This is a genomic window from Vibrio sp. T9, from assembly GCF_003123985.1.
GTDB lineage: Bacteria > Pseudomonadota > Gammaproteobacteria > Enterobacterales > Vibrionaceae > Vibrio > Vibrio diabolicus.
In genome coordinates this window covers 230,687-286,587 of the sequence record NZ_NIGY01000002.1, presented here as the reverse complement: position 1 = coordinate 286,587, position 55,901 = coordinate 230,687, and the positions used below count along the sequence as shown (strand labels likewise).

At 46.0% G+C, this 55,901-nt stretch carries 67 protein-coding genes and 1 riboswitch (2 of these 68 running past the window's edge); of the genes, 20 read left to right on the top strand and 47 right to left on the bottom strand.

The window, feature by feature from the left end; genetic code table 11:
- The 3 genes from CBX98_RS05660 to CBX98_RS05645 form a co-directional block, all read left to right on the top strand.
- Positions 1-708, top strand: partial view of a TAXI family TRAP transporter solute-binding subunit gene (locus CBX98_RS05660; RefSeq protein ID WP_005392302.1) — the 3' portion only. It extends 261 nt beyond the left edge of the window; the window shows 708 of its 969 coding nt (coding positions 262-969); its start codon lies beyond the left edge, outside the window; it ends in the stop codon at positions 706-708.
- Positions 709-1,003: 295 nt separating this feature from the next.
- On the top strand, positions 1,004-3,583 hold the full coding sequence (locus tag CBX98_RS05650) for a TRAP transporter permease (RefSeq protein ID WP_109168749.1): 2,580 nt from the start codon (positions 1,004-1,006) through the stop codon (positions 3,581-3,583).
- A 44-nt stretch (positions 3,584-3,627) separates the two neighbouring features.
- Positions 3,628-4,065: a universal stress protein gene (locus tag CBX98_RS05645; RefSeq protein WP_005392306.1), complete on the top strand. Its 438-nt coding sequence runs from the start codon at positions 3,628-3,630 to the stop codon at positions 4,063-4,065.
- Between the two features lie 63 nt (positions 4,066-4,128).
- On the opposite strand, the gene CBX98_RS05640 is transcribed toward CBX98_RS05645, so the two are convergent.
- Entirely contained in the window at positions 4,129-5,205 is a 1,077-nt protein-coding gene (locus tag CBX98_RS05640) for an alkene reductase (protein WP_005392308.1), read from the bottom strand.
- 92 nt (positions 5,206-5,297) lie between these two features.
- Between CBX98_RS05640 and CBX98_RS05635 the strand changes: the two genes are divergently transcribed.
- A complete protein-coding gene (locus CBX98_RS05635; protein WP_109168748.1) occupies positions 5,298-6,245 on the top strand; it encodes a LysR family transcriptional regulator in 948 nt (315 codons plus the stop codon).
- A gap of 18 nt (positions 6,246-6,263) precedes the next feature.
- Here the strand turns inward: CBX98_RS05635 and thiQ are convergent, their stop codons facing one another.
- The 5 genes from thiQ to mpl all read right to left on the bottom strand — a co-directional run bounded on the left by thiQ (position 6,264) and on the right by mpl (position 11,832).
- The gene (thiQ, locus tag CBX98_RS05630) at positions 6,264-6,968 is read right to left on the bottom strand and encodes a thiamine ABC transporter ATP-binding protein (protein WP_109168747.1); all 705 of its coding nucleotides are present in this window, start codon (positions 6,966-6,968) and stop codon (positions 6,264-6,266) included.
- On the bottom strand, positions 6,968-8,554 hold the full coding sequence (gene thiP, locus CBX98_RS05625) for a thiamine/thiamine pyrophosphate ABC transporter permease ThiP (protein ID WP_109168746.1): 1,587 nt from the start codon (positions 8,552-8,554) through the stop codon (positions 6,968-6,970). Before thiP ends, thiQ begins: the two co-directional genes overlap by 1 nt.
- A gap of 41 nt (positions 8,555-8,595) precedes the next feature.
- On the bottom strand, positions 8,596-9,588 hold the full coding sequence (gene thiB / locus CBX98_RS05620; protein WP_006742963.1) for a thiamine ABC transporter substrate binding subunit: 993 nt from the start codon (positions 9,586-9,588) through the stop codon (positions 8,596-8,598).
- Positions 9,589-9,659: 71 nt separating this feature from the next.
- Positions 9,660-9,796, bottom strand: a riboswitch (TPP riboswitch).
- A 37-nt stretch (positions 9,797-9,833) separates the two neighbouring features.
- Complete coding sequence (locus CBX98_RS05615; protein ID WP_006742964.1) at positions 9,834-10,469, bottom strand: flavin prenyltransferase UbiX; 636 nt, start codon at positions 10,467-10,469, stop codon at positions 9,834-9,836.
- Positions 10,470-10,473: 4 nt separating this feature from the next.
- A complete protein-coding gene (gene mpl / locus CBX98_RS05610) occupies positions 10,474-11,832 on the bottom strand; it encodes a UDP-N-acetylmuramate:L-alanyl-gamma-D-glutamyl-meso-diaminopimelate ligase (RefSeq protein WP_109168745.1) in 1,359 nt (452 codons plus the stop codon).
- A gap of 312 nt (positions 11,833-12,144) precedes the next feature.
- Between mpl and fbp the strand changes: the two genes are divergently transcribed.
- Positions 12,145-13,161, top strand: a complete 1,017-nt coding sequence (gene fbp, locus CBX98_RS05600) for a class 1 fructose-bisphosphatase (RefSeq protein WP_005392321.1) — start codon at positions 12,145-12,147, stop codon at positions 13,159-13,161.
- A gap of 127 nt (positions 13,162-13,288) precedes the next feature.
- A complete protein-coding gene (gene ppa, locus CBX98_RS05595) occupies positions 13,289-13,819 on the top strand; it encodes an inorganic diphosphatase (RefSeq protein ID WP_012841160.1) in 531 nt (176 codons plus the stop codon).
- Positions 13,820-13,896: 77 nt separating this feature from the next.
- On the opposite strand, the gene CBX98_RS05590 is transcribed toward ppa, so the two are convergent.
- The 4 genes from CBX98_RS05590 to CBX98_RS05575 are packed head-to-tail and all read right to left on the bottom strand — an operon-like array spanning position 13,897 to position 20,175.
- Positions 13,897-14,259: a DUF2799 domain-containing protein gene (locus tag CBX98_RS05590; RefSeq protein WP_109168744.1), complete on the bottom strand. Its 363-nt coding sequence runs from the start codon at positions 14,257-14,259 to the stop codon at positions 13,897-13,899.
- A 49-nt stretch (positions 14,260-14,308) separates the two neighbouring features.
- Positions 14,309-14,656, bottom strand: coding sequence for a gamma-glutamylcyclotransferase (locus tag CBX98_RS05585; protein ID WP_012841162.1), 348 nt, complete (start codon positions 14,654-14,656; stop codon positions 14,309-14,311).
- Positions 14,657-14,701: 45 nt separating this feature from the next.
- Positions 14,702-18,466 (bottom strand): translocation/assembly module TamB domain-containing protein, encoded by a 3,765-nt coding sequence (locus tag CBX98_RS05580; RefSeq protein WP_109168743.1) that lies wholly within the window; start codon positions 18,464-18,466, stop codon positions 14,702-14,704.
- Positions 18,463-20,175, bottom strand: coding sequence for an autotransporter assembly complex family protein (locus CBX98_RS05575; RefSeq protein WP_109168742.1), 1,713 nt, complete (start codon positions 20,173-20,175; stop codon positions 18,463-18,465). Before CBX98_RS05575 ends, CBX98_RS05580 begins: the two co-directional genes overlap by 4 nt.
- A 167-nt stretch (positions 20,176-20,342) precedes the next feature.
- On the opposite strand from CBX98_RS05575, the gene msrA reads away from it, so the two are divergent.
- The gene (gene msrA, locus CBX98_RS05570; RefSeq protein ID WP_109168741.1) at positions 20,343-20,981 is read left to right on the top strand and encodes a peptide-methionine (S)-S-oxide reductase MsrA; all 639 of its coding nucleotides are present in this window, start codon (positions 20,343-20,345) and stop codon (positions 20,979-20,981) included.
- 86 nt (positions 20,982-21,067) lie between these two features.
- Here msrA and CBX98_RS05565 read toward each other — a convergent pair whose 3' ends face one another.
- Positions 21,068-21,268 carry a DUF1107 domain-containing protein gene (locus CBX98_RS05565; protein WP_012841164.1) on the bottom strand — a complete coding sequence of 67 codons (201 nt, stop codon included), beginning with the start codon at positions 21,266-21,268 and terminating at the stop codon, positions 21,068-21,070.
- A 214-nt stretch (positions 21,269-21,482) separates the two neighbouring features.
- Between CBX98_RS05565 and CBX98_RS05560 the strand changes: the two genes are divergently transcribed.
- The 7 genes from CBX98_RS05560 (at position 21,483) to CBX98_RS05530 (ending at position 27,134) form a co-directional block, all read left to right on the top strand.
- Positions 21,483-22,034: a YtfJ family protein gene (locus CBX98_RS05560; protein ID WP_005392336.1), complete on the top strand. Its 552-nt coding sequence runs from the start codon at positions 21,483-21,485 to the stop codon at positions 22,032-22,034.
- Between the two features lie 236 nt (positions 22,035-22,270).
- Positions 22,271-22,570: a DUF2607 family protein gene (locus CBX98_RS05555; RefSeq protein ID WP_005392338.1), complete on the top strand. Its 300-nt coding sequence runs from the start codon at positions 22,271-22,273 to the stop codon at positions 22,568-22,570.
- 134 nt (positions 22,571-22,704) lie between these two features.
- Positions 22,705-23,370 carry a DUF2796 domain-containing protein gene (locus tag CBX98_RS05550; RefSeq protein ID WP_109168740.1) on the top strand — a complete coding sequence of 222 codons (666 nt, stop codon included), beginning with the start codon at positions 22,705-22,707 and terminating at the stop codon, positions 23,368-23,370.
- Between the two features lie 52 nt (positions 23,371-23,422).
- Entirely contained in the window at positions 23,423-24,151 is a 729-nt protein-coding gene (locus CBX98_RS05545; protein ID WP_109168739.1) for an ABC transporter ATP-binding protein, read from the top strand.
- Positions 24,148-25,407, top strand: coding sequence for an ABC transporter permease (locus CBX98_RS05540; protein ID WP_109168738.1), 1,260 nt, complete (start codon positions 24,148-24,150; stop codon positions 25,405-25,407). The genes CBX98_RS05545 and CBX98_RS05540 overlap by 4 nt, the downstream gene beginning before the upstream one ends.
- A gap of 4 nt (positions 25,408-25,411) precedes the next feature.
- Positions 25,412-25,906 (top strand): DUF3299 domain-containing protein, encoded by a 495-nt coding sequence (locus CBX98_RS05535; RefSeq protein ID WP_012841166.1) that lies wholly within the window; start codon positions 25,412-25,414, stop codon positions 25,904-25,906.
- 322 nt (positions 25,907-26,228) lie between these two features.
- Positions 26,229-27,134, top strand: coding sequence for a TIGR03899 family protein (locus CBX98_RS05530; protein ID WP_006742971.1), 906 nt, complete (start codon positions 26,229-26,231; stop codon positions 27,132-27,134).
- A gap of 89 nt (positions 27,135-27,223) precedes the next feature.
- On the opposite strand, the gene cysC is transcribed toward CBX98_RS05530, so the two are convergent.
- The 5 genes from cysC to cobA form a co-directional block, all read right to left on the bottom strand.
- Entirely contained in the window at positions 27,224-27,841 is a 618-nt protein-coding gene (cysC, locus tag CBX98_RS05525) for an adenylyl-sulfate kinase (protein WP_005392350.1), read from the bottom strand.
- 24 nt (positions 27,842-27,865) lie between these two features.
- On the bottom strand, positions 27,866-29,590 hold the full coding sequence (locus CBX98_RS05520; protein WP_005392351.1) for an SLC13 family permease: 1,725 nt from the start codon (positions 29,588-29,590) through the stop codon (positions 27,866-27,868).
- A gap of 252 nt (positions 29,591-29,842) precedes the next feature.
- The gene (gene cysN / locus CBX98_RS05515) at positions 29,843-31,273 is read right to left on the bottom strand and encodes a sulfate adenylyltransferase subunit CysN (RefSeq protein WP_109168737.1); all 1,431 of its coding nucleotides are present in this window, start codon (positions 31,271-31,273) and stop codon (positions 29,843-29,845) included.
- Positions 31,274-31,291: 18 nt separating this feature from the next.
- The gene (cysD, locus tag CBX98_RS05510) at positions 31,292-32,200 is read right to left on the bottom strand and encodes a sulfate adenylyltransferase subunit CysD (protein ID WP_005379592.1); all 909 of its coding nucleotides are present in this window, start codon (positions 32,198-32,200) and stop codon (positions 31,292-31,294) included.
- A gap of 59 nt (positions 32,201-32,259) precedes the next feature.
- Positions 32,260-33,135 carry a uroporphyrinogen-III C-methyltransferase gene (gene cobA, locus CBX98_RS05505; protein WP_048626585.1) on the bottom strand — a complete coding sequence of 292 codons (876 nt, stop codon included), beginning with the start codon at positions 33,133-33,135 and terminating at the stop codon, positions 32,260-32,262.
- Between the two features lie 275 nt (positions 33,136-33,410).
- Here cobA and cpdB point away from each other — a divergent pair, with 275 nt between their 5' ends.
- Positions 33,411-35,372 carry a 2',3'-cyclic-nucleotide 2'-phosphodiesterase gene (gene cpdB, locus CBX98_RS05500; RefSeq protein WP_172605928.1) on the top strand — a complete coding sequence of 654 codons (1,962 nt, stop codon included), beginning with the start codon at positions 33,411-33,413 and terminating at the stop codon, positions 35,370-35,372.
- A gap of 97 nt (positions 35,373-35,469) precedes the next feature.
- Entirely contained in the window at positions 35,470-36,048 is a 579-nt protein-coding gene (locus tag CBX98_RS05495) for a Crp/Fnr family transcriptional regulator (RefSeq protein ID WP_109168736.1), read from the top strand.
- Positions 36,049-36,102: 54 nt separating this feature from the next.
- On the opposite strand, the gene dbpA is transcribed toward CBX98_RS05495, so the two are convergent.
- Complete coding sequence (gene dbpA, locus CBX98_RS05490; RefSeq protein ID WP_104969019.1) at positions 36,103-37,482, bottom strand: ATP-dependent RNA helicase DbpA; 1,380 nt, start codon at positions 37,480-37,482, stop codon at positions 36,103-36,105.
- Positions 37,483-37,624: 142 nt separating this feature from the next.
- Between dbpA and CBX98_RS05485 the strand changes: the two genes are divergently transcribed.
- Positions 37,625-38,086, top strand: a complete 462-nt coding sequence (locus tag CBX98_RS05485) for a GNAT family N-acetyltransferase (RefSeq protein WP_046874180.1) — start codon at positions 37,625-37,627, stop codon at positions 38,084-38,086.
- A gap of 85 nt (positions 38,087-38,171) precedes the next feature.
- Here the strand turns inward: CBX98_RS05485 and CBX98_RS05480 are convergent, their stop codons facing one another.
- Positions 38,172-38,768: a LysM-like peptidoglycan-binding domain-containing protein gene (locus CBX98_RS05480; RefSeq protein ID WP_047009022.1), complete on the bottom strand. Its 597-nt coding sequence runs from the start codon at positions 38,766-38,768 to the stop codon at positions 38,172-38,174.
- Positions 38,769-39,000: 232 nt separating this feature from the next.
- Between CBX98_RS05480 and CBX98_RS05475 the strand changes: the two genes are divergently transcribed.
- Together CBX98_RS05475 and CBX98_RS05470 are read left to right on the top strand one after the other, a co-directional pair.
- A complete protein-coding gene (locus CBX98_RS05475; protein ID WP_005392370.1) occupies positions 39,001-39,621 on the top strand; it encodes an FKBP-type peptidyl-prolyl cis-trans isomerase in 621 nt (206 codons plus the stop codon).
- 153 nt (positions 39,622-39,774) lie between these two features.
- Complete coding sequence (locus tag CBX98_RS05470; protein WP_109168735.1) at positions 39,775-40,254, top strand: DUF2780 domain-containing protein; 480 nt, start codon at positions 39,775-39,777, stop codon at positions 40,252-40,254.
- Between the two features lie 135 nt (positions 40,255-40,389).
- Here CBX98_RS05470 and rplQ read toward each other — a convergent pair whose 3' ends face one another.
- From rplQ to rpmE, 29 genes are all read right to left on the bottom strand, one after another.
- Positions 40,390-40,770 carry a 50S ribosomal protein L17 gene (gene rplQ, locus CBX98_RS05465; protein WP_005383141.1) on the bottom strand — a complete coding sequence of 127 codons (381 nt, stop codon included), beginning with the start codon at positions 40,768-40,770 and terminating at the stop codon, positions 40,390-40,392.
- Between the two features lie 26 nt (positions 40,771-40,796).
- Positions 40,797-41,789, bottom strand: a complete 993-nt coding sequence (gene rpoA, locus CBX98_RS05460; RefSeq protein ID WP_005383143.1) for a DNA-directed RNA polymerase subunit alpha — start codon at positions 41,787-41,789, stop codon at positions 40,797-40,799.
- Between the two features lie 24 nt (positions 41,790-41,813).
- Positions 41,814-42,434 carry a 30S ribosomal protein S4 gene (gene rpsD, locus CBX98_RS05455; protein ID WP_005383146.1) on the bottom strand — a complete coding sequence of 207 codons (621 nt, stop codon included), beginning with the start codon at positions 42,432-42,434 and terminating at the stop codon, positions 41,814-41,816.
- Positions 42,435-42,461: 27 nt separating this feature from the next.
- Positions 42,462-42,851: a 30S ribosomal protein S11 gene (rpsK, locus tag CBX98_RS05450; protein WP_001118870.1), complete on the bottom strand. Its 390-nt coding sequence runs from the start codon at positions 42,849-42,851 to the stop codon at positions 42,462-42,464.
- Positions 42,852-42,869: 18 nt separating this feature from the next.
- Positions 42,870-43,226 (bottom strand): 30S ribosomal protein S13, encoded by a 357-nt coding sequence (gene rpsM / locus CBX98_RS05445; protein ID WP_005383154.1) that lies wholly within the window; start codon positions 43,224-43,226, stop codon positions 42,870-42,872.
- Between the two features lie 149 nt (positions 43,227-43,375).
- Positions 43,376-43,489 (bottom strand): 50S ribosomal protein L36, encoded by a 114-nt coding sequence (gene rpmJ, locus CBX98_RS05440; protein ID WP_000868186.1) that lies wholly within the window; start codon positions 43,487-43,489, stop codon positions 43,376-43,378.
- 38 nt (positions 43,490-43,527) lie between these two features.
- Complete coding sequence (secY, locus tag CBX98_RS05435) at positions 43,528-44,862, bottom strand: preprotein translocase subunit SecY (RefSeq protein ID WP_005379562.1); 1,335 nt, start codon at positions 44,860-44,862, stop codon at positions 43,528-43,530.
- A 20-nt stretch (positions 44,863-44,882) separates the two neighbouring features.
- The gene (gene rplO / locus CBX98_RS05430) at positions 44,883-45,317 is read right to left on the bottom strand and encodes a 50S ribosomal protein L15 (RefSeq protein ID WP_005383155.1); all 435 of its coding nucleotides are present in this window, start codon (positions 45,315-45,317) and stop codon (positions 44,883-44,885) included.
- Positions 45,318-45,322: 5 nt separating this feature from the next.
- Positions 45,323-45,499: a 50S ribosomal protein L30 gene (gene rpmD / locus CBX98_RS05425; RefSeq protein WP_005379565.1), complete on the bottom strand. Its 177-nt coding sequence runs from the start codon at positions 45,497-45,499 to the stop codon at positions 45,323-45,325.
- 7 nt (positions 45,500-45,506) lie between these two features.
- Complete coding sequence (rpsE, locus tag CBX98_RS05420) at positions 45,507-46,010, bottom strand: 30S ribosomal protein S5 (RefSeq protein ID WP_004745894.1); 504 nt, start codon at positions 46,008-46,010, stop codon at positions 45,507-45,509.
- A 14-nt stretch (positions 46,011-46,024) separates the two neighbouring features.
- Complete coding sequence (gene rplR / locus CBX98_RS05415; protein WP_005379568.1) at positions 46,025-46,378, bottom strand: 50S ribosomal protein L18; 354 nt, start codon at positions 46,376-46,378, stop codon at positions 46,025-46,027.
- A gap of 9 nt (positions 46,379-46,387) precedes the next feature.
- A complete protein-coding gene (gene rplF / locus CBX98_RS05410; RefSeq protein ID WP_005392377.1) occupies positions 46,388-46,921 on the bottom strand; it encodes a 50S ribosomal protein L6 in 534 nt (177 codons plus the stop codon).
- Between the two features lie 13 nt (positions 46,922-46,934).
- Positions 46,935-47,327, bottom strand: coding sequence for a 30S ribosomal protein S8 (gene rpsH, locus CBX98_RS05405; protein ID WP_005379572.1), 393 nt, complete (start codon positions 47,325-47,327; stop codon positions 46,935-46,937).
- Positions 47,328-47,356: 29 nt separating this feature from the next.
- Positions 47,357-47,662 (bottom strand): 30S ribosomal protein S14, encoded by a 306-nt coding sequence (gene rpsN, locus CBX98_RS05400; protein ID WP_012841173.1) that lies wholly within the window; start codon positions 47,660-47,662, stop codon positions 47,357-47,359.
- A gap of 17 nt (positions 47,663-47,679) precedes the next feature.
- The gene (gene rplE, locus CBX98_RS05395; RefSeq protein WP_005379573.1) at positions 47,680-48,219 is read right to left on the bottom strand and encodes a 50S ribosomal protein L5; all 540 of its coding nucleotides are present in this window, start codon (positions 48,217-48,219) and stop codon (positions 47,680-47,682) included.
- Positions 48,220-48,242: 23 nt separating this feature from the next.
- Entirely contained in the window at positions 48,243-48,560 is a 318-nt protein-coding gene (gene rplX / locus CBX98_RS05390) for a 50S ribosomal protein L24 (protein ID WP_005379574.1), read from the bottom strand.
- A 13-nt stretch (positions 48,561-48,573) separates the two neighbouring features.
- Positions 48,574-48,945 carry a 50S ribosomal protein L14 gene (gene rplN, locus CBX98_RS05385; protein WP_004410450.1) on the bottom strand — a complete coding sequence of 124 codons (372 nt, stop codon included), beginning with the start codon at positions 48,943-48,945 and terminating at the stop codon, positions 48,574-48,576.
- A 162-nt stretch (positions 48,946-49,107) separates the two neighbouring features.
- Positions 49,108-49,362, bottom strand: coding sequence for a 30S ribosomal protein S17 (rpsQ, locus tag CBX98_RS05380; protein WP_005379575.1), 255 nt, complete (start codon positions 49,360-49,362; stop codon positions 49,108-49,110).
- A complete protein-coding gene (gene rpmC / locus CBX98_RS05375; RefSeq protein WP_005379576.1) occupies positions 49,362-49,553 on the bottom strand; it encodes a 50S ribosomal protein L29 in 192 nt (63 codons plus the stop codon). The genes rpsQ and rpmC overlap by 1 nt, the downstream gene beginning before the upstream one ends.
- The gene (gene rplP, locus CBX98_RS05370; RefSeq protein WP_005379577.1) at positions 49,553-49,963 is read right to left on the bottom strand and encodes a 50S ribosomal protein L16; all 411 of its coding nucleotides are present in this window, start codon (positions 49,961-49,963) and stop codon (positions 49,553-49,555) included. The genes rpmC and rplP overlap by 1 nt, the downstream gene beginning before the upstream one ends.
- Before the next feature lie 11 nt (positions 49,964-49,974).
- Positions 49,975-50,673: a 30S ribosomal protein S3 gene (rpsC, locus tag CBX98_RS05365; RefSeq protein WP_005383161.1), complete on the bottom strand. Its 699-nt coding sequence runs from the start codon at positions 50,671-50,673 to the stop codon at positions 49,975-49,977.
- A gap of 18 nt (positions 50,674-50,691) precedes the next feature.
- Positions 50,692-51,024 carry a 50S ribosomal protein L22 gene (rplV, locus tag CBX98_RS05360; RefSeq protein WP_005383164.1) on the bottom strand — a complete coding sequence of 111 codons (333 nt, stop codon included), beginning with the start codon at positions 51,022-51,024 and terminating at the stop codon, positions 50,692-50,694.
- 10 nt (positions 51,025-51,034) lie between these two features.
- Positions 51,035-51,313, bottom strand: coding sequence for a 30S ribosomal protein S19 (gene rpsS, locus CBX98_RS05355; protein ID WP_004394525.1), 279 nt, complete (start codon positions 51,311-51,313; stop codon positions 51,035-51,037).
- 21 nt (positions 51,314-51,334) lie between these two features.
- Positions 51,335-52,159, bottom strand: coding sequence for a 50S ribosomal protein L2 (gene rplB / locus CBX98_RS05350; RefSeq protein ID WP_005383168.1), 825 nt, complete (start codon positions 52,157-52,159; stop codon positions 51,335-51,337).
- A gap of 15 nt (positions 52,160-52,174) precedes the next feature.
- Entirely contained in the window at positions 52,175-52,477 is a 303-nt protein-coding gene (rplW, locus tag CBX98_RS05345; protein WP_004398471.1) for a 50S ribosomal protein L23, read from the bottom strand.
- Positions 52,474-53,076: a 50S ribosomal protein L4 gene (rplD, locus tag CBX98_RS05340; RefSeq protein ID WP_005379556.1), complete on the bottom strand. Its 603-nt coding sequence runs from the start codon at positions 53,074-53,076 to the stop codon at positions 52,474-52,476. The genes rplW and rplD overlap by 4 nt, the downstream gene beginning before the upstream one ends.
- A gap of 17 nt (positions 53,077-53,093) precedes the next feature.
- Positions 53,094-53,723, bottom strand: coding sequence for a 50S ribosomal protein L3 (gene rplC, locus CBX98_RS05335; RefSeq protein WP_005379555.1), 630 nt, complete (start codon positions 53,721-53,723; stop codon positions 53,094-53,096).
- A 14-nt stretch (positions 53,724-53,737) separates the two neighbouring features.
- Positions 53,738-54,049: a 30S ribosomal protein S10 gene (rpsJ, locus tag CBX98_RS05330; RefSeq protein WP_004410492.1), complete on the bottom strand. Its 312-nt coding sequence runs from the start codon at positions 54,047-54,049 to the stop codon at positions 53,738-53,740.
- A 455-nt stretch (positions 54,050-54,504) separates the two neighbouring features.
- Positions 54,505-54,726: a 50S ribosomal protein L31 gene (gene rpmE, locus CBX98_RS05325; RefSeq protein ID WP_005379546.1), complete on the bottom strand. Its 222-nt coding sequence runs from the start codon at positions 54,724-54,726 to the stop codon at positions 54,505-54,507.
- Between the two features lie 295 nt (positions 54,727-55,021).
- On the opposite strand from rpmE, the gene priA reads away from it, so the two are divergent.
- Positions 55,022-55,901: the start of a primosomal protein N' gene (gene priA / locus CBX98_RS05315; RefSeq protein ID WP_109168734.1), read on the top strand. 1,322 nt of this gene lie beyond the right edge of the window; 880 of the gene's 2,202 nt are visible here — the first part of the coding sequence; it begins with the start codon at positions 55,022-55,024; its stop codon lies beyond the right edge, outside the window.

Below are 55,901 nucleotides of genomic sequence, written 5' to 3'. Positions count from 1 at the left end.
TCGGATTGGCAGTACCACGGCTACAACGGTACGAGTAAGTTTGCGGAACAAGGCCCGTACAAAAAGCTACGTGCAATGTTCTCTCTTCATACAGAACCTTTCAACATCATTGCTCGTGCAGATTCAGGTATCGAAAACGTTGAAGACCTAAAAGGTAAGCGCGTAAACATCGGTAACCCTGGCTCTGGTGACCGTGCAACCATGGGCGTTGTTATGGAAGCGATGGGCTGGACAAACGACAGCTTCAAATTGGCTTCTGAGCTAAAGGGCTCTGAGCGTTCTCAAGCACTTTGTGACAACAAAATTGACGCATTCATTTACATGGTGGGTCACCCGAACGGTTCAATCAAAGAAGCAACAACATCATGTGATGCTAAGCTAGTTTCTGCAACTGGCCCGAAAATCGATAAGATTGTTGCTGATAACCCATACTACGCCTTTAGCTCAGTGCCGGCTGGCATGTATCGTGGCACAGACAAAGACGTAAACAGCTTTGGTGTTGCAGCAACGATGGTTACAACAGCAGACGTTTCAGACGATGTCGCTTACAACGTTGCAAAAGCCGTGTTTGAAAACTTCGATACGTTCAAACGTCTACACCCTGCGTTTGCAAACCTGAAAAAAGAAGACATGGTGAAAGCGGGTCTATCTATCCCTCTTCACCCAGGTGCAGAAAAATACTACAAAGAAGTGGGTCTACTTAAGTAACTTCCTCAGACTCCAAACTCACAGGCAGGAAAAGATGGTTTTCTGCCTGTTTGAGCATGCAGGTTGTAGCACGTGCTAACTGCATGCTTCATTCGCCAGTTTTCTTCCGAAAATTGCGAGTTCATACCCAAGAAAAACTTAAACGCCGCCTAGCAGAGTCTCCAAAATTCAACACTTTGAGTTCAGGCAGCAAAATACTCGAAAGCAAACTTCGCTCCATTCGCTACACTGATAAAGGCGAAGTGTGGTTCTCGATAAAAATCCGACAGGACCATCAATAATAAGGAAAAAGTACATGGCGACGAATCAAGCTCCGTCACAAGATGTGCAAGAAATGGTGGCTCAGGCAGACACAGGTGCACGTAGCCCCTCGGGAATGCAAGGACGAATCCTTTGGTTTGTTCCTCTGTGTTGGTCACTATTTCAATTATGGTACGCATCTCCGCTACCATTTATTTTTAATTTCGGCGTACTGAACGACACGGAAGCGCGATCAATCCACCTCACTTTCGCGATCTTCTTGGCTTTCACTGCTTATCCAGCGATGAAAAATTCCCCTCGCGATCATATCCCTCTTGTCGATTGGATATTGGCGCTAGCAGGTAGTTTTTCTGCGGCATATATTTACCTTTTTTATACCGAGCTAGCTGGACGTTCCGGTGCACCAACAACGGCAGATATCGTCGTTGCTGTCATCGGTATGGTTCTCCTTTTAGAGGCAACACGCCGAGCGCTCGGTCCACCACTGATGGTGGTTGCTGCTGTCTTCCTTACTTACACCTTTGCAGGCCCTTACATGCCCGATGTCATCGCGCATAAAGGAGCGAGCTTAAACAAGGCCATGTCTCACTTATGGCTAACAACGGAAGGTGTATTCGGTGTCGCATTAGGCGTTTCAACCTCTTTTGTGTTCTTGTTTGTATTGTTTGGCGCCATGCTGGAACGTGCTGGCGCAGGTGCTTACTTCATTAAAGTCGCCTTTTCTTTACTGGGTCATATGAAAGGTGGTCCTGCAAAAGCGGCCGTTGTTGCATCTGGTTTATCCGGGCTTGTTTCTGGCTCTTCAATCGCAAACGTGGTAACCACTGGTACCTTTACCATCCCATTGATGAAACGTGTCGGTTTTCCGGGCACCAAAGCGGGAGCCGTTGAAGTTGCCGCCTCAACTAATGGTCAGTTAACACCACCAATCATGGGCGCAGCGGCATTCTTGATGGTGGAATATGTCGGTATCTCATACGTTGAGGTGATTAAGGCTGCCCTACTTCCGGCACTTATCTCTTACATCGCTTTGATTTACATCGTTCACCTTGAGGCGTGTAAAGCGGGTATGACAGGTCTTCCTCGTCGCCACAACCCAACGTTAGTGCAAAGTTTGCTTTCCTTTACTGGCACAATCTTAGGACTGTGTGTGATCAGCGCATTGGTTTACTACGGAGTGGGTTGGACGAAAGATGTCTTTGGTGATGCCGCGACGCCAATTGTTACGGTTGTCCTGTTAATTGCGTACGTTGGCTTGGTAAAGATCTCAGCAAATCATGTGCAAGATGGCGCAATTGAGATTGATGCAGAGTTAACAGAAGTACCAGATCCTGGCCCAACGGTTAAATCTGGTTTGCACTATCTACTGCCTATCGTTGTATTGGTTTGGTGTCTGACTGTAGAGCGCTTCTCGCCAGGTCTTTCAGCATTCTGGGCAACGGTGTTCATGATTTTCATTTTGCTGACTCAGCGTCCATTGATTGCTCTGTTATCAAAGCAAGGTGACATGATGCAGCAAACCAAAGATGGCTTCGTCGATCTGGCTGAGAGCTTGGTTGCTGGCGCTCGCAATATGATTGGTATCGGCGTTGCAACGGCAGCGGCAGGTACCGTAGTTGGGGTCGTCACCCTAACGGGTATCGGCCTGGTCATGACGGACTTCGTTGAGTTTATCTCTGGCGGTAGCATCATTCTTATGCTGCTGTTTACCGCAATAATCAGCTTGGTTCTTGGGATGGGTCTACCGACAACGGCGAACTACATCGTAGTATCTACGTTGATGGCACCGGTTATTGTCACGCTAGGTGCAGCACATGGCTTGATCATCCCACTCATTGCGGTGCACTTGTTCGTTTTCTACTTTGGTATTTTGGCCGACGACACCCCACCCGTAGGTCTTGCGGCATTTGCGGCGGCTGCGATTGCTAAATCAGACCCGATTCGTACAGGTATCCAAGGCTTTACTTACGATATTCGAACCGCCATTTTGCCATTCATGTTTGTGTTCAATACCCAGTTACTGTTGATGGGGATAGACTCTTGGTGGCATTTAGCACTCACTGTCATCTCATCGATCATTGCGATGCTGATCTTCTCCGCCGCAACACAAGGATGGTGGTTCACGCGTAACAAGTGGTGGGAAACCGTTCTATTATTAGTACTGACATTTTCGTTTTTCCGTCCTGGTTTTTGGTGGGACATGCTGTATCCAGCGAAAGTTCTTTCTCCTGGCGTTGAGGTAGCTCAAATCACGGAAACGCTAAATGTAGGAGAATCATTGGAGCTACGTGTTGCCGGCGAAAACCTTGAGGGCGACTACATCGAGAAAACGGTTCGTCTTCCATTCGAAGACAGTGCGACAACAGCGGAAGCACGTATTTCGTCTATGGGTCTGATGCTGACCGAAAGCGACAACAAAATGATTGTCGATATGGTCGAGTTTGGTAGCCCGGCAGAGTCTGCAGGTATCGACTTTGATTGGGAGATCAAGTGGGTTATCCAAGATGCAGAACGTCCGATGAAAGAATGGGTATTTGTGCCATGCTTAATGATTTTGCTGGTGCTTGCCATGAACCAAAAACGTCGTGCTCGTAAGGAACAATTGAGCGCATAACCGATTTGGCCCCGAGGACAAGGGGCCTTAGTGAGAGACATTGAATGTACAAACAAATTCTTGTTCCGGTTGATCTAAATGACCAAGGCTTTTCAGACCGAGCGGTTGAACTAGCGGTTTGGCAGGCAAAGCAAGCGAATGCGCAAATCCACCTTCTCACAGTATTACCTGGTATTCACATGTCGATGGTTGCTACATACTTCCCAAAAGATGCAGCAGCCAAAATGAAGCAAGACGTGAAGCAGCAATTAAAAGCTTTTGCCAATAAGCATATTGCTGAAGATGTTGTGTACCAAGTGCATGTTGCTGAAGGCAAAGCCTACGCGACGATTCTTGATTATGCAGAGCGCTTGGGCGCTGATCTCATCATTATGCCAAGTCACAAGCGTTCTAAAATCAATAAAGTAATGCTTGGCTCTGTCGCAAGTAAGGTCGTGGAATATTCTCCAATCAATGTGATGGTCGTGAAACCGCAAGGTTAAACAACTAAAGAAACGAAAAAGGACGCTAACATTAGCGTCCTTTTTATATTGAACAAGTAAGGATTATGCCATTACTGGGTAATCGGTATAACCTTCTGCTCCACCTAAATAAAAGTGCTCAGGTTTTGCCTCATTAAGAGGTGCATTTTTCTTAAATCGTTCAACTAAATCAGGGTTGGCGATAAATGGAACGCCAAATGCGACCACATCAACTTGATTTTCTGCAATTGCCGTTGTCGCTTCTTGTGCACTGTAGCCCACGTTGGCCATTAGGTAACCTTGATAGTTTTCGCGTGCTGGCTTGAGAACATCTGCTTTTTGTACGCCCTTTAGATCCGCACGCATCACGTGCCAATAAGCAAGATCGAAAGCATTAAGTTGCTTAGCTAAGTAACGAACCAAGCCAACCGGATCGCTGTCTTTCATATCATTAAATCCATTTAATGGTGATGTGCGCAGCCCTACTCTTCCAGGTCCCCATACCTCGACCACTTCTTTAACTATCTCAAGTAAGAAACGAGCACGATTTTCGACCGAGCCACCGTACTCATCAGTACGTAAATTCGATCCATCACGAAGAAAGTTATCGATAAGATAACCATTGGCGCCATGTATCTCCACACCATCAAAGCCTGCTTTCTTAGCATTTTCCGCACCTTGCTTAAACGCCGCCACAATGGAAGCTATCTCATCCACTTCGAGTGCTCGTGGTACCGTATATGCTTGCTTACCTGAAGGGGTATGGACTAACTCATCACGAATGGCTAGTGCGCTTGCTGCAACAGGCGTTTTCCCATCATTCAGTTCAGGATGACAAGCGCGTCCCGCATGCCAAATTTGCAATACGATCTTACCGCCTCTTTCATGAACCGCATCCGTTACCTTTTTCCAAGCTGCAATTTGTTCTTCGTTATAAATGCCCGGCTCAGCCATGAAAGCAGACGTTCCTTCCATCACCATGGTGCATTCTGCAATGATAAGTCCAGCACTCGCGCGTTGAGCATAGTACTCAACCATAAGGTCATTCGGGATATGATCTGCGCTGGCACGAGCGCGCGTTAAAGGGGCCATAATGGCACGGTTATCTAATGCTAATTGACCGAGTTCGATAGGAGAAAATAAGTCTACAGAGTTGGACATGTTGTTTACCTCAAATGACAATAACTTGATGGCTAAGGATGAAGAGCCAGACTATAATCAGATCGATATTGAAACAATATGGATAATTGAAAGTGATTGTTCGAAATTTAGAAACAATTGACTTTAGGACGCTCTCTATCTTTGTCACAAGCTGTCGACTACTGAGCTTAACCAAGTGCGCGCTGGAGTTAAACCTACCAAAATCTACTGTTAGTAAAGCCATAACCAAACTCGAACAACACTTTGAAGCCAAGCTCCTAGAGCGCACGACCCGAAAGTTGGTGATTACCGAAGCTGGTCAAATGGTTTTAGAGCGTGCTGCAAGCTTAGTTGAAGAATTTCACTCGATTGGTCAAGACGTTCAGGAAATGGAACAGCAGATCCAAGGTCGGCTTCGCATTGCTGCGCCACCAGCCTTGGACGCGTATATGGCTGAGCACATCTTTTTACCATTTTTAAAACAATGCCCAAAAGTACAAATTGCGTTAGAAGCATCGAACGATTTTGTTGATCTGTTTTCACACGGTTTTGATATGGCAATTCGAGTCGGCCAGATCGTCGATGATCGACTGATTGCTAAAAAATTGGGCTACACCACCCGAGTATTGGCCGCCAGTCCTGAGTATTTAGCTGAGTGTGGCGTACCTAAAACGCCAGAAGATCTGACAACACACAACTGTTTGAGATATCAGTATGTTTCAGAGATAGGCCCTTGGACGTTGATTTCGCAGGACAGCACCGTCAACGTCTCGGTAAGCAGTAACTTCTCTAGCACCACCGTAGAAGCGGTATTAAAAGGCGCACTCAAAGGACTAGGCATCGCTAACTTACCTATGCAAAACATGACGCAAGAGCTAGAAAATGGCTCCTTAGTCAGAGTCTTACCTCAATGGCACACGGTACCAATGCCCATTTATTTAGTCTATCGTCCTGGCGCAAACCGAACGCGACGAGTACAAGCGATGATTGACCATATCATGAGCCTAAGATCTCAATTTGAATTTGGTCCTCGATATGGTTTGTGTTGCGGAGAAGCATAACCCAGCCACCATTGAGCATTAGCGTGCGGCTCGGATAAATGCCGCAAGCTTCTCACTAGCATGCTGCTCACTCAATGCAGACATACTATCCGCCGCTTCCACTTTGCCATCAGCCACAAACACAAAGTGGCTGGCAATGGCTTTGGCATCGCTTAAATGGTGCGTGACCATCAATACGGTTATTCCCCGCTCTGCCACCAGTTTTTTTACCAAACTCAGCATCTCTTCACGTAAAACCGGATCAAGCGCCGAGAAAGGCTCATCCAACAGCCACATAGGATGAGGCTGAACAAAACAACGCGCCAAGGCAACACGTTGACGCTGCCCACCAGAAAGGTGCTCAGGCAAACGGTCGAGGTACTCTGCAACGCCAACTTGCTGCGCGGCTTGTTCAACCTGACGCTTTTGGTCTACCGTGAGCTTCAGCCCAGGGTGTAAACCTAAGCCAATGTTGTCACGCACCGACAAGTGAGAAAACAAGTTATGCTCTTGGAACAGCATGGAGAAAGGACGCTGATAAGGCTCTTTACGCACAATAGACTCACCATCAACCCGAATGTCACCTTGGTCAGGATGGATAAACCCAGCCACCAACGCTAGCAACGTCGATTTTCCAGCCCCACTTGGTCCCATCAGCGACACTATCTGACCTTGCTCAATCGTTAAATCAAAACGAAACAGCTCACGTTGGTAGGTGTACTGCACATCATCCAACACTAACATTACGCTCTCTCCTTCGTTTTCAATACTTTCTCAATCAAGGCAAAACAGCCCACACTCAACAACAACAAGGTCACCGATACCACCGCAGCCGCGTCCATCTGATAGCTGCCAAGCAGCTGGAATAAATACAGAGGTAAAGTGCGGAACTCTTGTCCACCAAACAACGCAATAGCACTTAAATCGCCAATCGCAAACATAAAGCTGATCGCAAACGCATGTGCGAATGGCTTGCGCAGCGCCTGCCACTCCACCACTTTAAAGCGTTGCCAGCCACGCATGCCTAAGCTGGCACACACATACTGGTATTGCTGATCGATGTGCAGCATTGGCTGTGCCAGCGTTTTGATCACGTAAGGCAAAGCCATCAAACCATTTACCAAAATCACAACAAAAAACGCCAAGCTAAAAACATCGGTAAATGATCGCAACAGCAAGAATAATCCGGTGCTAATCACCAAACCAGGAGTCACCAAAATAATGGTGCCGATTAGCTCAATCTGATCGGCTCGCGTATTTTTGTACTGCAACCGCCAACGGCGACTGGTCAACAATATAGACACGCCCGCAGCGACCGCAAGCGCACTGGCTAACCCTGCCACTTTGAGTGAGTTAGATAACGCAGACCAAAAACGTTCATCGGTTAACACCGTCCAAACTTGTTGGTTGATGCCACTCAGTAACACCATCAATAAAGGTGGTATCACCAGTAAAAAGGCACCTATGATCCAAAAGCTATCCCAAGCTTTTGACCACCCATGATCCTTCGTTAAATATTGCTGTACCGATGTGCTGCCAGCACTGATAGAAACAGGCTTTGTTAACTTCTGCACTCCAATGGCAAGCAGTCCACATAACAGCATCTGCCACAGCGCCAATAACGCCCCAGCTTGTAAATCAAAATCAAACTTAATCGCTTGGTAAATTGCCAATTCAATGGTGGTAGATTTTGGCCCGCCCCCCAACGCCATTACAGTGGCAAAACTGGTGAAGCACAACATAAATACCAAGCCACAAACGTGGGGAAGTTGCTGCCTTAAACGCGGCCATTCCACCCAACGAAACTTATTCCAATGGTTCATACCTAAATGCGCACACAGCTTATGTTGCTCGGCAGGAATAAATTCTAATGCTTGCAACAGCAAGCGCGCCGCATAAGGTAAATTAAAGAACACATGGGCGAGTAAAATGCCGTTCAAACCGTAAATAGAAAATGGCAGTTTGCTATCGAAACTCTGTAGCCACTGCGCTAACAAACCGCTGTTGCCATAAATCGCTAGTAGCCCGAAAACACCAACCAAAACAGGCAAAACTAGCGTCGATGCAAACAGCTTAAGCAGTAATGACTTACCCCAAAATTGGCGACGTGAAAGCGCGTGCGCAACTGGAATGGCAAAGCCAACACTGAGCAATGTGGAAAGAAAAGCTTGGTAGAAGCTGAACTTGGTGACATGTTGATAATACGGGTCGTCCCATACCACAGACACATCAAGTGAAGGGGCTTGAACAATCAAAGCTCCTAGGGCAGAAACAACAAAGGTCGCGATGATCATCGCGACCCCTAAACCTATTTTTGGAACAGAATTCAAAGGTAAAACCTATCTCATTCAGATGAGGGGTGGAACGTCAGCTAAAACGTCAGTGCGCTTTGCCATTCGCGAATCCAAGACTTACGCATTTTTGCCACTTCATCAGCACTAAAGCTCAACGACTTGTTTGGAACGCTCAAGGTTTCAAAACCTTTAGGTAACTCAACGTCAGTAACAGGGTACATCCAGTTACCCGTTGGCATCGCTGACTGGAACTCATCACTTAAAATGAAATTCATAAATTGATCAGCAAGTTCTGAATTTTTTGCCCCTTTCACTTTAGCGGCGACTTCAACTTGCATGTAGTGACCTTCAGCAAAATTCGCCGTCGCAAACTTTGAATCGTTTTCCGCAATTAAGTGGTACGCAGGTGACGTAGTGTAAGAAAGCACTAAGTCCGACTCGCCGTTAAGGAACATGGAATACGCTTCTGACCAACCTTTCGTGACCGTTACGGTTTTGCTCGCTAGCTTCTGCCACGCTTGCGTCACATCGTCGCCATAGATGGATTTCATCCACAGCATCAAGCCTTGGCCAGGCGTTGACGTACGCGGATCTTGATAAATCACTTTCAAATCGTCGCGCGTTTCCACCAGCTCTTTCATGCTTTTCGGCGGATTAGCCAGTTTCTCTGTGTTGTACACAAATGCGAAGTAGCCGTAATCGTACGGTACAAACGTCGTATCGCTCCAACCATTTGGTAACACTGTGTTGGCCGTATCCACATTGTGCTCGGTAAGCAGACCGGTTTTCTTTGCTTCTGCCATCAGGTTGTTATCCAGACCTAACACGATGTCGGCTTTGCTATTACCGCCTTCAAGACGAAGACGATTCAGGATCGATACACCATCGTCCAACGCTACGAAGTTAACGTCACAGCCACATTTTGCTTCAAAAGCTTGCTCGATTTTAGGACCCGGCCCCCAATCTGCGGCAAAAGAATCGTAGGTATAAATAGTTAATGGGTTTTCAGCAGCAAACGCTGAAGTAGAGGTAATTGCAGCTAAGGCAATCAGACTTGAAGTGGTTTTCACTGCTCGCTCTCCATGAGTATTTCAGAGAAATAAGTTGAGCGGCACAGGGTTGAGGCGGCTATTAAGGACTTCCAATATCCAGACTCAATTCCTACGCCAGCATTATCTGGTTCAGGTAATACGGGTCCCTAGTTAAGAACTTAGGTCTCAGCGCCCAAATGCATTGATTGACTCAATGCTAAATGGGTTTGCTCCCCGATGAGTTGGATGGATTGTAAAGGTATTTGAGTGGTTACACAATCAGCTCACGAACGCTGGTCATAACCCCAACGAGGCACTAGACCTTGCTCAATACCTAAGTGGTCGAGAATTCTCGCCACCATAAAATCCACTAAGTCTTCAATGCTCTTTGGCTGATGGTAGAAACCCGGAGCCGCTGGCATGATGGTGACGCCCATTTGCGATAGCTTGTGCATGTTCTCCAGATGCAGCGTTGAAAATGGTGTTTCGCGAACGACGAGCAACAACTGCCCACGCTCTTTCATTACTACATCAGCGGCCCGTTCGATCAAGTTGTCCGACATACCGTGTGCTATGGCCGCAACGCTTCCCGCAGAGCATGGGCAAACCACCATTTGCTTGGGTGCAGCAGAACCAGACGCAACCGGCGAGAACCAGTCATCTTTACCGCAAACGGTGATGTTATTTGGGTCACAGTTGAGGTGTTCCACCAACGCTTGCTTTGCGGCTTCTGGCCCACTTGGCAACTTAAGGTTGTGTTCGGTTGCCATCACGACACGAGCCGCCGAAGAGATCAGAACGTAGACATGATAATCCGCCGCGACCAAACATTCTAAAAGGCGCAGACCATAAGGCGCACCAGATGCTCCAGTTAACGCTAAAGTGATGGCTTTTTCTGCTTGCTGCTGTTTGTTTTGCATAAAATCAGACTTTTTGTTTAAGTTGCTCGAGAATCTTGCTGTGAATACCGCCAAAGCCACCATTACTCATTACTAGAATTTGGTCACCTGGTCGCGCACGTTCGACGATCTTGGCTACAAAGTTATCTATATCCGCATCGACAAACGCTGGCTGTTTACATTGGTCGGCAATGTCTTGCACAGACCACTCGATATTATCTGGCTGGAACAAGAAGACTTCATCTGCACTGCGTAGTGACTCTGCAAGTGTATTTTTGTGTACACCACGCTTCATGGTAGCAGAACGCGGCTCTAACACAGCAAGGATGCGTTTTTCACCTACCTTGTTACGCAAACCACCGACAGTGAGTTCAATTGCCGTTGGGTGATGCGCAAAATCATCGTAAACCGTGATGCCTTGCTCTTCACCTTTGAGCTCTAAACGACGCTTAGTGTTGATGAAACGGCCCAGAGCCTGACAAGCAAGTTCCGGCGTTACGCCAACGTGTCGTGCAGCAGCGATCGCCATTAACGCATTATCAACGTTATGATCACCCACCAAATCCCATTCGACGGTACCGACCTTCTCGCCTTGCAGAGCAACTTCAAACTTTGAGCCATCGACCACTAACTTGTGCGCTTGCCAGTCGCCATCAACACCTGAAAACTGCTTTTCTGTCCAGCAACCACGCTCTAATACATCCGCCAAAGCTTGGTCTTGCTTCGGAGCTAAGATTAAACCATTACCGGGAACCGTCCGTACTAAATGGTGAAACTGGCGCTTGATCGCCTCTAGATCATCGAAGATGTCTGCATGATCAAACTCAAGGTTGTTCATGATTAAGGTTCGAGGATGGTAATGCACAAACTTAGAACGCTTATCGAAAAAAGCACTGTCATATTCGTCCGCTTCAACGACAAAAAACATGCTTTCGCCCAAACGAGCAGAGACTCCAAAGTTACCAAGTACTCCACCAACTAGGAAACCAGGTTGATAACCGCAGTCTTCGAGTATCCAAGCCAGCATGCTCGACGTAGTCGTTTTACCGTGTGTACCAGATACCGCCAATACCCAGCGATCGTGCAGCAAAAACTCGTTGAGCCACTGCGGACCAGAGGTGTAGCGCATGTTGGTATTGAGCACATGTTCAACACATGGGTTACCACGGCTCATGGCATTACCAATCACCACAAGGTCTGGTTGAGGGTCGAGTTGAGACGGGTCGAAGCCTTCAATAATTTCAATACCTTGAGACTCAAGCAACGTGCTCATCGGTGGGTAAACGTTGGCATCAGAACCAGTGACTTTATGCCCTAATTGGCGAGCTAAAATCGCAGCGCCGCCCATAAATGTGCCACAGATACCCAAGATATGAATGTGCATAAACTAAACCTTGTAATGCGTTCTTTAATGCTTTCATTATCGCGATCACAACCAGAAAAGCGAGAGACTTTAGCCTTCTTCTTGCAGTCCCTTTCACAAATATGACAAGGTTGAACACAGACTGTACAACCTCTTGCTTACTGATGAATCCCTCAAACAAGTCTACAAATAAATTGAGATCTCAAACAGTTACTTCATTACCATTAAAAAGATCTGCGACTTAAACTTACATCCAGCGCAATCGTTTAACATCCATAAAGAGATGCTCACTTGCGCACTACCCCCAATGAAATGAAAATGTAAGGATTAACCATGTCAGGACTGCGCACCCTAGGCGAGTTCATTGTCGAAAAACAAGCGGATTTCCCCCACGCTAGCGGTGATCTATCATCCCTTTTAGCCTCCATTCGTTTAGCTGCAAAAATCGTTAACCGCGAAATCAACGCAGCGGGTCTCGGTGATATCACTGGTGCTGTAGGCACGGAAAATGTCCAAGGTGAAGACCAGCAAAAGCTCGATGTTTACGCGAACGATAAGTTCAAAGCCGCGCTTGAAGCTCGTGACCAAGTGTGTGGCGTTGCCAGTGAGGAAGAAGACGAAGCGGTTGCTTTCAACAAAGAGCTCAACCAAAACGCCAAATATGTGGTACTGATGGACCCACTTGATGGTTCTTCTAACATCGATGTGAACGTCTCTGTCGGTACTATCTTCTCTATTTATCGCCGTGTTTCACCTATTGGCACACCAGCGACAGAAGAAGATTTCCTTCAGCCTGGTCATAAGCAAGTTGCCGCTGGTTACGTGATTTACGGTTCATCAACCATGTTGGTTTACACCACGGGTAACGGCGTAAACGGCTTTACTTACGACCCATCTATCGGCAGCTTCTGCCTTTCTCATGAAAACATGATGATCCCAGAAGAAGGCAAGATTTATTCGATCAACGAAGGTAACTACATTCGCTTCCCTCAAGGGGTAAAGAAGTACATCAAGTACTGCCAAGAGAATGTGCCAGAAGACGGTCGTCCATACACTTCTCGCTACATTGGCTCATTGGTTGCTGATTTCCACCGCAACTTACTGAAAGGTGGTATCTACCTTTATCCTAGTACGCAAAGCCATCCTCAGGGCAAACTGCGTCTGCTTTATGAATGTAACCCAATGGCGTTCTTAATTGAGCAAGCGGGCGGTATTGCATCAGACGGCGTCAATCGCATCATGGATATCAAACCAACCGAATTGCACCAACGTGTGCCTTTCTTTGTTGGTTCTAAGAACATGGTTCGCAAAGTTGAAGAGTTCCTTGAACTGCACCGCGACGAAGAATAATTTCAGACCTTTGTCCAACGCGGCAGGTGTTTACCTGCCGCGTTTTTGTCGCTAAAGTGAAACGCGAATTTATCATCAGATGAAGCCGCTTCTGTGTGACTCATCGTTAATGAAAAGGAATATTCTAATGAGCTTAAACCATGTGCCAGCAGGCAAGTCGCTGCCTGAAGATATCTATGTCGTGATCGAAATTCCTGCAAATGCAGATCCAATCAAGTACGAAGTAGATAAAGACTCTGGTGCGGTATTTGTCGACCGTTTCATGTCTGCACCAATGTTCTACCCATGTAACTATGGCTACGTGAACAATACGCTGTCTCTTGATGGCGACCCAGTCGACGTACTGGTACCAACACCATACCCACTCATGCCAGGTTCAGTGATTCGCTGCCGTCCTGTTGGCGTTTTGAAGATGACGGATGAGTCAGGTGAAGACGCAAAAGTGTTTGCGGTTCCACACACCAAAATCTCGAAAGAGTACGATCACATCCAAGATGTGGACGATATCCCAGAACTACTGAAAGCGCAGATCACGCAATTCTTTGAGCGTTACAAAGAGCTTGAAGCAGGTAAATGGGTGAAAGTGGATGGTTGGGCAGATGTTGCTGCCGCTAAAGCTGAAATCCTAGAATCTTACGAGCGCGCTCAGAAAAAATAAGCATCACTGCTGCTGATACAAAATTAAAAAGAGCAGCTTTAGGGCTGCTCTTTTGCTTTTCATCTTGTGTAAGTCAACTAGATAGGTGCGCCTGCAGATGACATTCGGCCGGCGTCATAGTCATGCTGAAAGAAAGGGTCTAGGTCATCACAAATACCAAAATACGGACGCCCGATAACACCAAGCATATACGCGCTTTGTTCACAATACTCTTGCTTCCCTTGCTGATAACCCGTTTGATAGGCCATGATCAGTTCAGGCGTAGCATGATTAGTACCATCCAGTGCAGCGATGCGATCTTCAGATAAAACTCTTAATCCATCTAAGGCAGACTGCTTACCAAACGCTTGCCAGTCGGTAACATTACTCGAGGTCGGCAGGGTTGTTTGCGCGCATGCGGCAAGAATCAACGCCATTGCTCCAATTACGAATACCTTCATCATGACTCCTTAGTGACCAGCTCGTCGCTATTGATAATGTCAGTATAGCTCACACCTTTTGACACCAATCTCCGGAAGCGATTTCTTCGGTCAGTTGTTCAGTATCTTGATACAAGTAGATCCAAGCTTGGCCAAACGGCGTGACGATACTCTCTCGACGATACTCTACTGGCACATCTTCCAACTTATCTAGCTCGGATAAGGTTTCATCATCAATCAGATACACTTCACCTTGTATCGAGCGCTGCCCAACAGACAACGCAGGATAAGGACCTAAGTCATACAGTGCGAACTGAGCATCCGTTTCATGCTGACCAAGAAACTGGGCCGAGCTCAGAAAGTGATGATTACACTCTCCTTTACGCAAGGTCCCATATACAAAAACTAAATGCTGCATAACCACTCCTTAGTCATGAACTTTATGTACGCAGACGAACAAGCTCTAATCGAACTCAAATTGATAGAGTAGGTCAACCGCACTATCTACACCAGAAACCGCCTCTAAATACAGATCTTGCATCAATCGATAACGCACTGTGAACTCGCCTAGTGAGTTAAAGATGCCGACGCCGTATTTCACCTGTAATCCCGGCAGAATGTAACCACTGACGGTCACTTGAGAATCATCGCCCGAACCCGCCGTATCCAATTGTAAATCTTGAACCCCAAAGGCTTCGCCGATTTCACCAACCACGCGTCCACTCTTTGCCAAACTTAGGCCGATCAACGTGGTCGTCATAGCATTGCCTCCCGCTTCGCCATCAATGTCTTGACCGCGAAGTAGGTAAGAGAGCGCATTCGCTTGAGGCATCGCTGGCTCAGAGAATATCTCCACATTTGGATCCGATGCTGGTCCTGTTACACGCACACCAGCAATCACGTCATCTTGGGTATTATCTGGATTTCGAATCGCCTTAATAGAAACGTACGGCTGATCTGCCGGACCATTCATTAAGATCTTACCTTCTTCAATCACCAAATCCTGACCAAAAGAACGGTAAGAACCGTCGACGATATTAACCTCACCAACGATGAACGGACCTTTATCTTTCTGTGTCACATTGAGGTTACCTTTCAGACCACCTTTCAAGCCAAAGGCGGCCAGTTGGAAGTCATCACCAATCTTAATGTTGATATCCGTTTCAACATCAAATGGCATTGGCTCGATATCACTCACAGGCTGTAAGTTCTGGTCCAAAATCACGGTGTCGCTTGAAACACCAACCGCACTTGGTGGCAGCTCTTCAACCACAACTCGTCCCCAAGGCAGATTAATATTACCTTCGACCTTAGCAAGCTGCGGTGTGACATCAATAGTCATGTCCGGCTCAACTTTGATTTTTACCATTGGTGGAAGATCCACCTGAAGCTCTTTCGCAAATACGCGCGCTTTGGTATGCCAATTTTGTAGATCCTGCCAATCGGCCTCACCGGTCACTTCCAACTCACCATCTGGCGTCATGATACCCGCATCAAGATCCGCTTGGTGACCTTTAAAGTTGATCGCGACCTGACCGGAGTTAATGTCTATCGGCGTGACTTCACCTTGTAGCTTCATTTGATCAATCAAGAACTGGCCGTTGACTTTAGGGTGCATAACATCACCAGATATCGCCAAATCAGTATTCATGTTCGCTTTGAATAGGCTGTACTCACCTATCAACGGCGCTAAGAAATCCAGATGGAATGTCGATAGCGAGACCTTACCGTCAATCTTAGGCTGCTCAGACGTTACATCGACCAAAGAAACCTGACCAGATAAGTCACCGTTGTCTCTCACATCAAATAACCACTCAGCATCTAACTTGTCTTTTGCCAGCGCCGCTTTAAAGCTAAAGCTTTCCCAACCAAGAGTTATCGGCTGCTCTAATGCTTGCTCTACTTGACCTTTAGGCATATCAACGTTCACCGTGACTTCCGGTTTCATCTCTGGTGCCCATTTTGCTGTCGCTTGCGCGTTGACCGACCCTTGTAATTTCGTCTCTGGCGGCAGGAACTGCTTGATTTGTTCAAAGTCAAAGTCGTTCACGGCTAACTTGGCTTCGCCACTTTGACCAACACTAATATCTTCGGTCAAACAAACACTCGAATTGGCTTGCAGCCAACAATGTGCTTGAACATCAGCGAGTTGTTTATCGATGTTGACTTTAACCGCCGTCGATTTCTGCAACGCCCAAGGTCCCTGCGGCGTGCTCAAAGTAAGACGACGCAATGCACCATCCCAGATCATTTGCGGCTTCTGTATGAATGAGCCTTCAATTTCTAAGCTGGTTGATACAATGTCAGACACCACATCTAGCGTCAGTTGGTGCAGTTTTTCATCCCCAGAAACTTCAAGGTCTGCACTATCAACTTTAATGTCGTCGTAGGTAATGTTGTTCGCAATGAGGCTTAAGTTCGCTTTCGGTGCTGGCAGAGGCGTCACATCCCCCTTCAAGGTTATGTTTTCAACGTTCGCTTGCTGCTGCCAGTTCACTTGGTTTAGCGCTAGGTCTAATTTGATGTCAGGCTCTTTCAAGCTGCCACGCAGCGCAACATTGCCCTGCATCTTACCCGCAAGATCCGGAACACTTTTCGCAAAATCGGGGAAGTTAACCTCAACATCCATTAATATCTGCTTATCAATCTTACCCTTGGCACTCAATTGGTTAGGGCCATGAGAAAGCGCTAAACCTTGCGTGGTAAGCTGAATATCTTCACCTTTGCCATTCTTATCAGACGCTTCCAGTTGGCCTTCCACATTCAGCGGATAACCGCGCAAAATGCCATCGATATCTAACTTAGGTAAACTGACTTGCCAACCGCCTTGTTCAGTTAAAGAACCTGAAGTCGAGAGGCTGCCACTGATATCGCCTTCCGCTTCTTCCCATTGAAGCCCTGGTTGAATATGTTGCAAATTAAGGTCAGCTTGCCAGTTGATTGGCGCAGCCCAATTCGCCATCACCTGACCGGATAGCTCACCGCCCAATGTTTTGACTACCAGGCTTTCAAGATCGATTTGCTCTAATGTGCCTTTGCCGTTTAGTGCAACATCTACAGCAGGAATATCTTTACCCGAAGCTTGTGTTTCTAGTGCCACGGTGTATCCGTCCAGGGAACCTTTTGCAGATAAACTTGGTACCAATACTTGATAATCACTTTGACCGATTAACGGCCATTGCGCTTGCACATTTTTGATTGCAACATCAAAGGGTAACTGCGCTTTCAGGGGCTGAAGTTCACCTTTGATCTCCGCTTCGACTAGTTCAGATAAGGTCGCAGTGAGAGAAAGGTCTCCCACCGTGCCAGCAGCTGACAGCGACAGCTTTTGCCCTTTCGCATCCGCTTGCTTCACCAGCGCATCGAGCTGAGCTTTGAGAGGATAGTCAGCAGAAAGCGTTACTTGCGTGCTTAACTTACCTTCCACTTCAGGCATATCGAGCTCTAATGTTTTCACATCAACACGGTCGCCCCCCGCTTTCGCTACAGCACCAAGGTGGTGAACGATCACCGGCTTCTCACCTGCAAGCTTGAAGTTATGAATATCGAGGCGTCTTGCTTCCACAGTGAGTGGAATCCACACCTCAGGTAACACAATATCTTGCGGCGGAACGTCAGCGTCTTTCGGCTCGTCGGTGGCTGCTTCAGGTTCAGCTTCACTTGGAGCCAGTGCAACATTGATGTCTTTTAATGCCGTCGGCGCAATCACTAAACGGTCGCCTTGCATAGAAAGCCCGGTAGAGAAATCTTGCCAGTCAATTTGGTTGCCTAAAATGTTTAAGTTAATGTCATCAAAACTGACCTTATTAACAAAAATAGGGACTGGTGTACTGACTGTACGTAATGGCGGAGTCTCCTCTGGCTCTTCGCCTGCCGGAGGGAGCTCTGGCATCTGAAAGTTAACACCTTGCAGGGTTAGCTCATCGACACAGACTTTAGGATCAAAGAAACAACGGAAGTTAACCGCTAACGCTAAACGATCGACTTTTGCGTCGATGTTCAAAGATTCGTCGACAAAACTGACGTTCTGTAGCTCAAAACGAGGAAATAATGAACCTTGAACTTTCTCTATCTGTAGTTGCGGTAAAGCCTTTTCTGCTCCCCACAACGCGAGCTTAAGACCAGGGTGAGTAAATAGCACTGTCGCAACAAAAATGATGAGCAACAGCAATAGACCAATCAAACTTAGCGACAGCCATTTGGTCCACTTAAACATCATTTTGATCATAACTCAGGCCCCAATGAGAAGTGGATGCGGAACTCTCTTTCTGGTTTTTCATCCAGTCCCCACGCAAAATCAAAGCTAACCGGTCCAACCGGAGACGCCCAACGGATACCCACACCAGCACCCGATTTCCATTCAGGTGTTTCGTTAAATGCATCACCAATATCGTAGAAGGTGGCTGCCCACCAGTTTCCATACACGCGATATTGATACTCTAATGTGCTGCTGACGATGTATTTACCACCCGTCAAGGCGCCACTTTCATCCACAGGTGAAATAGACTCGTATCCATAACCACGAATGTTGTTATCACCACCAGCGAAGAAACGCAGAGAAGGCGAAAGCTTTTCAAATTCCTCAGTGATGTTCGCACCACCTTCTAAACGGAACAAACCACGATGATTATCACCGATCCCGCGGATCCAAGATGATCGCCCTAATAGGCGCAATACTCGCGTTTCTGACAGCAAAGCAGGATCACCATATTCGATCGTTACACTTTGCTTATCCCCCCACATTGGCATGTTGCCACCACGGACACGAGTTCGTGAAAAAGTGGCTCCGGGTAACACAAATTGCACCCCATCATCTTGCAGACCTTGAGAGAAGTTTTCGTACAAGTGACGAACATAAATGGTTTTATGCCAGCCGCCATCAGTTAGCCAATGTCGCTCAACTGCCAGGTTGGATTCCAAACTCTCCGTATCTCGATTATCAAGGTGCTTTAAACCAAATTGCAGTTGGTAGTATTCACGCAATACATCATCAAGCGGGATTTTGTAGCCTGCCGTGATCGTCTGTTCTGGCTTTGATAGTGATAACGCCGTATTAAAGCTGTGACCACGTGAACTAACCCATGGTTTTTTCCATTTTAACGTGCCACGCACACCAGTATCGGTCGAGTAACCAAGGCCGGTTTCTATTTGGTTTTTTGACGCTGGCGCGAGCGAGACCTTAATTGGCAATTCGCGTCCCTCATCCAATTTACTTAAATCAGGCTCCACAAAAACCGATGAAAACCAATCGGTATTAGACAGGTTTTGGTTGTACTCTCCCACTTGCGAAACTAAGTAAGGTTCACCAATTTCAAAAGGTCGCATTGATTCAACACGGTTTTCCCAAATCTGACTGCCAGTAATGTTAATCGGACCAAAGTGATAACGAATACCACTGTCATAATGCAAACGCACATTCGCTTCATTGAAGTCAGGAATCACTTCAAGTTTGCTGAGCTTGTAATCACCATTAAAATAACCACGCTGCAACGCCAAGTTACGAATACCCGATTTCAGGCTATCGTATTCACCTTGATTCAATACTTTGCCGACTTTAAGCGGTGAACGTTCAATAAGTTTGGCGAACTCTTCATCGTCTTTTGCTTCACCTGAGATCACCACATCCATGACTTTTACTTTCACAGGTAAACCCGGCTTGATGCTGACGATCAACTCATCATTCCCTTCCGGAATAGAGTATGAAATTTTTGCATGATAATACCCAAGCGCATTAAGAGCTTCAGTGATACTTTGATCTAATCTCGCTTGAAAGCGCAGAGAAGTGGAGTAGTCCTTCGCTGGAATGGACGACAGGTACGCACTGACATTCTCTTCTAAAGCGCCATCGATGCCTTTTAAAGTCAAAGAAACATCGGCATAGGCACCATGAGAAAAGGCAAACAGGCCAACAATGGTGAGGAGAGCTTTTTTTATCATGCTTTTTTGGCTGAATGAGGTTAAGTAAACGTAAATAATGATAACGCCAATTAAAGTCTAAGTCTGTAATATTAATAGGTTTAACGCGGTCTATGTCATCACAGCATCAGATACAGACGAAATGAAAAAGTTCGCAAATTTAAGACACGTATTGAAGGACAAATACCATGCTCAACAAACAAACATTGATCAGTATAGAAGATGCCTTGCCAGGTAGAGAGCAACCGATCCAGGTTGAAGATCATCATTTTGTAAATAAATCTAACTTAAAGGCACCATTGGAGCCGCATCAACAACAAATTCTGCTGGGAATGGGCTGCTTTTGGGGCGCTGAGCGCGTATTTTGGCAACTGGATGGGGTTATCTCCACTTCGGTTGGCTACGCCGGTGGATATACACCCAATCCTACTTATGAAGAGGTGTGTACGGGTAAAACAGGCCATACAGAGGTAGTACGAGTCGTCTTCGATGAACGCGTGATTTCCTTAGAAAAACTACTGGCCGTTTTTTGGGAGAAACATGACCCAACCCAGGGGATGCGTCAAGGTAACGATTTGGGCACACAATACCGTTCGGCTATTTACACTTATTCCGCGAAGCAGCAAGAGAGCGCAGAAAAATCGAAGCTCTTGTATCAACAAGCACTGCAAGAGGAACTACGCGCGAACATCACCACTGAGATACAGCCAGCGGGCCCGTATTATTTTGCCGAAACTTACCACCAGCAATATCTGGCTAAAAACCCTGACGGTTACTGCGGTATCGGTGGCACAGGTGTTTGCTTTCCACCCAGCTTACAAAGTTAGTTCCTAGGACTAACTGAAACCAAAAAGAGCGACCGAATAGGTCGCTCTTTTTTGAAATCGAAAACTAAATTCAAGCCAACGGGCTCTTAAACAGACAGCGAAGCAATCACTTGGTTGACTTCTTTAAAGATGGTGAGTCTTTTCTGATCGTTGACGTCAGGGAGCAAAACTTTGCCATTGTCGAACTGAAAGCATCCAACCCCAGCAATAAAGAATTGACCTTTGAACAACGTTTTAACGAAACGTGCCACTTGTAATGGTCGGTATACAGCAAACTCACGTAGCATAACTCACCTCAATTCCTTTGAGAAAACACGGATTGCTTATTTATCCTCTGCAATCTTGATGCGCAATCTGCGACGAGGTTCATTTTAGCAAATTCTAAATATAACGCAATATTACACCACCCCATACGTTAAATAAATGTTATCAACAGTTCTACAAATTTCCTAGATCTGGATATATACTGGAAAACTTCCAACTCGTACGGAATATAACAATATGAAAACTAAGACTCTCCTACCTCTACTATTGGCTATAACGCCAAGCTTTGCGTTTGCACACAACCTATCTGTCGGTGAGACCGTTCCTTCTGCCAAGGTCGCGGCTTATGGCGAGATTGTTTTGCAAGGTGAGGGCGTGGCATACCAACCATGGGCAACCCAGCATATGCAGGGTAAGGTTCGTGTTATTCAAGCAATCGCAGGTCGTAGCAGTTCAAAAGAAATGAACGCTCCTTTGATGTCAGCAATAACCGCCGCGCAATTCCCGCAAGAAAGCTACCAAACAACTACGATCATTAACCAAGATGATGCAATCTGGGGGACAGGTTCGTTCGTGAAATCTTCAGCCCAAGACAGCAAAAAAGAGTTTCCTTGGTCATCTATGGTTCTGGATGAAAATGGCGTAGTCGCCAACACTTGGGATCTTAAAGAAGAAAGCTCTGCCATTATTGTTCAAGACAAAACAGGCAAAGTGCTGTTTGTAAAAGAAGGCGCACTTGAGCAAGATGAAATTGCAAAGGTGATCGAGCTAATTAAACAGAACATCTAGTCTCGTTGCTTGGCTCCTTAATATCCGTAATACGCAATATAAGGAGCCATGCGACCAAACTTAAAGCTTGAGATTTCTGTTGCCCCTAGTTTAACGCTCAGTGATTCCACCAAGGAGACTGTCTCAGATTCGGCGACATCGCATGTGTTGACGTAAATTTTCCCACTAGCCAACAAAAGAGTGAACTTTTACTCATTATGGGTGTTATATTATAACAGTCGGTAAGAGGAGCTCAGATGTACCACCACCAGCAAAAGATACGGAAGCATTGGCATCGCACTGTTTTATTTTTCAGTGTCGCGTTGCTGATCGCTTGGAACTTTGCGGTAATCCTTCATCAAGTTGATCTGACTCCCGAACACCACACACACCATCATTGCCAGCTATTTTCTGGGGTTCAGCACGGCATAGCCAAAGCTCAACCGACCCTATCGACGCCAACATTTACGCGCATCCAATACCATGATGTCTTTCAGCGCCTTGTTAATAGTGAAGACATTCGTGGTGCAGCTCGTGCCCCGCCTTATTTTGCTTAATTTCCAAACTATTCCACACTCAACATAATTTGTGCGTATTCCTGCACCTCACGTGTCAACGAATCGCACCTTAGTAAATACAAATCTGATCCGGTATTGCTCGGGTTAGTGCCAGCAAAATTAGGAAACACAAAATGTCATCGAAACATGTTTTAGCGCTTGTCATTGGTCTCTCTTTATCGACAGCAGCAAATGCGGACGAATACCGCCAGCACGGTGCTCATGTGCATGGTCACGTCGAATTTAATATCGCCCAAGATGGAAAGGATCTGTTAGTGGAGATTACTGCTCCCGGAGCCGATGTGGTCGGTTTCGAGCATGCTCCAGAAAATGAACAGCAAGAGCAAGCACTTAAACAAGCCATTGCCACCCTAGAAGACAGCAACACACTGTTTGCTATTAACGCGCAAGCCAATTGTGATATTGAAGAAGCTTACGTAAACCATAACCTCAGCACCCCTCATGAAGACCATGATCATAGCGAACACGACCATGATGACCATGCAAATCACGATCATGAAGGGCACGAACACCATGATCACCACAATGTACATCATGATGAACATGAGCACCATGACGGTCACGATGCTCACCATGAGGAGCATGAAAATGGCGGACATGGTGAGTTTTCGGTGCAATATCGCTTCAGCTGTGACCAAGTTAACCAACTCAGTCACATTCAAACCGACTGGTTTAATCAATTTCCAACGACTGAGTCAATCAACGTCAATATATTCACTGACACCATGCAATCAGCCATCAAACTGAGCAAAGATAACTCCCAAATCGTAATCAAATAACACGAGTGGCGTGTAAGTACACACTTACACGCCAATGCTTTGGTGATTTAGTATGACTGAAATCATGTCAAACGTTGTTGAGCTAAATAATGCCCAGTTTGTCTGGCCCGGTTCAACACACGCAACCATTCATATTCCACAGTTACATATTGCCCAAGGTGAGCACGTATTTATCAAAGGTCCCAGTGGCTGCGGTAAATCTACGATGCTTGCCCTACTAACTGGCATCAACACGTTAACATCAGGCTCTCTATCCGTACTGAATACTGACCTTGTTAGTTTAAGTGCAAGTCAAAGAGACAAATTTCGCGCCGATCACATTGGCTATATCTTTCAGCAGTTCAATTTATTGCCTTATTTAAACGTGCTTGAAAACGTACTACTGCCTTGCCAATTCAGTCAAACACGACGTGGCCGCGCTCTTTCAAGAACGTCATCTCAAACGTTAGAAAAGCAAGCTCAAACTCTGCTTGAAAGACTCCACCTACCCAGCGAGCTTCATGCTCGTCCGGTATCGGAACTGAGCATTGGCCAACAACAACGTGTTGCGGCTGCACGAGCACTCATTGGGTATCCGGGGTTAGTGATTGCTGACGAGCCAACCTCCGCTTTAGACCATGATAACCGTAAAGCGTTTATTGAACTCCTGATGGAGCAAACGAATCAAGCCAATGCTACGCTGATCTTCGTCAGTCACGATCCAACGCTTGAGCCCTTATTTGACCGCACACTTAACCTGCCAGATATTAACCAAGCATCTAACCTAGGAGCCGCATCATGATCGCTGTTGCAAAGCTCGCGTGGAAGAGCTTAATCAATCGTAAGGCGACGGCAATATTAACCATCATGACAGTCGCGATTTCTGTCGTACTCCTTTTAGGAGTAGAACGCATTCGTACTCAGGCAAAAGATAGCTTCGCCAATACAATTTCAGGCACCGACCTCATCATTGGTGGCCGTTCTGGACAAGTGAACTTGCTGCTCTACTCTGTGTTTCGCATTGGCAATGCCACCAACAACATTGACTGGAAGAGCTACCAAGAGTTTGCCAATCATCGAGCAGTAGATTGGGCGATTCCAATCTCACTTGGCGACTCGCACAAAGGGTTCCGAGTCATGGGAACCAACCACAGCTATTTTGAACACTATAAATTCGGAAGTAAGCAATCACTAACATTTTCAGAAGGCCGAGAATTCAATGGTTTATTTGAAACCGTGCTCGGTTCTGATGTCGCAAAACAGCTGGGTTATCACGTCGGTAGTGAAATCATCATTGCCCACGGCATTAGTGATGTAGGCTTTAGCCGACATGACAACCTGCCATTCAAAGTTGTCGGTATTCTTGCGCCCACTGGCACGCCAGTCGACAAAACCGTCCATGTATCGCTAGAAGCCATCGAAGCCATCCACGTCGGATGGGAAAGCGGTGCACGTTTAGGCCCAACACCCAAAGCACAAGACCTCAAAAACAGAGACTTTCAGCCCAAGCAAATTACCGCGATGCTGGTCGGTTTGAAATCTCGTATTCAGACTTTCGCCCTACAAAGGCAAATCAACACTTATCCCAAAGAACCGCTTAGCGCGATTATGCCCGGGGTTGCGTTGCATGAATTGTGGGGAATGATGTCTGTTGCCGAGCAAGCCTTAATGGCAGTGTCTGGCTTTGTGGTGATTGCAGGATTACTCGGCATGCTAAGCAGCTTATTAACCAGCTTGCAGGAGCGCCGCCGTGAAATGGCGATTTTGCGCGCTATGGGAGCAAGACCTCGTCATGTTTTCTCATTGTTGATCAGCGAAGCCAGTCTACTTACTGCCGCCGGAATTGTGACCGGAGTGGCAGGGCTGTATGCCATTCTCACCATCGTGCAACCTATCATTCAACAGCATTATGGAATACATCTGACTTTAAGCCTCTTATCGCCCTATGAATGGATGCTATTAGGTTTCGTACAATGCGCTGGAATTGTAATTGGTTTCATCCCGGCTTTTCGCGCCTACCGACAGTCACTAAGTGACGGAATGACAATAAGGATTTAATAAAATGTGGAGAAAAATACTCGCAAGTTGCTTGCTGATCGTCTCATTTATAGCACCAGTACTCGCAAGCGAGGAGCCATTAACGCTCGACTGGATTGATCTAGTACCTGAGAAAGAACGCAAACTGTTCGACAGCGTGGGCATGCCAGCTTCTGATCACAGTGGCGGCGCAGCGCAACAGTCTAAAATTGGTAACGTTCGACCAGAGCTAAATGGAAGCCAAGTTAAAATCCCGGGCTTTGTCATCCCACTTGAAGGTGACGCGAATACCGTCACCGAGTTTTTGTTGGTGCCATACTTTGGAGCTTGTATCCACGTTCCACCACCGCCACCAAACCAAATCATTTACGTGAAGTTTCCCAAAGGCGCACCCGTTCAAGAACTGTGGGATGTCATATATGTGGTTGGGGAGTTGAAAACCGAGACGATAAGCCACGAGCTGGCTGAAACGGCTTACGTTATTGAGGGATCGAAAATAGAAGCCTACGACGATATGTAGTTTAAGTCGTTGACATGCATCGGTACACCTAAGGCGTCACATCGGCGCCTTTTTTAGTTCTGTGTTACACGATATAACGAGACAAATACGCTAATACGCCAACATAAATAACCAAAAGAAACGCTATCGACAGGTGCTTTTTTAATTTACCTGCTTCTGAGAACTTCATTGTCCCTCCAAAATAACGATAACAATTTTAACAACTCATTATCATTTTGGATAGCCCTATTCGTTCAAAAACTGAGAACTCCTATCTGGTCGCCTGGTTAGATAAGGTGTAAATTTAAACAAGCGAACAGCGCAGTTCTTGGTAGGAAAATTAATGGCAGAACCGACAAAGCAACCTGTTGTCATCGAACATCAGTCAAACGCACAAAAAAATACGCAACAAGAAAAGAAGCAGGGCTACATCAAAGACAGTGCCAGCAAGGTAAAAACCATTGCCCAAATACACGGTCTTGATGCCTTACTGCAAACCGATCCACCAGCCAAATCCGCGCTTGAAAGAGCCCAACTGCGTGAACAGAGACGCCAAGAACAGCGACAAAAAAACCTAGAGCAGATTTTAAAGCTAGCACACAGTTCATGCCGAGATGAAACTGCCGGAGAGCCCGACCAAGACTGGTTGTATCGTTTTTTTGAAATGGCTCAAGACATCCATAACAGCGCGATGCAAAAGTTATGGGCTCAAGTGATGAAGCGTGAAGTGACAAACCCAGGCTCGACGTCTATGAAAGCGCTCAAAGTCCTCAAAGATATGTCACCAAAAGAAGCGCAAACTCTGCAAAGAGCCGCCTCTCTGGCGTGCAGTTTTGGAGGGGATCACAGTCGCAAGCTGTTAATTGGTTATAAAGCGCAAGGAGGAATATTTAGCTTCGGCAAACGAGACATCGCCAACAGCTTAAACATGGGAAGTTTTCAGCTGCCCTATTCAAGTTTGTTGCTGTTGATTGAACTAGGGTTACTGCATAGTACCGAGCTTGAATCTGGCGAAATTGGTATCGAGACGCCATTGATCCTCACCTACCAAGGTAAAAACTTGTCGCTGAACGTGAACAGCAAAGGCGTCCGCCTTTTATATTACCGCTTCACGCCAACAGGCAATGAGCTCTGTACCTTGCTCGGTAACAAACCACATGCCGACTACTACGACCAAATGCTTGCGCTTTTAAATCATAGATTTAGTGTCCATAGTGACGCTAAAAGTACGGTTCATCATACCGTGTAGGCAGTTCGAGAAGCATTTGACCACCCATGACCTAAATGCTTCTTAAGCCGCTCAAAGAGCTTAAGGTCACCAATGATCCAAATGCTTATTTATCGGATCACTGCACGCGACTTAAGCGCTTCCAAGCACAAGTCCACCAGCTCATCGACGCTTTTTTCGCCCGCTGGTAAATCGACTTCCGGATTCTTCGGTGCTTGATATTCAGAATCAATACCAGTGAAGTTAGGAATTTCTCCCGCACGTGCTTTGCGGTACAAACCTTTAGGATCGCGACCTTCGCAGACTTCTAGAGATGCATTAACGAACACTTCGATAAACTCACCTTCTGGCAATAAGTCGCGCACTAGTTGTCGCTCTGCGCGATGCGGTGAAATGAACGCCGACAACACAATTAAGCCTGCATCCGCCATCAGTTTAGCCAGTTCACCAATACGACGAATGTTCTCGCGGCGATCCTGTTCAGAAAAGCCCAAATCGCTACACAAGCCATGTCGCACATTGTCACCATCCAATAAATAGGTGTGGTAACCCAATGCTGCAAGGCGATTTTCCAACGCCCCCGCTACGGTTGATTTACCCGCTCCAGATAAGCCGGTAAACCACAACACGGCAGGTTTTTGCTTCTTTAATTCAGCACGAAACTGTTTATCGACCGAATGCTGGTGCCAAACAATGTTTTCATCTTTTACCGTCGTTTCGGCAGTCATAACGTATCCTTGTAAATATCGGAATTAAAACGGGAAGAAGACCGGAATCAAAGTAAGTACTAATACAGAGTACACAATCGAAATCGGCACACCAATTCTCACATAGTCGGTCAATTTATAATTTCCTACGCTGTACACCAGCAAGTTGGTTTGATAACCGTAGGGAGAAATAAAGCTCGCACTGGCGCCAAACAAGACCGCCATAATGAATGGCATCGGATCAACGCCATAACCGACCGCCATACTATAGCCAATAGGAAAAGAAAGCGCAGCCGCGGCATTATTCGTCACCAATTCAGTAAGAACTAATGTCATGATGTAAGTTGCGACCAAGGCTCCAAACACGCCCCAGCCATTGAACGCTTCAATAAACATCGCTCCCATTCTCTCTGACAAGCCTGAAGAGATCATCAATTGAGCGATGGACAAAGCAGAGCCGACAATCACAACGATATCAATTGGGAAACGGCGGCGCAGTTCTGAAATCTGTACAATGCCAAACGCGATAAGTGCGATAAGATACGCGGCAAGGCCTTTAATAATCGGTACTAGCTCTAATAGCGCACACCCAATTACGGCAGCAAAGCCCAGTAGCACGATGGAGGATTTATTTGTATCAAGCCGAGCGCTAGAGTCCAAATCATGCACTAAAACAAACTCTTTACGATGAGCTCGGCGCTCCGATTCAAAACGCTTCCCCGGAACCAGAACTAACGTGTCACCTGGCGCTAAGGTAATGCTACCCAAACCGCCCTCTAAGCGCTCATGGCCACGACGAATAGCGACAACAACGGCATCAAAGCGATCGCGGAATCGGCTCTCTTTAAGTGTTTTATAGCAAAACGTCGCGGATGAGCTCACCACAACTTCAATAAAATTTTGCCCATTCAAGTGCTGCTGACCAAAAAGCTTGAGGCCCGGAATTTCTTGCAGGGTCGCGACGCTCTCAACATCACCACAAAACAACAAACGGTCTTTCGCATTGAGTACGAAATCCGGTCCTACAGAGGAAACCGTCACGCCATCTCGTACAACCTCCGCAAGAAACAGTTTGCGCAGCGCACGTAAATTATTCTCGCTGACCGTGCGCCCAACTAACGGTGAACCAGGCTCTACGCGAGACTCAAGAAAGTACGGTAAATCTTCTTGGCTTTGATCATCGTAGTTCGGCAGTAAGTAACTGAGCGGGATAAGAATCAGCATTCCTCCCACCAGCACCGCCAAGCCAATCATCGTGGGTGTAAAAAAGCTCAGGCTCGGCAAACCGGCATCTTCAACAAAGCTGTTGATGATTAAGTTAGTCGACGTACCTATCAAAGTTAACGTGCCACCAAAAATGGCCGCGTAAGACAGCGGGATGAGTAATTTCGAAGGCGCATGCTGCTGATTACGCTTAATCGCCCCAATCAATGAAACAACCACGGCAGTATTATTCGTGAATGAAGAGAGCAAGGCCGTTGATACACCGAGCTTAGCGATCACACTACCTAACTGGCCTTCAGAAATACTACGGCTCACCCAACTGATCAGTAACGTTTTTTCTAAAGCACACGATGCAAGAATCAATAGAACCAGAGTCAATAACGAAGAGTTGGTAAAGTTGGATGCGATCGTGGCTGAATCCATCATTCCCGCCATAAATGCAATAAAAGCGGCACCCGCAAAGACATAACTAGGCTTAATTTTTGTGACAAGCAAACAAGTGATAATGCCAAGCAAAATCGCTAATACAAACCCTTGTTCCCACATAGCCTTTCCTTACCAAATCGCCCAAAGGGCACAACAACGGCTCATTTATCCGTGAGACACCAGACAAACGAGTAAACAGACCAAAATCAGCGTAAGCGAAAAGAACATCAGAATGCTCGGTTTTCTTGGGCTTCACCGAAGCATTCTGGTATTAGGAGAATAACCTAACTGCATTTCGCAACTCAGTTAGGCAGCGACGCCCCAAGCACAACAACAGACAGAATCAGAGCTTATCGTGCTCGGGCGCGCCAATTACTTTTTCAGCAATTGGCTGACGTCTTTTGCTTCCCAGTGTGGGAAGTGTTTACGCACAAGTGCATTCAGCTCAACTTCAAACGCAGAGATGTCCATCAAATCTCGCTCAACCACCGCGAGGCTTTCTTTGACCATGCCTGCACCGACCGTCACGTTCGTCAGACGATCGATAATGATGAAGCCGCCGGTATCAGCACAATCTTGGTAATTGTCCAGCGCAACTGACTCATTGAGAGACCATTCACACAAGCCAATACCATTCAATGGCAGCTCTGCCGCACTATGAGTTGATAGGTTGTTGATATCATATTGATGACGAATCGCTTCAACATGGCCCACAGTTTTCTTACCCGCGATTTTGATGTCGTAGTCACGGCCCGGTTGCAGAGGTTGCTCTGTCATCCATACCACATCGGCAAGCAAGTGGTTTGTGGTTTCCACTTGAGCATTGTCTAGAACAATCAAATCGCCACGGCTAATATCGATCTCATCGCTTAGCGTCAGAGTGACCGCCAACCCAGCACGAGCTTCCTCAATATCACCATCAAACGTAACAATGCGTGCCACGGTTGACGTTTTCCCCGATGGCAATGCTTTGATGGCATCACCGACTTTGATCGAACCTGAAGAAATCGTCCCCGCAAAACCACGGAAATCGAGGTTAGGACGGTTAACGTATTGCACAGGGAAGCGGAACTCACCCGCACCTTTTTCTTGATCCACATCGACCGTTTCAAGAAGTTCAAGCAATGACGGGCCTTTAAACCAGCTTAGGTTTTGCCCTTTATCCACCACATTGTCACCTTCAAGCGCCGAAATCGGGATGATTTGAATATCAATATCCCCGGTCAGGTTCTCAGAAAACTTAAGATACTCATCGCGGATTTCTTCAAAGCGCTCTTGCGAGTAATCCACTAAATCCATCTTGTTGATCGCCACAACAAAGTGTTTCAAACCCAGTAGGTTGGAAATAAAAGAGTGACGACGAGTTTGATCAAGAATGCCTTTGCGTGCGTCGACTAAGATCACCGCTAAGTCACACGTCGATGCGCCTGTTGCCATATTACGCGTGTACTGCTCGTGCCCAGGAGTATCGGCGATGATGAACTTACGTTTCTGCGTCGAGAAATAGCGGTAAGCCACATCAATCGTGATCCCCTGCTCGCGCTCAGCTTGTAAGCCATCTACCAACAACGCAAGGTCAGGCTTTTCACCCGTGGTGCCCACACGTTGGCTGTCTGAGTGCACTGCCGCTAGCTGATCTTCATAAATTTGTTTTGAGTCATGGAGTAAGCGACCGATTAGTGTACTTTTACCGTCATCTACCGAGCCACAAGTCAAGAATCTAAGTAACGACTTGTACTGGTGTTGTGTTAAATAGCCTTCGATACCAAGCTCGGCTAATTGAGCTTCAACTGCACTGTTCATTATCTTTCCTTAGATCCTTTAGAAGTAACCTTGACGTTTTTTAAGCTCCATCGATCCTGACTGATCGTGGTCGATCGCTCGACCTTGGCGTTCACTCGACGTTGCCACCAGCATCTCTTCGATAATGCCGGTCAAAGTGTTCGCTTCAGACTCGATAGCCCCAGTTAATGGATAACAACCAAGAGTACGGAAACGCACACTCTTCTCTTCGATCACTTCACCCGGTTGAAGCTCCATACGATCATCATCAACCATGATCAGCATGCCATCGCGTTCAACAACTGGGCGTTTGTCCGCGAGGTAAAGCGGCACGATCTCGATGTTTTCTAAATAGATGTATTGCCAGATATCAAGCTCAGTCCAGTTAGACAGTGGGAATACACGAATGCTCTCACCCTTATTAACCTGGCCGTTGTACGTCTTCCACAGCTCAGGACGTTGGTTTTTAGGGTCCCATGTATGGTTCTTATCGCGGAATGAATACACGCGCTCTTTTGCGCGTGATTTCTCTTCGTCGCGGCGCGCACCACCAAAGGCCGCATCAAAACCGTACTTGTTCAGCGCTTGTTTTAAGCCTTGAGTCTTCATGATGTCAGTGTGCTTAGAAGAACCATGAACAAACGGACTGCAGCCCATGGCTAGACCTTCTGGGTTCTTATGTACCAAAAGCTCAAAGCCGTATTTGGCAGCGGTGCGATCGCGAAACTCAATCATCTCGCGGAATTTCCAGTCGGTATCGACATGCAAAAGTGGGAATGGAATTTTGCCCGGGTAAAACGCTTTACGCGCTAGGTGCAGCATCACTGATGAGTCTTTACCAATCGAATACATCATGACTGGGTTATCAAACTCAGCCGCAACTTCGCGGATAATATGGATACTCTCCGCTTCGAGTTGTTTAAGGTGAGTTAAACGTTGTTGGTCCATGTTTTGTATTTCCTTTTTAAGCTTGAAGGCGCATTACGTCTCTAATCTTTGGTCTGAAATTATATGGAGTTGGCAATAGCACTTTTGTTGAATTCAGTACTAGACAAAAACCAGTCTAACTTTTGAGACAGTCGCACTACCTCTCCGACAACAATCAAAGATGGCGATTGTGCTTCCTTCGATAAATCAGAGAGTTGGGATAGTTCTCCCGTAAATACTTTTTGTTGAATCTGCGTGCCACGCTCAATAATGGCAATCGGAGTCGACGCTGAACGACCATGCTTAATGAGTTGATTCTGAATATAGTGTGATTTCATCAGCCCCATGTAGATCACTAAAGTCTGATTCCCACGCGCCAACGTGGACCAATCCATCTCATCACTTTCTTCTTTCAAGTGGCCAGTCACAAAGATGGCCGATTGCGCATAATCACGATGAGTCAGTGGAATACCAGCATAAGCGGTTGCGCCAGCTGCTGCGGTAATGCCAGGGACAACTTGAAAACGAACGCCAGCATCAGCAAGCACTTCTAACTCTTCACCACCACGACCGAATACAAACGGATCACCACCTTTAATGCGCACTACTTTGTAGCCCTGCTTGGCAAAATCCACCAAAAGCTGATTTGTCTTCTCCTGCGGCACACTGTGATGCCCAGCTCGCTTCCCAACGCACACCAAAATCGTATCGCTTGGAATCAATGCCATGATTTCTTCTGACACCAAGTAGTCGTACAAAACCACATCGGCTTGCTGCAAACAGTTCAATGCTTTCACTGTCAAAAGTTCAGGATCACCCGGCCCCGCCCCCACTAAGGCGACTTCACCAGGCTGTAGCGATTGCTTTGCAAAACGAGTAACACCAGCTACTGAGTTGTCAGAAACTAACCGGGGCTTTGGTTTAGGAAAAGAAGTGACTGAATCGTTCGTTGCCATGTGCTTGCTCATCGTCCATTGATATCGTTATGCAAGCATTATGGCGGGGCGTTTATATTACCTGAAATTCTAAAATTTCATTTTTTATTCAAAAATCTGCTAAGAAGTTTTTGTTTGGTCTCATTCAAAAGCGTGAAAAAGTCGGCGGTTAATATGAATAAGGTTTAGTAAACTGATTTCTGTTCACAGTTTTCTGTATCTTTATCATTAAGTTGCACCAGTGTTTGATACATTACGCGGTACGATTCCCCCTTCCCATTGAATTGGAGCACCAAATGAAAGTGGCAGTTCACCCTATTTCCCTCGCAGTGTTAAGTGGCATGCTAACGCTTGCGGGCCCTGCGATGGCCGATACCATCAAGCTTCGTATTATCGAAACCACCGACATTCATACCAACGTGATGGATTACGATTACTACAAAGACCAACCATCACAGCAAATTGGTTTAAGTCGCGCTGCGACCATAGTGAAACAGGCTAAGTCCGAGGCAGAAAACACGGTATTAGTAGATAACGGCGATTTAATTCAGGGCAGCCCAATGGGCGATTACATGGCGGCGAAAGGGATTAACGCTGGCGATGTCCACCCAGTCTACAAGGCGATGAACCAACTAGACTACGATGTGGGCAACATTGGCAATCATGAGTTCAACTATGGCTTAGATTTTCTACAAAAGACGTTGGCGGGCGCTAACTTCCCTTACATCAACGCAAACGTATTTGATAAAAAAACCGGTGAGCATTACTTCAAGCCTTACCTGATCAAAACCCACACCTTTAAAGACACAAACGGCGAAGCGCATCAAATAAAAGTGGGTTATATCGGCTTTGTACCACCACAAATAATGGTGTGGGACAAGAAGAACTTAGAAGGCAAAGTCTTTGCTAAAGACATTAAGGAAACAGCAGAGAAACTGATTCCTCAAATGAAGAAAGAAGGCGCAGACGTGATTGTGGCGATTCCACACTCGGGCATTTCTACTGACCCATACAAGCTTGGCGCTGAAAACTCAGTTTACTACCTCACAGAAGTTGAAGGTATTGATGCGATTGCTTTTGGCCACTCTCACGCGGTCTTCCCAGGGAAAGACTTCGCAAACCTACCTGGTGTTGATATAGATAAAGGGACCATCAATGGTGTAACGTCCGTGATGCCGGGCCGCTGGGGAAGTCACGTAGGTGTGATGGATTTGATGCTGAAAGAGAAAGACGGCAGATGGCAAGTCGTCGAAGGCCAAGCAGAAGCACGCCCTATCTTCGATAAAGTGAATAAGAAGTCATTAGCTAAAGCCGATGAAGATATTGTGAAAGCGTTAGAAGAAGATCACAAAGGCACTCGTGAATTTGTAAACCAACCAATCGGCAAAGCAAATGATGTCATGTACAGCTTCTTGGCATTAGTGCAGGACGACCCCACCATTCAAATCGTTAACCTTGCTCAGAAAGACTACGTAGAACGCTTTATTCAAGGCGACCCAGACCTTTCTGACATTCCAGTACTGAGTGCGGCAGCACCATTTAAAGTCGGCGGTCGTAAGAACGATCCGAATAACTTTACAGAAGTAGAGTCCGGTCAGCTCACCTTCCGTAATGCGGCCGATCTTTACTTATACCCAAACACCTTGGTTGCGATGAAAGTGAAAGGTAAAGAAGTTCGCGAATGGCTAGAGTGCAGTGCGGGTCAATTCAACCACATCGACATCAACAATCCTAAACCGCAATCTTTGATTGATTGGGATAATTTCCGCACTTACAACTTCGATGTTATTGATGGGGTTAACTACCAAATCGACGTTACCCAACCGCCGAAGTACGATGCGGATTGTAAAGTGATTAATCCAGATTCTCAGCGCATTGTGAATCTGACGTTTAATGGTAAGCCTGTCAATCCGAAGCAAGATTTCATCATCGCAACCAATAACTACCGTGCTTATAGCAATACTTTCCCTGGTACAGGCCCAGATTTCATTGCATTTGACGCACCAGATGAAAACCGCTCTGTCGTCGCCACTTATATTTCTCGCGTGAGTGAAGAAAAAGGAGAAGTGACACCAAGCGCTGACAACAACTGGTCTTTCGCACCGATTAAGTCCGATAACAAGCTAGATATTCGTTTCGAAACCTCCCCTAGCGATAAAGCGGCGCAGTTCATCAAAGAGAAAGGACAATACCCAATGAAACGCGTGTCAACAGACGACATTGGTTTCGCAATTTATCAAATCGATCTGAATAAATAAGGTTGATTTGACAACAACACTAAGCGGCTCTCATGAGCCGCTTTTTTGTTATCAATAAAACCCGTTAGAATAAAGAAAACCGTTTCTGAGTTATCACATGCACAGCAATCTTTTTTCAGACTTAGTCAATCATGGCTTCTTAGACACAGAAGCAAACCAACTTATCGAAAATGGTGAGTTACTCGAACTGCCTACGCGCCACATTCTTAACCACCAAGGAGAGTTTAGCTCGCACCTTTACTTCATTATTGAAGGGTTATGCCATGCAAGCTATCTCACTGAGCAGGGCAAAGAGTTCAGTAAAGAATTTTATTGGGAGAAAGACTGGGTTATCGGCTTTGAGAGCATAATTAAGAACCAACCTTCGCCTTACTTATTGGAAACGCTGAGCGCTTGTCAGCTATTTTGCTTACCAATTGAAACGCTGCATCAATGGCGAGCAGAAAAACACGCCATTTACTTAAAGCTACTCGAAAACCAACTGGTTAATAAAGAGAACAAAGAACGCTTTATGCTGCTCTACTCCCCAGAGGAACGATATCAACTATTTTGCGCCCATTACCCAGACTTAAAGCTACGTATTACCGATAGCCAAATAGCTGCTTATCTTGGGATCACGCCTATCAGTTTGAGCCGAATTAAAGCGCGCTTAACCAAAGGTCACACTCTCAAATAAACTCAAAAAAGAAAAAAGCTCGTCAAACGAAGAGCTTTTTCTCTGCTATTTGAGCTATTTAAGAATTCGCGCTCGGAACTGACGCCCTTTCATCTTGCCATTACTAATGGTTTGTAGGGCCTTTTTGGCAGCTGACTTCTCGACCGCAACGTAGGCGCGCATCGGGAAAAGGTGAATCTTGCCAACTTGAGAGCCTGGGATACCATTTTTTCCAGTCAGACATCCTAAGATATCACCCGGTCGTACTTTCTGTTTCTTACCGCCATCAATGTTAATCGTCACCATCTTCGCTTGGTATGGCTGCTGATTTGATTTGGCAGGCAATGTTGCTGGTACCACGTCCATGTCCAGGTATTCTTCAATACGAGCTACACGCAAACCGTCTTTCTCTCCAAAGAAGCTGAACGCCAAACCTTTACTACCTGCACGGCCTGTACGACCGATACGGTGTACATGAACCTCAGGATCGCGCGATAGCTCAAAGTTAAAGACTGCATCAAGGTTATCTACGTCCAAACCACGCGCCGCGACGTCTGTTGCGACAAGGATAGAAACACTCTTGTTAGCAAACTGCACCAATGCTTGATCGCGTTCACGCTGTTCTAAGTCCCCATGGATATCGATAACGCTGAACCCTTTGCGATGCAACTCATCTGCGACACTTTGCACTTCTTTTTTGGTATTGCAAAAAACCACAGCGGACTCTGGTTGGTGAGTCAGTAGCAAGTTCGCCAACGCTTCATCACGCGCTTCCGAACCTTCAACTTTGTAGAAATGCTGAGCAATGCTTGAGGTATCGTGCGTCGATTCCACCTTAATGACTTCAGGCGTCTGCATAATACGCTGCGCAATTTGCTCAATTTTCTCTGGGAAAGTAGCACTGAAAAGTAGAGTTTGACGCTGCTTTGGCGCTGCATCAATAATCGCATCTAATGCGTCTTGGAAACCCATGTCCAACATGCGATCAGCTTCATCTAGCACCAAGGTATTCAGCTCGCTCAGGTTAATTCGGCCTTTCTCAAGGTGATCCAAAATACGGCCAGGTGTGCCGACTAAGATATGCGCGCCATGCTCCAGAGAACCAATTTGTGGCCCCATTGGCATCCCACCGCAGAGAGTAAGCACTTTAATATTATGAATGCCACGACCTAAAGTACGAATTTCCTTCGCGACTTGATCCGCAAGCTCACGAGTTGGACACAATACTAATGACTGGACACGAAAGCGTTTGACGTTAAGGTTCGATAAAACACCCAAACCAAATGCAGCGGTTTTACCTGAGCCCGTTTTACCCTGCCCGATGACATCACGATGTTTTAGGATTGCAGGCAAACTCAAAGCTTGAATTGGCGTCATGTGGGTGTAGTTCAGGGAATCAAGTGTGGCGAGTAACGCTGGGTTTAGCCCGACTTGATCAAAAGTTTGTTTGCTCACGGGAATATCCTCAGGTGAGATGAAAAGAGGGCACATTATCACCAGATTTGGTGGGAAAACCAGTGATAATTAACCTTTGTTAATGAGTATGAGTACAAAACAAAGTAAAGTCAGTCACTCTACTCTCATGACGGATGACAACATGCTCACTTGGATTACTTTGCCCTTTGCTCAACTGACAACCACACAATTGTATACAATGATGAAATTACGTGTGGATGTATTCGTCGTTGAACAAACCTGCCCTTATCCTGAACTGGATGGCAAAGACACACTGGAAGGTGTTTATCATCTAATAGGTTACCACGGTGATGAACTTGTTGCTTGCGCACGATTGCTACCCGCTGGCACGACGTATGACAATGTGAGCATTGGTCGAGTCGTCACCAAACAAACTGCGCGTGGTGATGGTCTGGGACATAAGTTGCTGAAAGAGGCATTAACACAGTGTGAAATATTGTGGCCAGGACAGACGATTGATATAGGAGCTCAAGAGCATCTCATCCAGTTTTATGCGAGTCATGGATTCAAAGTTATTTCTGATCGCTACTTAGAGGATGGTATTCCTCATGTGGATATGCGAAAAGAAGCCGTAGCGATATAACGCGTTCATTGCTAGGTTAACTAATTCAAAGATAGATAAACTAAAAAGACGCGATACCTTCGCGTCTTTAGCTCATTTGAAGCATCTACTTATTGCGCCCAAAGGTCCCATCCGATAAGCGGAAAAACATGACGGACCGGCCGCTTTTTTCTAGTTGCAGCATATCCAACTCGCCTTCATCGCTAAGCTTAAAGCGAATCAATTGTCCTTGTTTAATTTGGCTCAGCGGCTTATCACTGCCTTCGATTTTTACTAGAGCGCTAAGATCCGCCATCGAGAGCTTATTACTTCTGAAAACCTGCGCTAACGTGTCACCATTTTTAACCGTGTACTCTTTCCAGTCTTCGGATTTCGGCCCAGAATTCTGAGAGGTTCTTTGCTGGCTTAAACTCTGTGCATTCAGCTGAATCGCTACGCGCTGATGATCGACCTCAGCTTGCTCAACTGATTGTTCTGTTTTATTCGGCAAAGGAATAACAAGGAGTACCAGAATCAATGGCACTAAAACCATCAAAGCTCGCTGATGGAATTTCGGTAGGCGTAGCCAAAACTGCTTAACAGGCTGTATACGCTCCAACCATTGCTCTTTGTTGAACGGCTGCTTCCAGTCGATAGCAGCGAATTTTTGTTTAACCAATTCGACATAGTCGACTTGCTGCTTTTTCTTTCTGCGACGATTCATTTTAATGAGTCCCTTAATACTTCTACTGCCAGTATAAAAATACCGACGCGGAGAGTATATGTTTTTCACTAAACTAAAATGGAATTTGGATTAAATTAGCAGAAATTTCACTTGGAGTAAGAGATAAGTCACACCCTGGCCGCCTCAATTAAGCATTCAGTCGCAATCATTTAAACCTAAGCTCGAAACTGATATCCTGTTGCCTTTATCACTCCTAACAAGAGCGACATTCATGTCTGAAATTAAATTTGAAACTGCAGAACAAAAAGCAAGCTACGGCATTGGTCTGCAAATGGGTCAGCAACTTGCAGGTTCTGGTCTTGAAGGTCTTAGCGTTGATGCTATCGCAGCGGGTATTGCAACAGCACTAACTGGTGACATGCCATCAATCGAAATTGATGAAATCAACAAAGCACTACAAGAACTTCACACTCGTGCAGAAACCGCTCGCCAAGAAGCAGCGAAAATTGCAGCAGCAGAAGGCGAAGCGTTCCTAAAAGACAACGCACTACGCCCTGAAGTTAACGTTCTAGACTCTGGCCTTCAGTACGAAATCATTTCTGAAGGTACTGGTGCAGTTCCAACAGCAGAAAGCTCAGTTCGCGTTCACTACCACGGTGAGCTAACTGACGGTACTGTATTCGATAGCTCTGTATCTCGCGGTCAACCAGCTGAATTCCCTGTTACAGGCGTAATCAAAGGCTGGGTAGAAGCACTGCAACTAATGCCTGTTGGTTCTAAGTGGAAACTATACGTACCACAAGACCTTGCGTACGGTGAGCGTGGCGCTGGTGCAGCTATCCCTCCATTCGCAGCACTAGTTTTCGAAGTAGAACTACTAGATATTCTTTAATTGAAACCATTTTCAATTATGATTTAATAAAACGGCGCATTAGCGCCGTTTTTTTGTCTAAACTGAATAGACTTTCTCACCTCTAAACCTTTCATTCTGATAGCCTTTAAAACAATAAAATCACGTTAAAAACGCTCAACCTTCGGAGGTACTATGCGTAAAATACTCCTGACTCTGGCACTCTTATCAATGAACATTGGTAGTGCACACGCATTCTTAGATTCCGTCACGCAAAAAAGTAAAGAAAGTGGCCTAATGGATATGGTAGGTAGTAGCCTGAACACTGAATCATCTCCATTGACAGACATGCTAACTAGCCAATTACCTGTATCTACAGAACAAGCGGCTGGAGGTAGTGGCGCACTACTCGCTTTGGCTCAAAGCCAGCTTTCACAAGAAAATAGCAGTGAATTACAGTCTTTGATTCCTGGGCTTTCAAACTTGCAAGGAGCACAAAGCTTACTGGGGAATATTGAGAATATCAGTGCAGTAAAAAGTGCATTCGATACGTTGGGTTTAGATCCCTCTATGATCAGTCAGTTTGCTCCAGTAATCTTGGATTACTTGAACAAGCAAGGCGCTAGCGAGGGACTTCTAAGTTCGTTGGGCGGGTTGTGGAATACTAGTAAATAAGCGCAAGTGATAATCACTTTTTAAATTGCCAGTCTGCATGGAGTAAAATAAATGCAGGCTGGATATAAAGATTTACTGAATCGCAGATACAAAAAAGCCGAGCTAACGCTCGGCTTTCTCGTTCTTACGAACTGATTACTCAGCAGCTTCTTCAGCAGCTGGGCGATCTACAAGCTCAATGTAAGCCATTGGAGCTTTATCACCAGCACGGAAGCCAGCTTTTAGGATACGAGTGTAACCGCCCTGACGAGCAGCAAAACGTGGACCTAGTTCGTTAAATAGTTTTGCAACTACTTCGTTGTCACGAGTACGTGCAAATGCTAGACGACGGTTAGCAACACTGTCAGTCTTAGCTAGTGTAATCAAAGGCTCAACTACGCGACGTAGCTCTTTTGCTTTTGGCAAAGTAGTCTTGATAACTTCATGACGTACTAGAGAGCTAGCCATGTTGCTGAACATCGCTTTGCGATGTGAGCTGTTGCGGTTGAGTTGACGACCACTCTTACGATGGCGCATGACCTAATCCTTCTAACTAGTATCGATTAATCTTCAGCGATTGATGCAGGTGGCCAGTTTTCTAGGCGCATGCCCAGAGACAGACCACGTGACGCAAGTACGTCTTTAATCTCAGTAAGAGATTTTTTACCAAGGTTAGGCGTTTTAAGTAGCTCAACCTCAGTACGTTGTACTAGATCACCGATGTAGTGAATCGCTTCTGCTTTCAGACAGTTAGCAGAGCGAACTGTTAGTTCAAGATCGTCTACAGGACGCAGTAGGATCGGATCGAATTCTGGCTTCTCTTCTTTCTCCTCAGGAACTCGTACATCACGAAGATCTACGAATGCATCCAATTGTTCAGCTAGGATTGTAGCTGCACGACGGATTGCTTCCTCAGGTTCTAGAGTACCGTTTGTTTCCATATCGATAACAAGCTTGTCTAGATCAGTGCGCTGTTCTACACGAGCTGCTTCTACAGCGTAGGCAATTTTGTCTACTGGGCTGTAAGTAGCATCTACTAGTAGGCGACCGATTGGACGCTCGTCTTCTTCGTTATGGATACGCGCAGAAGCTGGAACATAACCACGACCACGTTCTACTTTAATACGCATTGCGATTTCAGCGTTGTCATCCGTTAGGTGACAAATAACGTGTTCAGGGTTAGCGATCTCTACATCACCATCATGGGTGATGTCACCTGCAACCACAGGGCCCGAGCCTGATTTGTTCAAAGTAATGAACACTTCATCTTTGCCTTCAGCAACACGCACTGCCAAACCTTTAAGGTTTAGAAGGATTTCAAGAATATCTTCTTGTACGCCTTCTTTAGTGCTGTACTCGTGAAGTACGCCTTCGATTTCTACTTCTGTCACTGCACAACCAGGCATAGAAGATAGAAGAATGCGGCGAAGTGCATTACCCAGAGTATGACCAAAGCCACGCTCTAATGGCTCAAGAGTTACTTTTGCGTGAGTCGAGCTGATTTGTTCGATGTCAACTAGACGTGGCTTAAGAAATTCTGTTACAGAACCCTGCATTGTGTCCTCTCTTTAGTTTAAACCTTACTTAGAGTAAAGCTCGACGATCAATTGTTCGTTGATGTCAGCTGATAGATCAGAACGCTCAGGCATACGCTTGAATGTACCTTCCATCTTGCCACCATCTACTTCAATCCAAGTTGGTTTTTCACGTTGTTCAGCAACTTCTAGAGCCGCTTTAATACGAGCTTGCTGTTTAGCTTTCTCGCGAATAGAAACAACGTCATTAGCCGCTACTTTGAAAGAAGGAACGTTTACAACTTTACCGTTTACTAGGATAGCTTTGTGGCTAACTAGCTGACGTGCTTCTGCGCGAGTTGCACCAAAGCCCATGCGGTAAACTACGTTATCAAGACGACCTTCAAGAAGCTGAAGTAGGTTTTCACCAGTGTTGCCTTTTAGGCGAGCAGCTTCTTTGTAGTAGTTACGGAATTGTTTTTCTAGAACGCCGTACATACGACGTACTTTTTGCTTCTCACGAAGCTGAACGCCATACTCAGATAGACGACCGCGACGAGCGCCGTGTACACCTGGTGCGTTATCAATTTTACACTTGGTATCGATCGCGCGAACACCAGACTTAAGGAATAAGTCAGTGCCTTCACGACGGCTAAGCTTCAGCTTAGGACCCAAATATCTTGCCATGATTCTTCTCCAATTGTCCTAGAAACGTTATACGCGACGTTTCTTAGGTGGACGACAACCGTTATGAGGGATTGGTGTAGCATCAACGATGTTTGTGATGCGGAAACCAGCGGCGTTTAGTGCACGAACAGTAGATTCGCGACCTGGACCAGGACCCTTAACCATAACTTCCAAGTTCTTTAGGCCGTATTCTTTAGCCATTTCAGCACAACGCTCAGCAGCAACCTGTGCAGCGAACGGAGTAGACTTACGAGAACCACGGAAACCAGAACCACCTGCAGTAGCCCATGCAAGAGCGTTACCTTGACGGTCAGTAATGGTTACGATTGTGTTATTGAAAGAAGCATGGATGTGCGCAACGCCATCTGCAACTTGCTTGCGTACGCGCTTACGAGCGCGAGTTGGTTGTTTAGCCATTGTACTCTACCTTCCCGATTATTTCTTGATCGGCTTACGCGGACCCTTACGGGTGCGAGCGTTGGTTTTAGTACGCTGTCCACGTAGTGGTAGACTGCGACGATGACGAAGACCACGGTAACAGCCAAGGTCCATAAGACGCTTGATGTTCATAGATACTTCACGACGTAGATCACCTTCTACAGTGTACTTAGCTACACCATCACGCAGTTGATCGATCTGCTCTTCAGTTAGTTCACTGATCTTAACATTTTCAGCAATACCCACTTCAGCTAGGATAGCTTGAGAGCGAGTTTTACCGATGCCGTAGATCGCTGTTAGAGCGATTACTGCATGTTTCTGATCAGGAATGTTAATGCCTGCTATACGGGCCATTATTCACTCCTAAGTGTTTCTATAAAAGAATTAGCCGCAGCAAAGCCCGTTATGGATACGCTGCGGAATACTACTTCTTTTGCACGCAAAAGGTAGGCCGAGGAATATACTCGACCCAACCTTCATTTTCAAGTAAAAATTTCTGCTAATTAGCCTTGGCGCTGTTTGTGCTTTGGCTCACTGCAAATCACGCGAACGACACCGTTACGCTTGATTACTTTACAGTTACGGCAGATTTTTTTAACGGAAGCACGAACTTTCATTGCTAAACTCCGTAAATGAAACTGAGTCTACCGCCGGATTAACGGCCGTAGCCTTTCAGATTCGCTTTCTTCAACACAGAATCATACTGTTGAGACATCAGATGAGTCTGTACCTGTGCCATAAAGTCCATAATTACAACAACTACGATTAGTAGCGATGTACCGCCGAAGTAGAAACGTACGTTCCACGCGACCATCATGAACTCGGGAATCAGACAGATAAAGGTAATGTACAGTGCACCAGCAAGGGTTAAACGTGTCATTACTTTATCAATGTACTTCGCTGTCTGCTCACCTGGGCGGATACCGGGTACGAATGCACCAGACTTCTTCAAGTTATCTGCTGTTTCACGCGGGTTGAAAACCAACGCCGTGTAGAAAAAACAGAAGAAGATAATTGCTGCTGCATAAAGCATTACATACAACGGTTGACCTGGGCTAAGAGCCAAAGACACGTCAGTTAACCAACCGAACGCGCTGCTCTCGCCGTTTTGACCAAACCACTGAGCTAATGTTCCTGGGAACAAGATAATGCTTGATGCAAAAATCGCTGGGATTACACCTGCCATGTTAATTTTAAGAGGCAGATGCGAGCTTTGCGCAGCAAATACTTTACGACCTTGTTGACGCTTCGCGTAGTTAACGACGATTCGGCGTTGACCACGTTCCATGAAAACAACGAAGTAAATGACTGCAAAAGCTAATACCGCGATTAGCAACAGAAGAAGTACATGCAATTCACCTTGACGCGCTTGCTCGATTGTTTGACCGATTGCAGAAGGCAATCCAGCAACAATACCTGCAAAAATCAGTATCGAAATACCGTTACCAATTCCTCGCTCTGTAATTTGTTCACCTAACCACATTAAGAACATGGTGCCGGTTACTAAACTTACGGTAGCAATTAGCGTAAACATGGTTTGGTTGATAACAACCAGATTGTCGACCATGTTTGGTAGGCCAGTTGCAATACCTATAGCTTGGAAGGTTGCAAGTACAAGCGTGCCGTAGCGTGTGTATTGGCTGATCTTACGACGGCCTGCTTCACCCTCTTTTTTGAGTTCAGCTAACGCTGGATGAACTACAGTTAGCAATTGGACAACAATAGATGCCGAAATATACGGCATGATGCCCAATGCTAATATAGATGCACGCTCAAGAGCACCACCGGAGAACATGTTAAACATTTCAACGATGGTACCTTTTTGCTGTTCGAACAAATCGGCAAGTACAGCAGCGTCAATACCAGGAATCGGCACAAAGGAGCCGGCTCGGAATACTAAAAGTGCACCAATTACGAATAACAAGCGCGACTTTAGTTCACTTAAGCCGCTCTGAGCACTACGAAAATCTTGTCCTGGTTTCTTAGCCATCTGTACCTCGTTCCTCGAGATTATTCCTCGATTTTACCGCCTGCAGCTTCGATTGCAGCTTTAGCGCCTTTAGTCACACGTAGACCTTTCACAGTCACTGCTTTGTTGATTTCACCAGAAAGAACAACTTTTACAAATTCGATGTTCTTAGTGATGATGTTAGCAGCTTTAAGACTGTTTAGATCAACTACGTCACCAGAAACTTTCGCTAGCTCAGCTAGACGAACTTCAGCAGACACTAGGCTCTTACGAGAAGTGAAACCGAATTTTGGTAGACGTTGTTTCAGAGGCATCTGACCGCCTTCGAAACCTGGACGAACACTGCCGCCAGAACGTGATTTTTGACCTTTGTGACCACGGCCACCAGTTTTACCTAGGCCTGAACCGATACCACGACCTACTCGCTTCGCAGAAGTTTTCGCGCCAGCAGCCGGTGCTAGAGTATTCAAACGCATTCTGATTACTCCTCAACTTTAACCATGTAGTAAACCTTGTTGATCATACCGCGAATACACGGAGTATCTTCAAGTTCTACTGTGTGGTTGATTTTACGAAGACCTAGACCGCGCAAAGTAGCTTTGTGCTTTGGCAGACGACCAATTGAGCTTTTAGTTTGAGTTACTTTAATAGTTGCCATGGTGTTCTTACTCCGAAATAGATTCAACAGTTAGACCACGTTTAGCAGCAACCATTTCTGGTGACTTCATGCTACCTAGTGCATCGATCGTTGCACGAACGATGTTGATAGGGTTCGTAGAACCGTACGCTTTAGATAGTACGTTGTGTACACCAGCAACTTCTAGTACTGCACGCATCGCACCACCTGCGATAACACCAGTACCTTCTGCAGCAGGCTGCATGTAAACTTTAGAGCCCGAATGGCGACCTTTCACTGGGTGGTGAAGAGTGCCTTCGTTTAGAGCGATCGTAGTCATGTTACGACGCGCTTTTTCCATTGCTTTTTGAATCGCTGCAGGTACTTCACGAGCTTTGCCGTAACCGAAACCTACACGACCATTACCGTCACCAACTACTGTTAGTGCAGTGAAGCTCATGATTCGACCGCCTTTAACCGTCTTAGATACGCGGTTAACTGCGATTAGCTTTTCTTGCAAATCATTCGCTTGAACTTGTTGTTCTTTAGCCATCTTCCAACCCTACCTTAGAATTTCAGACCAGCTTCGCGAGCAGATTCTGCTAGCGCCGCTACTCGACCGTGGTATTGGAAACCAGAACGATCAAATGCAACTGCAGTTACGCCCTTCTCAAGAGCGCGCTCAGCAATAGCTTTACCCACTGCTTTAGCTGCATCAACGTTACCAGTGTATTTCACTTGCTCACGGATCGCTTTTTCTACAGTAGAAGCTGCTGCGATAACCTCAGAGCCGTTAGCCGCGATAACCTGTGCGTACACGTGACGAGGAGTACGGTGTACAACTAGGCGAGTCGCACCCAGTTCTGCAATCTTACGACGTGCACGTGTAGCACGACGGATGCGAGATGCTTTCTTATCCATAGTGTTACCTTACTTCTTCTTAGCTTCTTTAGTACGCACATTTTCATCTGCGTAACGAACACCTTTGCCTTTGTATGGCTCAGGCTCACGGTAAGAACGAATGTCAGCCGCAACTTGACCAACTAGTTGCTTGTCAGCACCAGTGATCACGATTTCAGTTTGGCTTGGACATTCAGCTTTAATACCCGCTGGCAACTCGTGCTCAACTGGGTGTGAGAAGCCTAGTGTTAGACCTACAGCGTTGCCTTTGATAGCAGCACGGTAACCTACACCTTTAAGAGTTAGCTTCTTAGTAAAGCCTTCAGTAACACCAACAACCATGTTGTTAACTAGAGCGCGAGCAGTACCTGCTTGAGCCCATGCGTTAGCAACACCTTCTTTAGGACCGAAAGTCAGGTTATTTTCTTCCTGAGCGATTACAACTGCATCGTTAAGAACGCGAGTTAGTTCGCCTTTCGCACCTTTTACAGTGATTTCTTGGCCGTTTAGTTTCACCTCTACGCCAGCTGGAATAGCGACAGGTGCTTTTGCAACACGAGACATAGTCTACTCCTTATTAAGCTACGTAAGCGATGATTTCACCACCAAGACCTGCTTTACGTGCAGCGCGGTCTGACATAAGACCCTTGGAAGTTGAAACGATAGCAATACCAAGACCACCCATTACAGAAGGAAGTTCATCTTTCTTCTTGTAAACACGTAGACCTGGACGAGAAACACGTTTAAGTTGCTCGATTACTGGTTTAGCTTGGAAGTACTTAAGTGTAACTTCTAGCTCAGGTTTTGCTTCGCCTTCAACAGCGAAGTCAACGATGTAACCTTCAGCTTTTAGTAGTGCAGCAATTGCAACTTTAAGCTTTGAAGAAGGCATTTTTACAGCAACTTTGTTTGCTGCCTGACCGTTACGAACGCGGGTCAGCATATCCGAAATCGGATCTTGCATGCTCATATGATTTACTCCAAATGATTAAGTGGCAATTACCAGCTAGCCTTACGAAGACCCGGAATCTCGCCTTTCATGCAAGCTTCACGAACCTTAATACGGCTTAGACCGAACTTACGTAGGTAACCGTGTGGACGACCAGTTTGGTTGCAACGGTTGCGCTGACGTGATGCACTTGAATCACGTGGAAGAGATTGCAGTGTAAGAACCGCGTTCCAACGATCTTCTTCAGATGCGTTTACATCGCTGATGATAGCTTTTAGCGCTGCACGCTTTTCAGCGAACTTAGCTACTAGCTGTGCACGTTTAGCTTCACGTGCTTTCATTGATTGTTTAGCCATAACAGTAACCCTTCACCTTACTTACGGAATGGGAAGTTAAAGGCAGCCAGCAGAGCACGGCCTTCCTCATCAGTACCAGCAGACGTCGTAATAGTGATGTCTAAACCGCGTACACGATCAACTTTATCAAAGTCGATTTCCGGGAAGATGATTTGCTCGCGAACGCCCATGCTGTAGTTACCGCGACCGTCAAAAGACTTAGCGCTAACACCACGGAAGTCACGTACACGTGGAAGAGCGATGTTAATTAAACGCTCAAGAAAATCCCACATACGTTCGCCACGCAAGGTTACTTTACAACCGATAGGGTAGCCTTCACGGATTTTGAAACCTGCAACAGATTTGCGCGCTTTTGTGATAAGTGGCTTTTGACCAGAGATCGTTGCCATATCAGACGCTGCATTTTCTAGCAGTTTCTTATCGTTGATTGCTTCACCAACACCCATGTTTAGGGTGATTTTCTCGATTCTAGGGACTTGCATGACGCTTGTGTAACCGAACTGTTTGGTCAGTTCAGCGACTACAGACGACTTGTAGTAATCATGCAGTTTCGCCATAGTAGAACTCCAAATTACTTCTATTAGTTAGAAACGGTTTCGCCGTTAGACTTGAAGAAACGAACTTTTTTGCCGTCTTCAAAACGGAAACCGATACGGTCAGCTTTACCAGTAGCTGCGTTGAAAATCGCCACGTTAGAAACGTCGATTGCTGCTTCTTGCTCTACGATACCGCCTTGGATACCCATAGCTGGAACAGGTTTCTGATGTTTCTTAACTAGGTTGATACCTTCAACGATAACTTTACCAGTTGCTAGAACCTTAGTTACTTTACCTTTCTTGCCTTTGTCTTTACCAGCAAGAACGATTACTTCGTCATTACGACGGATTTTAGCTGCCATTTCTACGTGCTCCTTACAGAACTTCTGGAGCCAGTGAAACGATCTTCATGAACTTATCGCCACGAAGTTCGCGTGTCACAGGACCAAAGATACGTGTACCGATTGGTTGCTCAGTATTGTCGTTTAGCAATACGCAAGCATTTCGGTCGAAGCGAATGACAGAACCGTCAGGACGACGTACGCCTTTACGGGTGCGCACTACCACCGCCTTCAGAACATCACCTTTTTTAACTTTACCGCGAGGGATTGCTTCCTTCACAGTAACTTTGATGACGTCACCGATATGTGCATAACGGCGGTGAGAGCCACCCAGAACCTTAATACACATTACGCTGCGTGCGCCTGAGTTATCAGCTGCGTCCAGCATACTTTGCATTTGGATCATGTTAGTGCTCCGCTAAATATTAATAACTAGACCCATCACGGGTCGGGCTGCCTCTTTAAAAGGGACGCGAATTGTACCACCCTTTTTTGTGATTGGGTAGTCAAAAAATAAACGGCTCCAAAAATATTTTGGAGCCGCTTTAGTTTCATAGAATTAACGAGATTAAATCTTCGCCTTTTCTAGAACTTTTACCAAAGTCCAAGACTTAGTCTTAGACAGTGGACGACACTCTGCGATTTCAACTGTGTCGCCTAGGCCACACTCGTTGTTCTCGTCATGTGCGTGTACTTTAGTCGTACGTTTTACGTATTTACCGTAGATTGGGTGTTTTACGAAACGTTCGATAGCAACAGTGATAGACTTGTCCATCTTATCGCTAACAACACGACCTTGTTGAGTACGTTTTACTTCGCTCATTATGCGCCTGCCTTCTCAGTCAAAACAGTTTTCACACGTGCGATATCACGGCGTACAGCTTTCAGAGTATGAGTTTGCTGTAGTTGACCAGTCGCAGCTTGCATGCGCAAGTTGAACTGTTCACGTAGCAAATTCATTAGCTCAGCGTTAAGCTCTTCAACGCTTTTCTCGCGTAGATCTTGTGCTTTCATCACATCACCTGCTTAGTTACAAATGTAGTTTTGAAAGGCAGTTTACGTGCCGCAAGACGGAACGCTTCACGTGCCAATTCTTCAGGTACACCACCCATTTCGTACATAACCTTACCAGGTTGGATTTGGGCTACCCAGTACTCAACGTTACCTTTACCCTTACCTTGACGAACTTCAAGTGGTTTTTCTGTGATTGGTTTGTCTGGGAACACACGGATCCAGATTTTACCTTGACGCTTAACGTGACGTGTCATTGCACGACGTGCCGCTTCGATTTGACGAGCAGTTAGACGACCACGGCCAACAGCTTTAAGACCGAATTCGCCGAAGCTTACATCAGTACCTTTAGCTAGACCACGGTTACGACCAGTCTGAACCTTACGGAACTTAGTACGTTTAGGTTGTAGCATCTGTCGACTCCTTACTTACGGCCTTTACGCTGCTTCTTAGGCTTGTCGCCTTTAGGCTCTACAGCGTTAGCTGCTGGCATACCACCTAGGATTTCACCTTTGAAGATCCAAGTTTTAATGCCGATCACACCGTATTGAGTGTGAGCCGAAGAAGTTGCGTAATCAATGTCAGCACGTAGAGTGTGTAGAGGCACACGGCCTTCACGGTACCACTCTGAACGTGCGATTTCAGCGCCGCCTAGACGACCGCTTACTTCCACTTTGATACCTTTAGCGCCTAGGCGCATTGCGTTTTGTACTGCGCGCTTCATAGCACGACGGAACATAACACGACGCTCTAGCTGAGACGCGATGCTGTCACCAACAAGTTGCGCATCTAGTTCAGGCTTACGTACTTCAGCGATGTTAATTTGCGCTGGTACACCTGCAATTTTAGCTACAGCTGCGCGTAGCTTCTCAACGTCTTCACCTTTCTTACCGATAACAACGCCTGGACGAGCAGTGTGAATAGTCACACGGATGCTCTTAGCAGGACGCTCGATAACGATACGTGATAGAGACGCTTTTTTCAGTTCACTTGTAAGGAACTGACGTACCTTGAAGTCGCCGTCTAGGTTGTCAGCGAAATCTTTGGTGTTAGCAAACCATGTAGCATTCCAAGGCTTAACGATGCCTAGACGAATACCATTTGGATGTACTTTTTGACCCATTGCTTACTCTCCTAGTCTCTAGCGATCTGCTACAACAACAGTGATGTGGCTTGAACGCTTCAAGATACGATCCGCACGACCTTTAGCACGAGGCATAATACGCTTCATGGTTGGGCCTTCATCTACAAAGATTTTTGCGACATTCAGATCGTCAATATCTGCACCTTCGTTGTGCTCCGCGTTAGCGATAGCAGACTCTAGAACTTTCTTAACTAGTGCAGCAGCTTTTTTGTTGCTGAACGTTAGGATTTCTAGAGCTTGGTCAACAGATTTACCACGGATTAGATCCGCAACTAAGCGAGCTTTCTGAGGCGAAATGCGAGCAAAGTTATGTTTAGCAATTGCTTCCATTATTTACTCCTTAGCGCTTCTTAGCTTTCTTATCCGCAGCGTGACCGCGGTAAGTACGTGTTGGTGCGAATTCACCCAGTTTGTGACCGATCATTTCATCAGTTACAAATACTGGTACGTGCTGACGACCATTATGGACAGCGATGGTCAAACCGATCATCGTAGGGATGATCATTGAACGACGGGACCAAGTCTTAATAGGCTTTTTGTCTCCGCTTTCCACCGCTTTCTCTACCTTCTTCAGCAAGTGTAGGTCAATAAAAGGACCTTTCTTGAGAGAACGTGGCATGGCGATTCCTCTTTATATAGATTACTTGTTACGACGACGTACGATGTACTTGTCAGTGCGTTTGTTCTTACGAGTCTTGAAGCCTTTAGTAGGCATACCCCAAGGAGATACTGGGTGACGACCACCAGAAGTACGGCCTTCACCACCACCGTGTGGGTGGTCAATCGGGTTCATTACAACACCACGAACCGTTGGACGGATACCGCGATGACGTGATGCACCTGCTTTACCAAGTTCACGTAGCATGTGCTCAGAGTTACCAACTTCACCGATTGTTGCACGGCCTTCAGAAAGAACTTTGCGCATCTCGCCAGAACGTAGACGGATAGTTACGTACGCACCGTCGCGAGCAACGATTTGAGCGTAAGCACCAGCCGAACGAGCTAGCTGACCACCTTTACCAGGCTTAAGTTCAACGTTATGTACTGTTGAACCTACTGGGATATTACGCATTGGTAGAGTGTTACCAGCTTTGATTGGTGCATCAACACCAGACTGAATAACATCACCAGCTACAACACCTTTAGGTGCTAGGATGTAGCGACGCTCACCGTCTTTGTAAAGAACTAGAGCAATGTTTGCGCTACGGTTTGGATCGTATTCAAGACGCTCAACTGTCGCTGGAATACCATCTTTAGTACGTTTGAAGTCAACTACACGGTAGTGGTGCTTGTGACCACCGCCGATGTGACGTACTGTGATACGACCCTTGTTGTTACGACCACCGTTCTTAGAGTTTTTCTCTAGAAGAGGTGCGTATGGCTTGCCCTTGTGTAGGTCAGCGTTAACAACTTTAACAACGTGACGACGACCAGGGGAAGTCGGCTTACATTTAACAATAGCCATTTTTAACTACTCCTGTTATTCCGCGCCGCCAACGAAGTCAAGATCTTGACCTTCTTTCAAAGTAACGTACGCTTTCTTAACGTCGCTGCGGCGACCTTGGCGTAGACCTTGACGTTTGGTCTTACCCTTAGTGATAAGAGTATTTACAGACTTAACTTCAACTTCAAATAGCTTTTCTACAGCTGCTTTGATCTCTTTTTTAGTCGCATCTTTCGCTACTTTGAAAACGATAGTGTTCGCTTTCTCAGCTGCCATAGTTGCTTTTTCAGAGATGTGCGGTGCACGTAGAACTTTTAGGATACGCTCTTCAGTGATCATGCTAGCATTTCCTCTACTTGCTTAACTGCTTCTGCAGTCATTACAACTTTGTCAAACGCGATTAGAGATACTGGATCGATACCAGCAACATCACGTGCGTCAACTTTGTATAGGTTACGAGCAGCTAGGAATAGATTCTCATCTACTTCGCTAGTCACGATTAGAGCGTCAGTTAGCTCAAGCTCTTTAAGCTTAGCAACTAGCTCTTTAGTCTTTGGTGCTTCAACTGAGAAGTTATCAACAACGATTAGACGCTCTTGACGAACAAGCTCAGAAAGAATGCTCTTCATAGCACCACGGTACATTTTTTTGTTTACTTTTTGGCTGTGATCTTGTGGTTTCGCAGCAAAAGTAACACCACCTGTACGCCAGATTGGGCTACGGATTGTACCAGCACGCGCACGGCCAGTACCTTTTTGACGCCATGGCTTAGCGCCACCGCCAGAAACTTCTGAACGTGTTTTTTGAGCACGAGTACCTTGACGAGCACCTGCTGCGTACGCAACAACTACTTGGTGTACAAGAGCTTCGTTAAACTCACGTCCGAAAGTAGTTTCGGAAACAGTTAGTGCATCGGCACCTTTAACCATTAGTTCCATTACTTACTCCTGAGACGTTATGCTTTAACAGCTGGTTTAACGATCACGTTGCCGCCAGTTGCGCCTGGGACTGCACCTTTAATAAGAAGCAGGTTGCGCTCAGCGTCAACACGTACGATCTCTAGGTTTTGAGTCGTTACACGCTCAGCACCCATGTGACCTGCCATTTTCTTGCCTTTAAATACGCGACCTGGAGTCTGACATTGACCGATAGAACCAGGAGCACGGTGAGACAATGAGTTACCGTGAGTCATATCTTGAGTACGGAAGTTCCAACGCTTAACAGCGCCTTGGAAACCTTTACCCTTAGATGTACCAGTAACGTCTACTTTCTTAGTTTCGTTGAATAGTTCAACAGTTAGTTCTGAACCAACTTCGAACTCTTCGCCGTTTTCTAAACGGAATTCCCAAAGACCGCGACCAGCTTCAACGCCAGCTTTAGCAAAGTGACCTGCTTCAGCTTTGTTTACGCGGTTAGCTTTCTTAGAACCAGCTGTAACCTGGATTGCTGCGTAGCCGTCAGTTTCAAGAGTTTTCACTTGAGAAACACGGTTAGCTTCAACCTCAACAACAGTTACTGGGATAGAAACGCCTTCTTCAGTAAATACGCGGGTCATGCCCACTTTACGACCGATTAGACCAATCATACTTCTAATCTCCCTTAACCTAGGCTAATTTGAACGTCAACGCCCGCAGCAAGGTCTAGACGCATTAGAGCATCAACAGTCTTGTCTGTTGGCTCAACGATGTCGATTAGACGCTTGTGAGTACGGATTTCGTACTGGTCACGTGCTTTCTTGTTAACGTGTGGAGAGATAAGAACTGTGAAACGCTCTTTACGAGTTGGCAGTGGGATTGGACCACGAACCTGTGCGCCAGTGCGCTTAGCTGTTTCAACGATTTCCGCTGTAGAAGCATCGATTAGTTTGTAATCGAAAGCTTTTAGGCGGATACGGATACGTTGGTTCTGCATGAGACAGAGCTCCAAATTTAATAAATTACACAAACAATATCGCCACTCAAACTCGTCAAGACGAGAGAATGCCGATTGATTTATGTGAAACCGTAGCATCCAAGATTAGGACGCATTGTCAGTTAATTTTCGATTAACTATCCCTATATGCCAAAGTCACCTTTGAGGATAGTTTTTCCGAAGAAAAGATAGCTAATTGTATTAACCGCGAACATAAGCTGAGTATACATTACCTCGCAAATCCTTAGATTTGCTCGCTCCTCACTGCTCATTGGTTCACAACTGGCTTAACCAGTGCGCTGCATTATACAGATCACACTTTAGGTTGCAAGCGCTGAGTGAAAAATAATCGGGAATATTCCAAACCCTATACATCCCTCTTCGCTTGGTAGCCATTAAACAAAAAGGACGCCGAAGCGTCCTTTTCTAAACTGTAATCGTAATAGCGGCTGCTATTATTTCTTACCGCTTGATAGTGCACCGAAACGCTTGTTGAAGCGATCAACACGGCCGCCTGTATCAACGATACGTTGCTTACCAGTGTAGAATGGGTGACACTTGTCACATACGTCTAGGTGGATAGACTCTTTACCTAGAGTAGAGTTGAACTCAAAAGAGTTGCCGCAAGAACAAGTCGCTTTTACTGCTTTGTATTCTGGGTGGATACCAGCTTTCATGGGATAACCTCAATAGTAGGCCGTGTCGCTATACGAATCTAAGCCGCACACCACACGCAATTAATAATAAAATGGGATACCGCATCAACTAATTGCCGAAGCCATATCTCAAGGCGCGATATAGTAAAGAATCACATTGCTCGGATCAACATATTTGGCAACTTTTTCGCCACTTTTTTAGCCAGACTAATCATAGAGGCACGATTCACGCTGAATCACATAGCTTTACTCGAATTTCCATACCGATTTTAATAGACTCTCATTTCCTTTCCCTCTTTTTAATAGCTAAGAATTTATGCGTCCAACCATTGCTAGAGTGGCGTTACCCGTTCCGCTCGACAAACAATTTGATTACGCCATTCCGGGGCACCTGTTTCCGATCATTGGTGGACGCGTTTCCGTACCTTTTGGACGCCAAACCTTAGTCGGCATCGTCACCGCAATGGTGAACCACTCCGACTTTCCTAAAGAGCAGCTTAAGCCAATCAAAGCGGTATTAGACTCCCAACCGATATGGCCAGAGACGCTTTATTCTCTGCTAAATTGGTGCAGCCAGTTCTATCAGTACCCTCTAGGTGACACTCTACACAATGCAATGCCTGCCGCGCTGAGGAAAGGCAAACCGGCCGACTTTGCAACGCTACAAGAATGGCAACTGACAGAAGCAGGAAGAAATAAGCTCATGCAAGGGCTTGGACGTGCGATAAAACAACAGCGTGCACTCCAAATGATGATCAACGGCCCAATCTCGCATCAAGAGCTCTTGGATCAAGAAGTAAACTCGACCATCTTAAAAAATCTCGAAGAAAAAGGTTGGGTCGAGCGCATCGAGAAAAAGCCGACCATTACGAAATGGAGTCAAAATGTAGAGTGTGCGGTAGAGAAACCAAAGCTTAACCATGAACAAGCACTCGCGATTGCCAGCGTAAATAGCCAAACGGGCTTTGCTTGCTATTTATTAGAAGGGGTCACGGGATCCGGTAAAACCGAAGTTTACTTAAACCTTATCAAGCCCGTTCTAGAGCAAGGGAAACAAGCATTAGTTTTAGTACCTGAGATCGGTCTAACGCCCCAAACCATCAACCGCTTTAAACATCGATTTAATGTCCCAGTAGATGTGATTCATTCCGGTTTGAATGAAACAGAGCGTTTGAACGCCTGGTTATCGGCTCGCG

Coding starts and splice junctions, on each gene's coding strand:
- CBX98_RS05545 (WP_109168739.1), top strand. CDS start 23,423: ATGACTGAAATCATGTCAAACGTTGTTGAGCTAAATAATGCCCAGTTT.
- ppa (WP_012841160.1), top strand. CDS start 13,289: ATGAGCTTAAACCATGTGCCAGCAGGCAAGTCGCTGCCTGAAGATATC.
- rpmD (WP_005379565.1), bottom strand. CDS start 45,499: ATGGCAACTATTAAAGTAACTCAAACTAAAAGCTCAATTGGTCGTCTG.
- rplF (WP_005392377.1), bottom strand. CDS start 46,921: ATGTCTCGTGTTGCAAAAGCACCTGTCGCTATTCCAGCTGGCGTAGAG.
- CBX98_RS05535 (WP_012841166.1), top strand. CDS start 25,412: ATGTGGAGAAAAATACTCGCAAGTTGCTTGCTGATCGTCTCATTTATA.
- rpmE (WP_005379546.1), bottom strand. CDS start 54,726: ATGAAAGCTGGTATCCACCCAGAATACAAAGCAGTAAAAGCGACTTGT.
- rpmC (WP_005379576.1), bottom strand. CDS start 49,553: ATGAAAGCACAAGATCTACGCGAGAAAAGCGTTGAAGAGCTTAACGCT.
- CBX98_RS05580 (WP_109168743.1), bottom strand. CDS start 18,466: ATGATCAAAATGATGTTTAAGTGGACCAAATGGCTGTCGCTAAGTTTG.
- rpsQ (WP_005379575.1), bottom strand. CDS start 49,362: ATGAGCGAAGTAAAACGTACTCAACAAGGTCGTGTTGTTAGCGATAAG.
- rplN (WP_004410450.1), bottom strand. CDS start 48,945: ATGATCCAAATGCAAAGTATGCTGGACGCAGCTGATAACTCAGGCGCA.
- rpsD (WP_005383146.1), bottom strand. CDS start 42,434: ATGGCAAGATATTTGGGTCCTAAGCTGAAGCTTAGCCGTCGTGAAGGC.
- rpsH (WP_005379572.1), bottom strand. CDS start 47,327: ATGAGCATGCAAGATCCGATTTCGGATATGCTGACCCGCGTTCGTAAC.
- cysN (WP_109168737.1), bottom strand. CDS start 31,273: ATGAACAGTGCAGTTGAAGCTCAATTAGCCGAGCTTGGTATCGAAGGC.
- CBX98_RS05475 (WP_005392370.1), top strand. CDS start 39,001: ATGTCTGAAATTAAATTTGAAACTGCAGAACAAAAAGCAAGCTACGGC.
- fbp (WP_005392321.1), top strand. CDS start 12,145: ATGTCAGGACTGCGCACCCTAGGCGAGTTCATTGTCGAAAAACAAGCG.
- CBX98_RS05565 (WP_012841164.1), bottom strand. CDS start 21,268: ATGCTACGTGAGTTTGCTGTATACCGACCATTACAAGTGGCACGTTTC.
- rplX (WP_005379574.1), bottom strand. CDS start 48,560: ATGGCAGCTAAAATCCGTCGTAATGACGAAGTAATCGTTCTTGCTGGT.
- rpsM (WP_005383154.1), bottom strand. CDS start 43,226: ATGGCCCGTATAGCAGGCATTAACATTCCTGATCAGAAACATGCAGTA.
- CBX98_RS05575 (WP_109168742.1), bottom strand. CDS start 20,175: ATGATAAAAAAAGCTCTCCTCACCATTGTTGGCCTGTTTGCCTTTTCT.
- CBX98_RS05485 (WP_046874180.1), top strand. CDS start 37,625: ATGCTCACTTGGATTACTTTGCCCTTTGCTCAACTGACAACCACACAA.
- CBX98_RS05495 (WP_109168736.1), top strand. CDS start 35,470: ATGCACAGCAATCTTTTTTCAGACTTAGTCAATCATGGCTTCTTAGAC.
- rpsJ (WP_004410492.1), bottom strand. CDS start 54,049: ATGCAGAACCAACGTATCCGTATCCGCCTAAAAGCTTTCGATTACAAA.
- rpsS (WP_004394525.1), bottom strand. CDS start 51,313: ATGCCACGTTCTCTCAAGAAAGGTCCTTTTATTGACCTACACTTGCTG.
- CBX98_RS05585 (WP_012841162.1), bottom strand. CDS start 14,656: ATGCAGCATTTAGTTTTTGTATATGGGACCTTGCGTAAAGGAGAGTGT.
- rplD (WP_005379556.1), bottom strand. CDS start 53,076: ATGGAACTAATGGTTAAAGGTGCCGATGCACTAACTGTTTCCGAAACT.
- rpoA (WP_005383143.1), bottom strand. CDS start 41,789: ATGCAGGGTTCTGTAACAGAATTTCTTAAGCCACGTCTAGTTGACATC.
- cobA (WP_048626585.1), bottom strand. CDS start 33,135: ATGGCAACGAACGATTCAGTCACTTCTTTTCCTAAACCAAAGCCCCGG.
- cysD (WP_005379592.1), bottom strand. CDS start 32,200: ATGGACCAACAACGTTTAACTCACCTTAAACAACTCGAAGCGGAGAGT.
- rpsN (WP_012841173.1), bottom strand. CDS start 47,662: ATGGCTAAACAATCAATGAAAGCACGTGAAGCTAAACGTGCACAGCTA.
- cpdB (WP_172605928.1), top strand. CDS start 33,411: ATGAAAGTGGCAGTTCACCCTATTTCCCTCGCAGTGTTAAGTGGCATG.
- CBX98_RS05650 (WP_109168749.1), top strand. CDS start 1,004: ATGGCGACGAATCAAGCTCCGTCACAAGATGTGCAAGAAATGGTGGCT.
- CBX98_RS05615 (WP_006742964.1), bottom strand. CDS start 10,469: ATGCAAAACAAACAGCAGCAAGCAGAAAAAGCCATCACTTTAGCGTTA.
- CBX98_RS05470 (WP_109168735.1), top strand. CDS start 39,775: ATGCGTAAAATACTCCTGACTCTGGCACTCTTATCAATGAACATTGGT.
- CBX98_RS05560 (WP_005392336.1), top strand. CDS start 21,483: ATGAAAACTAAGACTCTCCTACCTCTACTATTGGCTATAACGCCAAGC.
- rplV (WP_005383164.1), bottom strand. CDS start 51,024: ATGGAAGCAATTGCTAAACATAACTTTGCTCGCATTTCGCCTCAGAAA.
- CBX98_RS05540 (WP_109168738.1), top strand. CDS start 24,148: ATGATCGCTGTTGCAAAGCTCGCGTGGAAGAGCTTAATCAATCGTAAG.
- CBX98_RS05550 (WP_109168740.1), top strand. CDS start 22,705: ATGTCATCGAAACATGTTTTAGCGCTTGTCATTGGTCTCTCTTTATCG.
- rpsK (WP_001118870.1), bottom strand. CDS start 42,851: ATGGCTAAACAACCAACTCGCGCTCGTAAGCGCGTACGCAAGCAAGTT.
- rpsC (WP_005383161.1), bottom strand. CDS start 50,673: ATGGGTCAAAAAGTACATCCAAATGGTATTCGTCTAGGCATCGTTAAG.
- rplO (WP_005383155.1), bottom strand. CDS start 45,317: ATGCGTTTGAATACTCTAGCACCGGCTGCTGGCGCGAAAACTTCTGCG.
- CBX98_RS05480 (WP_047009022.1), bottom strand. CDS start 38,768: ATGAATCGTCGCAGAAAGAAAAAGCAGCAAGTCGACTATGTCGAATTG.
- rplP (WP_005379577.1), bottom strand. CDS start 49,963: ATGCTACAACCTAAACGTACTAAGTTCCGTAAGGTTCAGACTGGTCGT.
- rpsE (WP_004745894.1), bottom strand. CDS start 46,010: ATGGCTAAAGAACAACAAGTTCAAGCGAATGATTTGCAAGAAAAGCTA.
- msrA (WP_109168741.1), top strand. CDS start 20,343: ATGCTCAACAAACAAACATTGATCAGTATAGAAGATGCCTTGCCAGGT.
- thiQ (WP_109168747.1), bottom strand. CDS start 6,968: ATGTTAGTGTTGGATGATGTGCAGTACACCTACCAACGTGAGCTGTTT.
- rplB (WP_005383168.1), bottom strand. CDS start 52,159: ATGGCTATTGTTAAATGTAAGCCGACTTCCCCTGGTCGTCGTCACGTT.
- CBX98_RS05520 (WP_005392351.1), bottom strand. CDS start 29,590: ATGTGGGAACAAGGGTTTGTATTAGCGATTTTGCTTGGCATTATCACT.
- CBX98_RS05645 (WP_005392306.1), top strand. CDS start 3,628: ATGTACAAACAAATTCTTGTTCCGGTTGATCTAAATGACCAAGGCTTT.
- rpmJ (WP_000868186.1), bottom strand. CDS start 43,489: ATGAAAGTTCGTGCTTCCGTTAAAAAAATCTGCCGTAACTGTAAAGTA.
- CBX98_RS05530 (WP_006742971.1), top strand. CDS start 26,229: ATGGCAGAACCGACAAAGCAACCTGTTGTCATCGAACATCAGTCAAAC.
- mpl (WP_109168745.1), bottom strand. CDS start 11,832: ATGCACATTCATATCTTGGGTATCTGTGGCACATTTATGGGCGGCGCT.
- rplC (WP_005379555.1), bottom strand. CDS start 53,723: ATGATTGGTCTAATCGGTCGTAAAGTGGGCATGACCCGCGTATTTACT.
- CBX98_RS05590 (WP_109168744.1), bottom strand. CDS start 14,259: ATGAAGGTATTCGTAATTGGAGCAATGGCGTTGATTCTTGCCGCATGC.
- rplE (WP_005379573.1), bottom strand. CDS start 48,219: ATGGCGAAACTGCATGATTACTACAAGTCGTCTGTAGTCGCTGAACTG.
- rplQ (WP_005383141.1), bottom strand. CDS start 40,770: ATGCGCCATCGTAAGAGTGGTCGTCAACTCAACCGCAACAGCTCACAT.
- rplW (WP_004398471.1), bottom strand. CDS start 52,477: ATGATCACTGAAGAGCGTATCCTAAAAGTTCTACGTGCACCGCACATC.
- secY (WP_005379562.1), bottom strand. CDS start 44,862: ATGGCTAAGAAACCAGGACAAGATTTTCGTAGTGCTCAGAGCGGCTTA.
- CBX98_RS05555 (WP_005392338.1), top strand. CDS start 22,271: ATGTACCACCACCAGCAAAAGATACGGAAGCATTGGCATCGCACTGTT.
- rplR (WP_005379568.1), bottom strand. CDS start 46,378: ATGGATAAGAAAGCATCTCGCATCCGTCGTGCTACACGTGCACGTCGT.
- CBX98_RS05640 (WP_005392308.1), bottom strand. CDS start 5,205: ATGTCCAACTCTGTAGACTTATTTTCTCCTATCGAACTCGGTCAATTA.
- cysC (WP_005392350.1), bottom strand. CDS start 27,841: ATGACTGCCGAAACGACGGTAAAAGATGAAAACATTGTTTGGCACCAG.